This window comes from Streptomyces turgidiscabies Car8 (assembly GCF_000331005.1).
In the GTDB taxonomy this organism is placed as follows: domain Bacteria; phylum Actinomycetota; class Actinomycetes; order Streptomycetales; family Streptomycetaceae; genus Streptomyces; species Streptomyces turgidiscabies.
Genome location: NZ_AEJB01000532.1, coordinates 1 through 55,915, shown reverse-complemented (window position 1 = coordinate 55,915; position 55,915 = coordinate 1). Strand labels below are relative to the sequence as shown.

Below are 55,915 nucleotides of genomic sequence, written 5' to 3'. Positions count from 1 at the left end.
CAGCTGCATCACGAGCTGCGGCTCCCAGCCGACCAGGAGCCCGAACGGGCCCGAACGGGCCGCCGCCTCCACGCCCCCCTCACCGGGGTTCTTGGGCGCGTCCAGGGTGCCCATCGTCTCGTCGCCGAGGCCGAGCAGACAGGCGAGGGCCGGGTCGCGGCGGGCGTACAGCCACTCCTCGCGGGCCAGCCAGCCGTCCTCCTTGCGCCGCTCGTCGGGCCCCCAGTCGCTCTGGGTGGCCGCCCAGCGGCGGTAGGCGCGGTGCAGGTCGGTCGGCGGGTGCCAGGCGCCGGTGTCGCGGCGCACCTGGGCACGGATCAGGCCGTCCAGGGTGAAGAGGGTGAGCTGGGTGATGTCGGTGATCGCACCGCGTCTGCCGTACGCGAAGGCCAGGTCGGTGAGGCCCTCCGCACCGTACGCCTCGTGGATGGAGTCGAGGGTGAGTCCGTCGAGCGGGGCGCCCAGGGCGTCGCCGAGAGCCGCGCCGAGCAGGGTGCCGCGGACCCGGCTGCGGAAGTCCTGCTGTTCGGAGCGGCCCCAGATGGCGCCGGACGCGGCACCGGTCACTCCACCGGATGTCATCACGCCCACCTCGGACCTCCCTCACAGCACCGTTCGAACGATTGACAGCTCAGCACTGTAATCGACCGGGAACGGTCTGCTCAGGGCCCGGATTGGTATGCGGAATCTGGCCCGACTGGGCATGAGTGGTCCCAGCTGGTCACCAATCGGGAGCCTTACGCCCTCCCCACACACCCCTCACACCTCCCGCACGGGTTCACGCGCCTCGCCCGCCTCGCCCGCCTCGCCCGCCTCGCACGCCTCCCGCCTACGTCACCGCGCGTACCGCCCGCTGATCGCCTCCCGCGCCTCCCGCACCCGCGCCAGCCGTACGGCGAGCCGCTCCGCCTCCTCCGGCGAACCGCCCGGCGCAAGTGCCAGCTCGTCCAGCAGGTCGGCCAGCCACGCCACGTCCACCCACTCCCGCGGTCCCGTGAGCAGGCCGGCGAGATGCTCGTCCAGGTCCGCCCAGTCGCCGAGACCCGCCGCGATCACCGCGTGCAGGAAGCCGGAGGCGCCCTCGGCCAGCTCCCAGCCGGAGGCCAGTCGGTACGCCTCGCGCCAGACCGGACGGGCGGCGTCCTGGCCCCGTTCCCCGGCGACCGCGAGGGCGAGACAGAAGACGCCGCCGGCCTCGTGCAGGGCACGCATCCGGTCCGCCGTCTCCCGGGCGGCGCGCCACTCCCCCGCCCTGCGCTGGGTACGGGCCAGTTCCTCCAGGCCGGCCGGCTCCACGAGCCCGAGCCGCGCGGCCTCCGCGAGCGCCGCCGCCGCGTCCTCGGTGCGCCCGTCCAGGAGGTGGATCTGCGCGAGGGTGTGGTGCGCCCAGGCCAGGTCGTCGCCGATCACGAGATATCGGTCGAGGTCGGTACGGGCGTCCTCGGGGCGGCCCACCGCCAGCAGGGTCATGATCCGGCGCATCAGATGCCAGGCCCCGTCCGGGTCGAGCGTGACCGCCCGGTCCAGATCGTCCAACGCCTCGCCGTACAGCCGTAGTTCGTGGAGTACGGCGCCTCGGCAGCCGACCGCCCACACACTGCCCGGGAACAGTGAGAGCGCCCGGTCCAGGTCCACGCGCGCCTCCTCGAACCGGCCCAGACAGCGCAGCGCCTCGCCACGGTTCCACAGCGCCCACGCGCTCTCCGGCTCCAACTCGACGGCCCTGTCGGCGTCTTCGTACGACGCCTCGTACTCGTCGGTCTTCCGGTGCACCACCGAGCGCTGCACCAGCGCCCAGGGATACGCCGGATGCAGCGCCAGCGCCCTGTCGAGGTCGGCCAACCCCCCCTCGTGGCGGCCGAGTCGGCTGCGGGAGACGCCCCGGCTGGCGTACGCCGACGCGTAGGCGGGGTCGAGTTCGAGGGCCCGGTCGTAGTCGGCGAGGGCCTCGGTGTCGCGGCCGGCGACCCGGAGCGCGTCGCCGCGCTGGCACGAGACCCAGGCCAGCTCGGGGCCGAGGGCCACCGCCCGGTCCAGGTCGGCGAACTGACGGTCGTGCTCCTCGCGCGAGCGGTGCACCCTGGCCCGCCGGACCAGCGCCCACACGTGCTCGGGGTCCAGTTCGAGGGCCCGGTCGAGGTCGGCGAGGGCCTGTTCGATGTCGCCGGTGCCGTGCCGGGTGACACCACGGGAGGCCCAGGCGCCGGCCAGGTCGGGGCCGAGGGCGACGGCCCGGTCCAGGTCACGGACCGCTTCCTCGTGGTGGCCGAGGATGCGGTGGTAGTCGCCGCGTACGAACAGGACGCGGGCCGTGTCGGGGGCGAGTTCGTCGGCGCGGTCGAGGTCGGTGATGGCGGCGGCGTAGTCACGCTGTTCGGCGCGGGTGACGCCCCGGCCGTAGTAGGCGCGCTCCAGCTCCGGATCGAGGGCGAGGGCCTGTTCGTACTCGCCGAGGGCCCTCTCGTACGCCCCGCTCAGCCGCAGTTCGCGCCCGCGCAGCATGCGTGCCACGGCCTGCCCCCGCGCGTCGAGCCCGGCCCGGCCCAGCAGCAGCGCGAGCGCGCCGAGCACTCCGCCGGTCTCGTTCTCCCTTCCGCCGCCTCCGCCGCCTTCTCCGCGTTCTCCGCGTTCTCCGCGTTCTCCGCTGTCCGCGAGCGCTTCGAGGAGGTCGTGTCCCCAACTCCGCACCTTCAACGCCTCGTTGTCGTCTCCGGCCTCCACCAGTACTCGCGCCAGGCGCCGGGCGACCACCTCTCCGTGGTCGCAGGCGTCGACGACGTCCCGCAGGACGAGGGGCAGCGCGGTACGGGGGGACGCGCACAGCAGGTGGTACGACTCCGCGAACCGTAGCTCCCGCCACTCCTCCGTCGCCCACAACTCGTCTGCGGAGAGCGGGCCTTCGACCTCGGCGCGCCAGCCGGCGAACGTGTCGGCCAGCCAGGTGTGCTGCTCGGCCCAGCGGCGCGGGGAGCGGCGGCGCTGGAGACGGAGCATCGGGTCGCGGACGACGTCGTGGTACTGGACCCTGTCACCCCGGTCGCTGACAAAGGGCAACTCCCTCAACCACGCGAACAGCACGTCGAGTTCGGCCTCGTCCCGCGCCTGGTCCGGGGCGGTGAGAGCGGCCCGGAAGATGTCCGCGTCCAGACGCCGGGGCAGCGCGCAGGCGAGGGCGGCGGCCCGGCGCGAGAGGTCGGACTCCCACTTCAGGAACCGTTCGACGGCGGTCGCGCTCGGGTCGCCGATGTCGTCCGGGTCGGTGGGCTGGGCCGCGGCGAGGGTCGACACCAGCACCGCAGCCCGCCGGTGAGCCGCAGCACCTCCTCGACGACCGGCCCGTCCGTCACCCCCCTGTCGGCGAGCAGTCCGCGCGCCTCGGCCTCTGTGAACGGCCCGAGGGGCACCTCGGTGACGAAGTCGGCGAAGCCTCCCCAACGTCCGGTGTCGAAGGGCCGCTGGCCTGCGGTGACGAGGACGAGGTTCGCGGGGAAGGAGAGGTCGCCGTAGCGGTCGGTGGTCATGATGTCGTGCAGCCAGCCGTCGAGGAACGGGCTGGTGCGCTCGTAGGTGTCGAGGAACAGGACGATCCAGGGCACGGCCGCGCAGATGCCGTCCAGCTCGGCGAGCAGTACCGGGGTGAGGACGCGCTCGGGCGCGAGGACGAGCTGTACGTCGTCCTGGTTGCGCAGCCGGGCGGCGATCCCGGCCCGTACCCGGTCGGCGCCCTGGGCGATCCGGTCGGCGTCGAGTGCGCCGGCGAACGGTCCGACGACGGGGATGAGTCCGGCACCGACGAGCCCGATCCGGGCGGCCGTCAGACTGCCGGCCGAGGGATTCTCGGGCTGCGGTTCGAGGCTCGCGACGGCGGACTCGGCCTCGTGCCGCCGCTCACGATGGGCCGCGAGGAGCCGCTCCAGTTCCTTGAACCGCCGTCCCTGCGCGGCGAACTGACGGCACATCACTGCCAGTGCCTCCGGAACACTGCCGGCGCCCTCGTCGACGTAGGCGGTGAGCGCGCCGCGTTCCTTGGCCTGCTGCTCCAACTCCCGTACGAGGAAGGTCTTCCCGACGCCGGCGTTGCCGTGCACATGGAAGCGGAAGTGGTGGCGTTCGTCGTCGGGCGGCAGGTCGAAGTTGGCCCGGAACGCGGCCCGTTCGGCACTGCGGCCGACGAAACCGGCGCGTGTGCGCTGCTGGATCAGCTGCCGCATCGACGGCAGCGGGGACTGAGCCATCCGTACGTCTCCCTGCGTCGTGGCGGTGTCGTGGCGAACCTTCTGCCGCATCAGTGCTCCATCACTGCTGCATCAGTGCTGCATCCATCAGTCTGACCCAACTCCCCAACTCCCCGACAGTGAACGGGAGGTCAACCGAGGAGGGGACGTGGAGACGGCGCCCTGGCCGATCCATAGAGTTGCCTCATGACCACAACAGGTACCCCCCACCCCACGCGTACCACTCCCCCCACACATACCGCACTCACCCTCGCCGCGACCCTGTTGACGGCGACGGTCGCGCTCTACATCGCCCTCGTGGCGCTCGGCAACATCACCGACTTCGGTTCGAACCAGCAGTTCGTGCGCCATGTCCTCGCGATGGACACCACGTTCAAGGACGACGACCTGATGTGGCGGGCCATCACGTCGAAGGGCCTGGCGGACGCGGCGTACGTGGCGATCATCGCGTGGGAGACACTCGCCGCGTTCGTCCTCGTCGCCGGTACGTGGCTGTGGGTGCGCCGCGACGTCGAACGGGCGCGGAGCGTCTCGACGTACGGCCTGCTGATGCTGATGCTGCTGTTCGGCGCCGGTTTCATCGCGATCGGCGGCGAGTGGTTCGCCATGTGGCAGTCGGACGACTGGAACGGCCTGGACGCGGCGACGCGGGTGTTCCTGCTGAGCGGGGTGGTGCTACTGGTGCTGCACCTGCCGGCGACAGCGCCCCGAGCGGCGGCCGAGGAGTCGTAGGGACCGGCGCGGTTGTCTGACGACCGTCTGACAACCGTCAAGCCGACTACTTGACGACCGTCACCTCGGTGCCCGTGTCCCCGAAGGCCCAGAGGGCGGTGCCGTCCGCCTTGGACATGCGGATGCCGCCTGTCTGGACGCCGGACGCGGGCTGCGGTGAGGCGCCGTCGACGGCGTTGGAGAAGGCGATCGAGAGCCCGGATCCGGTGGCGAAGAACATGACGTGCTCGATCGCGACGCCGTCGGAGCCGGTCCGGGCCTCGACCCGCTGCCCCACCGTGTACTTCCCGGGGTCGGGGCTCACCGATCCCGGCCACACCGCGAACGTACGGCGGGTCTGCTCGCTCGCGTCGATGAGCCAGACCCGCTTCAGCCCGAGCGAGTAGACGACCCGACGCCCGGTCCCCGACCCGTCCGGCACGGCCGCCTCGACGGGCCGGCTGGGCTTGGCGGAGGGCTTCGCCGACGCGGAGGCGTTCGGCCTGGCGGCGGCGGTGGCGTGGGGCTGCGGACCTTGCTCGGCCTTGACCGCCAGTACGGCGACGGCGGCGATCGCGCCCAAGGTCAGACCGGTGACCCAGACCGATGAGGGAAGCCGTCGGGCAGCCACGGTCACGCATCTCCTCAGCTACGGAACCCGCCGCCGGGTACTCCGCCGGGGGTCGGATCATCGTACTCCGACGCGCATGCCCTCCCTGGACGGTCGAGGACCGGGGAGGGGCGTCCGGCGGGCGGCGAGGGTGTCAGTTCTGGTGGACGACGTTGCGGCCGGGGCCGCCGCTGAGGGCGTCCTTGCCGGGACCGCCGTACAGCTTGTCGTTGCCGCTGTTGCCCTGGATGGTGTCGTTGCCGCTGTTGCCGTAGAGGACGTCGTTGCCCGGGCTGCCGTAGATCAGGTCGTTGCCGGTGCCACCGCGGATCGTGTCGTCGCCGGTCCCGCCGGTCAGGGTCTGCCGGCCCGCGCCCCCGGAGATGAGGTCATTGCCCGTGCCCCCGTCCACGCGGCTTCCCTCACCGTCGGCGGAGATCATGTCCTTGCCGTCCTGGCCCCAGGCCCTCCCCCGGTCGTGCACGGTGATGTTGTCGTCGCCGGGTCCGCCGTAGACGAGGTTGTGTAGCGACCTGCGGCTGACGGGGCGAGTGGACATGGCACAACCTCCACGAGGGACAAGCGGCTTCAACACCCAGGTGACTCGCGACGGATACCGAGGGTTGCGCACAAAGAATCCGCACAGCCTCGCCAGAGTGATTGACGAGCAGGGTGGGGCGATCTACCTTCTGATCGACTTTCCGAACCTAGTTCGAAATTTCGACCAATTCGCCCTCCTGGCTGCACTTTCACGTCCCCGATCACCCCATACGTTCCATACGTGACGCGCAGCCGCTCACTCCGCTCCCGGACCAGCACCCGCACACCCCCGTAGCCGCACCCGCTTGGAGACCCAGATGAGCGCACGACCCCAGCCGTCCCGCCGTCTCTTCCTCGGCATGGCCGCCACCGCCCCGCTCGCCGCGTCCGGCGTGCTCACTCTCGGCGCCGGCACCGCCCACGCGGCCGACTCCGCGTACGTGATGTGCTACTTCACCGAGTCGACGAGCCTCGGCGCGGGCACCGACTACGGCCTCCACCTGGCCGTCAGCCCGGACTCGCTCAACTGGACACCGCTGAACCAGAACAACCCCGTGGTCACCCCCACCGCGGGCGCCCTCGGTCTGCGCGACCCGTTCCTCATGCGCAAGCAGGACGGCACGTTCGTCGCCATCGCCACCGACCTCAAGGGCACGGACTGGTCGTACAACAGCCAGTACATCCATGTCTGGGACTCGGCCGACCTGCGCACCTTCACCGGCTACCGGCGCCTGAAACTCCACGACATGACCACGCACAGCTGGGCACCGGAGGCGTTCTGGGACGCGGGCCGGGGCCAGTACGCGGTGATCTACTCGGCGGTCAACTCCAGCGGCCACAACGTGATCATGGTCAACTACACGAGTGACTTCGTCACGGCGTCGGCTCCGCAGGTCTTCTTCGACCCGGGCTACGACGTGATCGACGGCGACATGGCGGTCGGGGTGGGCGGCTACAACTACCTGTTCTTCAAGAAGAACCAGACCCTCGTCTCCGCCCGCTCGACGACCCTCAACCCGGGCAGCTTCACCGAGTACAGCGCGGGCGTTGCTCACGGCGGCACGGAAGCCCCGACCGTCTTCAAGTCGCTGTCGTCGAACACCTGGTACCTGTGGGGCGACACCTACACGCCCAACGGCGTCTTCTACGCCTGGCAGACCTCCGACCTGGCCTCCGGCACCTGGACCGCGCTGGACCAGAAGACCTACACGCAGCCGGTCAACTCCAAGCACTGCGGCGTCACGACGATCACGACGACCGAGTACAACAACCTGCTCACCAAGTGGGGCGCCCCGGCCTGGAACCGCCTCAAGTCGTACAACTACCCGGCCCGTTACATCCGCCACGCCAACTACATCGGCCGCATCGACGAATACCCCTTCGACCTGTACACCGACTCGGAGTGGAAGCTCGTCCCGGGCCTGGCGGACAGCACCGGCATCTCCTTCCAGTCGGTCAACTACCCCACCCGCTACCTCCGGCACTACAACTACGCCCTCCAACTCGACGTCAACGACGGCACGTCGACCTTCGCCGGAGACGCGACCTTCTACCGCACGGCGGGCCTGGCGGACAGCTCCTGGGCATCCTTCCGCTCGTACAACAACCCGACGCGGTACATACGCCACTCGAACTACGTCCTGCGCATCGACCCGATCTCGACGACGACGGAGAAGCAGGACGCCACGTTCCGGGTGGGGTACTGAGGTTGGACGGGGGGTGAGTGTCCCCGCGTTCGGCAACGACGGGTCCCGCCCGCTTCGGGCGGGGTCTCGGGGAGAACTCCCGGATGGAGTGCGGGGCTCGACCGATGTCCTCGTACACCTATGACCGGTAGGACGCCTGAAGGCGGCCTGGCTGTCACAGTAGGCCGCTACGCTCCCCGGCCATGAGCGACGCATCCCGGCGAGAGGCTATGCGCGACGCGTCCGTCATCGTGGCCTGGGACGAGGACGGCACGGCCGCCGTCCTGACCGCCGAATTCCCGCAGCACGGCGGCGAGTTCGTGTTCCTGCCCGGGGGACGCAGGGAGCCCGGCGAGACGCCGGAAGAGTGCGCGAGGCGCGAGCTGCGCGAGGAAGCCGGCGTCAGCGCGCAGACCTGGCGGCCTCTGGGCTCGTACGCCATCACGCTGGACTCCCCTGCCCGTATCCACCTCTACCTGGCCGAAGGTCTCGCCTGTGGCCCGCAAGAACTCGCGTTCGGCGAGGGGCACTTCAAGCTCGCGTGGTGGCCGATGTCTGACGCGATCCGGGCCGCCGCCGAGGGGCGCTTCCTGCTGCAAGGGGGCCCGCTGGCACTGCTCCTGGCCCAGCAGGTCACGGCAGCCTGACAGAGCACATCCCCGGCTGCGTCGGGGAGGGCTGAACCGTCCCGTAACGGGTAGCAGAACTGTGGACGGCGCCGGCCGGTATCGAGGGATGGAGTCGCATGCCAGGCATGATCGAACGTATCAAGCAGTTCGCACGGAGCCCTCAAGGGCGCCGTGCGGTCGAGCAGGCGCGGCGGGCCGCAGCCGATCCTCGTCGGCGGAGCCAGGCCATGCGCCTGTTGAGTAAGTTCCGCGGACGTCGCTGACGACCACATACGCCGCGTGCAACGCGGGGCTCGGCCGGTTCGGTGAGTTGGGAGAAGTGCTGCTGGCGCCGTACGGGGCAGTGCGGCTCTGGGACTTGGCACTGCCCCGCGTGCGAGCGGGCGTGTAACCGGACCGGAGGAGCTACGGCCTCAGCGCACCGTCGAACTGGATCCAGGCCGACCAGCTGCCACCAGGGCTGGCCTGGGAGCGATGCCATACCTGACCCGCGCTGTTGACGCCGAACAGCTCGATCCGGCCGTTGGCGTTGGTCTCTGCCGCGACCTGTGTCAGTCCGCCGTCGAGCTGGACCCAGGCCGACCAGGAACCACCGATCGACGTCTGCGAGCGGGTGTAGATCTGCCCCGCACTGTTGGAACCGAAGACCTGCAGGCGACCATCCGCGTTACGAGCCGCCGCGATCGAGTCCAAAGCACCGTCGAACTGGACCCAGGCCGACCAACTCCCACCAGGGGTGACCTGCGAACGGTGCCATACCTGACCCGCGCTGTTCACCCCGAACAGCTCGATCCGGCCGTCGGCGTTCGTCTCCGCCGCGACCTGTGACAGCCCGCCGTCGAGCTGGACCCACGCCGACCAGGAACCACCGATCGACGTCTGCGAACGGGTGTAGATCTGCCCCGCACTGTTGGAACCGAAGACCTGCAGGCGACCATCCGCGTTACGAGCCGCCGCGATCGAGGTCAACGCACCGTCGAACTGCACCCAGGCCGACCAGCTCCCACCAGGCGTGACCTGCGAACGGTGCCACACCTGTCCCGCGCCGTTCACGCCGAACAGCTCGACGCGCCCGTCGGCGTTCGTCTCCGCCGCGACGGAACGCAACCCGCCGTCCAACTGGGCCCAGTTGGACCAGCTGCCGCCGATCGTGGTCTGCGAACGGTTGTAGATGTTGTCGGCAGTGTTGGTTCCGAACAGCTCCAGCCGCCCGTCCGCGTCCCGGGCGGAGGCTATGGAGGAGCCGTACGCGGAGACCGCGACTGCGGGGGCGACGCCCTTCGCGGGCACGGCCGCCGAGGCCGAGCCGGATAAACCGATGGCCGGCGCGGCGATCAGCACTGCCGAAATCGCCGAAACCGTTGCGGACAGCACCCGTCGACGGATTCGTCTGTCGGGATTTCCCATGCGACTGACCTGCTTTCTGGTTCAGGAACAGAAACGGGAACAGAAAGTGGAACAGGAACAGGAACAAGCGACCCTAGGACCGGGGCACAGAAAAAGCTGGACGATTTCTGGACGTCACGTCGCTCACATAGCGCCAAACGTCGACGCTCACCCGCCCCATTTGCCGCTGCCCGCCTCTCGGTTGGTCAGGTCAGTCAGGTCGGTTGAGTCGGTCAGGTCGTCACGAACGTCGTCACGCTGCGAGCCGGCAGCATGGCGGTGAAGGAGCCGTTCGACACGCCGGATGCGCCCTGGGGCGCGACATTCCTGCTCCCGTCGGTCAGCCAGGACGAGACGCCGGACAGCGTGCCGCTCGCCAGGGTGAACTGCTGACTCACCGCGGAGGCCCCCTTGTTGACGGCGACGACCACGACCGAGGAACCACTGCCACTGCCCCGGTACGCCGAGACGTAGACGTCGGCCACCGGTTTCGCCGTCGCCTCGATACGCACGTGACCGGGCCGGACGAACCTGGCGAACTGGGCCATGCAGGCGCCGCGCTTGCTGATCCCGCCGTCCTCGCGCATCGGACCGTAACTGCGCCGGATGTACCACCAGATGTACGCCTGGAACTCGGCGTCCACCATGGCGTGATGGATGTGCTCCCCCACGTCGAGCGCGCGGGGCCAGAGGTCCGCCGAGTCGCTGCTGTTGGGGTAGTAGACCTCGGTCATCCAGAGTTCCTTGCCCGCACCCTTCTGCTTGAACAGGGGATAGGGGAAGTTGGCGTACGGCGTTCCGTAGAGGTGGGCCCCGATCACGTCCACGTTCGCGAGTGCCGCCGCGTCGTTGAGGATCGGGTCCGACATGTTCTTCAGGTACTGGAAGGACTCCGGCGCGATGACCCTGGTGCCGATCGAGCCGGCGTTCTCCCGCAGGAAACGGGCCATTTCCGCAGGGGTCCACCACGTCCAGTCCTGTGCGTAGTCGGGCTCGTTCTGTACCGATATGGCGTACAGATTCACTCCGTTGTTCCGCAGGTGGGTGGTGAAGTCGTTGAGGTGCTGGGCGTAGGCGCCGTACATGTCGTACCTGAGACGTCGGGCGTTGGTCTGGCTGCCGTGGACGAAGGTCTCGACCATGGAGGCGGGAGGATTCCACGGCGAGGCGATGACGGCCACCCCGAGTTCGGCCGCGCGTCTCGCCGTCGCCAGGTCACGGCTCCACGCCGCCCGGTCCTCGGGCACCGGGATCCGCAGCAGCGACAGTCCGAGCCGCCCCTCTCCCGTGCCGAACGCCGTGTCCCGCTGGGCAGTTGTGAGGTCGCCGATCCAGGCCGTGTGGTTCATGCCTCCGAAGCCCCGGATCGTCTGGCGGCGCGCCGACGGGTCGATTACCACCGTGGCGGCGGCCGTCGCCGGAGCCGCCGCGACTTTCGAAGCACCGGCGGCCGAAGCCGCGGCGGTGAGGACCGGCAGGGCCCCCATCGTCGCCAGGACCTTCCTGCGACTCGGTGACCCCTGGCGCCCGTTCGCGGGCTGGTTCTGGCTGTGCGTCATGTCTCCTCCTGACCTGCCTGCTGGCTACCTGCGCCGATCCGGACCGTCGCCGTCCCAATGGGAGCGCTCCCACAAGGAAAGGAGTGACTGCACAACGCGCCATTCTCGACGTGCGGGCCCGTGCGCCGGTCAGCCCTCCGACCCGCGCGTCTCACGGCTCCGAGCAGCGCGGACGACACCCGGCGGCACGGCGGGGAGACGACCGTCCGCCCGTCCGACACGTCCCGGACCGGGGTGATCCCAGCGTTCACATCGGGATACGGCAGAGCACGGCGGATGACCGGTTTCGCACGCTACGACAATCGCGGCGTCGCGCTATGGCAACGACCCTCGGCCTCAACGTCCCCTGGGCCGAGCCACCCCCAGCAACGACTCCACCAGCGCCGGGAGTACCCGGGCGAAATCGGCGGGGAAGTCGTGCCCCAGGCCGGGAATCGTCTCCAGCGTGACGTCCGACCCGGCGTCGGCGAGCAGCGCGTGGGCGTCGTAGACCTCGGGGGTGACGTCGGTGTCCTCTTCCCCCACCAGGATCCGGCCCCGCACCGCACCCTGCGCGGCCACCGCGCGCCACTCCCCGTCGAGGTGATCCGGAGTGAGGGCCGGGGCCACCGCCAGGAATCCGGAGGGACGTGCCGCCGCGTCGGACAGGGCCCACAGGACGGCCACACGGGCGCCCGCCGAGAAGCCCGCCGCCAGCAGTGGCAGGACCCTCTCGGCCTCCGCCAACTCGGCCAGGGAGGCGGTGATGTCCCGGACGGCGAGGTCGGTGTCGGGCCAGCTTCGGTATCGCGGGGTCGATCGCTGGGAGGAGTCGACGGCGACGAGGACGAGGCCCGCGTCCACCGCGGCGGCCCACTGTTCCGCGGCCAGGGCGGCGTCCTGGTCGGCTCCGTGCAGGGCGACCAGGACACCTCGGGGGGTGCCTGGCGGTCGGCGTACGACGGGAGGAAGAGTAACTCCGGTTGCGTTCGCATGCCGGGCCGTCGACTCGCGCAACAGCGGGGCGAACCCCTCAAGGTCACGTACGGCGGCCAGGTCGTCGTCATCGACCAGGATCGCGGGACTCCACCAGGCGCCGTCGGCGAGCGCGGCGCGCAGCTCCGCGAGCGCGTCCTCGGCGCGGCCGGTGAGCGTCAGCAGACAGGCCGCCAGGTGTGCGGTGTCCGCACGACGCGAGGGGATCCGGGGAGCCTCGTCCTCCACCACCTTCAGAGCGTCGGCCAACCGCCCCTCGCCGTACAACCGTGACACCGTCTCGTCGAGCGCGCGGTAGAGCGCCTCCTGGCCTGCCTCGCCTGCTTGACCGTCCATCGGCCCATCGAATCACGGCGGCGAGCAGCAGGACGCTAGATTTCAGGTGGGCTGCTGAGTGGGCTACCGACCAGGAGGGGGCAGTCGACCGTGGTGCTCAAGGTGCGAGGTGTCGTCCTGCCCGAGCGGGAGCAGCGGACCTTCTGGATCGACGGGGGCCGGTTGTGGACCGAGCCCGTCCCGGGGGCGGGTTCGGATGCCGAACTCGTCGTGGACGGCGGCTGGTTGCTGCCCGGGCTCGTCGATGCGCACACCCATCCCGGTGCGGAGGGCGTAAAGGACCCGTTCAGTGACGAGACGCTACGTCGGCACCTGACCGATCACCGGGACGCGGGCGTACTGCTCGTGCGCACGCCGGGGTCGGCCGCCCGCATCCCGGCCTGGGTGGACGAGGATCCGAAGCTGCCGCGTGTTCGCTCGGCGGGGCGTTGGCTGGCCACGCCCGGCCGGTTCTTCCCCGGGTTCGGGCGGGACGTGAGCGAGGCCGGCCTCGTGGACGCCGCCGTCGAGGAGGCCAGGGCGTCCTCGGGCTGGTGCAAGGTCATCGCCGACTGGAAGTACGACGCGCCTGCGCTGCCGCTGGAGACCCTCACCGCCGTCGTGGAGGCGGTGCACGCCGTCGGCGGCCGGGTGGCAGCGCACTGCCAGACCGCAGACGGCTGCCGCAACGCCGTGCTGGCCGGGGTCGACAGCCTGGAGCACGGGATGCATCTGGACTCCGGCCTGGTCGACCGGATGGCGGCCCAAGGGACCGCGCTGGTACCGACGTTGAGCGTCTTCGGTGCCGGTGCCGAGCGGCGGCGGGCCGCCGAGCGGAGCGGCGCCCGGGACTGGTGGCTGGCCGGATGGGAGGGCATGCTGCCCAGCGTCCGGGCGGCGTACGAAGCCGGTGTCACCGTCCTGGCCGGCACGGACAGCTTCCCGTGCGGCACCGTCGCCTCCGAGGTCGGGTGGCTCGTGCGGGCAGGCCTGCCCGCCGAAGAGGCGCTGGGCGCGGCATCCTGGTCGGCCCGTTCCTGGCTCGGCCTGCCCGGCCTGGCGGACGGAGCCCCCGCCGACCTCGTCGCCTACGACACCGACCCGACACGAGACGCGTCCGCGCTGGCCCGGCCGAGCCGGATCATCCTGCGGGGTCGGGTCGTCGCCTAAAGGGCTGGTGCAGGGGTGAACGTAGGGGACGCGACCGTAGAAGGGGGACCGCCGTCGTTCGAGGTCAGTCCAGCACAGGCAGCAGCTCCGGGAGATGCCCGTCCGACAGGGCCGCTGCCTGCTGGCGTTCCTCCGTGACCTCCCCGTAGAGGGTGGTCCGGGGCTTCGCGGGCCGCCCGGCGGCCTCCGCCACCGCGATCAGGTCCTTGACCGACTTGTAGGAGCCGTACGACGACCCCGCCATGCGCGAGATCGTCTCCTCCATCAGCGTGCCGCCCAGGTCGTTCGCGCCCGAGCGGAGCATCTCCGCCGCGCCCTCCGTGCCCAACTTGACCCAGCTGGTCTGGATGTTGGGGATGTGGGTGTGCAGGAGGAGGCGGGCCATGGCGATGACCGCCCGGTTGTCGCGCATCGTCGGGCCGGGGCGGGCGATGCCCGCGAGGTAGACCGGTGCGTTGGTGTGGATGAAGGGCAGGGTGACGAACTCCGTGAAGCCGCCCGTCTGTTGCTGGATGCGGGCCAGGGTGCGGAAGTGGCCCAGCCAGTGGCGGGGCTGGTCGACGTGGCCGTACATCATCGTCGAGGAGGAGCGGATGCCCAGCTCGTGGGCGGTCGTCACCACCTCGATCCAGGTGGCCGTCGGCAGCTTGCCCTTCGTCAGGACCCAGCGGACCTCGTCGTCGAGGATCTCCGCCGCCGTGCCGGGGATCGTGTCGAGGCCGGCTTCCTTCGCGGCCGTCAGCCATTCACGGATCGACATCCCGGTGCGGGTCGCGCCGTTGACGACCTCCATGGGCGAGAAGGCGTGGACGTGCATGCCGGGTACCCGCTCCTTCACCGCCTTCGCGATGTCGAAGTACGCGGTGCCCGGCAGGTCGGGGTGGATACCGCCCTGCATGCAGACCTCAACCGCCCCCAGATCCCAGGCCTGTTGGGCGCGGTCCGCCACCTGGTCCAGGGACAGCGTGTACGCGTCGGCGTCCGTGCGGCGCTGCGCGAAGGCGCAGAAACGGCAGCCGGTGTAGCAGACGTTGGTGAAGTTGATGTTCCGGGTGACGATGTAGGTGACGTCGTCGCCGACCGCCGACTTCCGTACGTCGTCGGCCACTTGGCACAGCGCGTCCAGGGCGGGACCGTCCGCGTGGAACAGCGCCAGCGCCTCGTCGTCGGTGAGCTTCGTCGGGTCGTCGGCCGCCGTGCGCAGCGCCTGGCGTACGTCCGTGTCGATGCGCTCCGGCACCATCCCGGGCGCCGCCGCCTCGCGCAGGGCGCCCCAGTCGCCGTACACCTCGTCGAAGTCCTCGCGCCGGTCCGACGTACGGCCGTCGGTGTCGATCGTGGTGTGCAGGTCGGTGCGGCCGGACGACACGAACACCTCCTCCGGCTCCTGCCACGGGTGGCCCTCGACGACCGCGTCCTCGCGGGCGAGGCCCGTCTCCGGGTCCGCGAGTGCTCGTACGTGCGGGAGCAGACGCGGGTCGAGCCAGGGCTCCCCTCGCTGCACGAACTCCGGGTAGACACAGAGGCGTTCGCGCAGCTCGAAGCCGACCGCTGCCGACTTCCCCCGCAACTCCTCGATCTGGGGCCAGGGGCGTTCCGGGTTGACGTGGTCGATGGTGAGCGGGGAGACGCCGCCCCAGTCGTCGATGCCGGCGCCGATCAGCCGCTCGTACTCGGAGTCGACGAGGTTGGGCGGGGCCTGGAGGCAGGCGCTCGGGCCCATGATGTGGCGGGCCACGGCCACCGTCGCGATGAGTTCGTCGAGTTCCGCGTCCGGCATGCCGCGCATCGCGGTGTCCGGCTTGGCGCGGAAGTTCTGGATGATCAGTTCCTGGATGGAGTGGTAGGCGCGGGAGACCTTGCGGAGGGCGAACAACGACTCCGCCCGCTCCTCGTACGTCTCGCCGATCCCGATCAGAAGGCCCGAGGTGAAGGGGACGGACGACCGGCCCGCGTCCTCCAACACCCGTAGCCGTACGGCGGGTTCCTTGTCCGGGGAGCCGTAGTGCGGGCCGCCCGGCTCGGACCAGAGGCGGGTGGCCGTCGTCTCCAGCATCATGCCCATGCTGGGGGCGACGGGCTTCAGCCGCTGGAAGTCGGTCCAGGACATCACCCCGGGGTTGAGGTGGGGCAGCAGGCCCGTCTCCTCCAGGATGCGGATCGAGATGGCGCGGACGTACGCGATCGTGTCGTCGTAGCCGTGCGCGTCGAGCCACTCACGCGCCTCCGGCCAGCGGTCCTCGGGCTTGTCGCCGAGGGTGATCAGCGCTTCCTTGCAGCCGGCGGCGGCGCCGCGGCGGGCGATGTCGAGAACCTCGTCCGGGGACATGAACATGCCGTGTCCGGCCCGGCGGAGTTTGCCGGGGACGGTCACGAAGGTGCAGTAGTGGCACTTGTCCCGGCAGAGGCGGGTCAGGGGGATGAAAACGCTCTTCGAATACGTGATGACGCCGGGGCGGCCCGCGGCCTCCAGGCCGGCGTCCCGGACGCGGGCCGCGGACGCGGTGAGGTCGTCGAGGGCCTCACCACGGGCCTGGAGCAGCACCGCCGCCTCACCGACGTCGAGGGCGACGCCGTCCCGGGCACGTTTGAGGGCGCGACGCATGGAGTTCTCGGTCGGGCCGGTGGCGCCGGGGCGCTCGGTGGGGCCGGTTCCGGAAATCTCGGGAGTCGTCATCCTTCGAGCATACGATCGGTTTGATCAGGTATTACAGGACCGCCCTGTCCGTTCTGGGTGCCGAACGTCACAGGGCGGCACTGGCGTCTACACGTACTCCGCGTACCCGTCCAGCAGGCCCAGCACCTCGGCCTCGCCGGCCGGCGGCAGCTGCACCACGCACTCCTCGATGCCCAGCTCCGCGTAGTGGGCGAGCTTCCCCGGGCTCGGCTGGACGGCGTACGGGACGACCTGGAGCGCGGCCGGGTCGCGGCCCGCGTCCGCCCACACCGACCGCAGCACGGGCAGCGACTCAGACAGGCCGCGCCCGCCGATCGGCAGCCAGCCATCCGCGTACTCGCTGATGTGAGCGAACAGTTTCGGCCCGGCCGAGCCGCCGATGAGGGTACGGGGGCCGACGACCGGCCCGCGCGCCTTCTGGACCGGCTTGGGGTACGCGGTGCTCGCCCGTACGCTCCCGAACTCCCCCTCGTAAGCGGTCGGTTCGTCCGCCCACAGGGCGCGCATCAGCGCCATCCGGTCCCGGGTCAGGTCACGCCGCGTACGCCACTCCACGCCGTGGTCGGCGGCCTCCTCGACGTTCCAGCCGTAGCCGAGACCGAGGGTGAAGCGTCCGCCGGAGAGGTGGTCCAGGGTCGCGATCTGCTTGGCGAGGTCGATCGGGTCGTGCTGGGCGACGAGCGTGATGCCCGTGCCGAGGGCGAGCCGCTCGGTGACGGCGGCAGCCTGCCCGAGCGCGACGAAGGGGTCGAGCGTACGGCCGTACTCGGGCGGCAGGTCGCCGCCCGCCGGGTACGGGCTGGTCCGCTCGACCGGGATGTGCGTGTGCTCGGGCAGGTACAGCCCGGCGAACCCGCGCTGTTCCAGCTCACGGGCGAGTCGGGTCGGGGTGATCGTCTCGTCGGTGAGGAAGATCGTGACGGCTAGGCGCATGGACATATCTCTACCGGCCGGTTCCTCGTCTGTCCATACCGACCGGTCGGCATCGGTCGAACATCACTCACCACCGCTCACCACCGCTCGGGTCGCCCCCTGTGCGCCGCAGGCTCGAAAGGCGGCGATTTTGCTGTCTTGTACGGGAGTTCACCCCCGGGTACGACGGTGAGCGGAGCACCACTGCATCACCCACGTCACACCCCGACACCCTGGGAGCAGCAGCATGTGCGAGGACGACCACGGAACCAGCACGGGAACCGGCACGGGAAACAGCATGGCCAGACGCGCTCTCTTCGCGACGGGAGCCGCCGCCGCGCTTACGTTGGGAAGCGTGACCTTCTCCCACGGCACCCCGGCCGAAGCGGCGGACGGCGACGCCGACCGGGCGGAGCCCCCGACAGGGACCGCCGCGTCCCGGACGGAGACCAGGACCGTGAGCGGCACGCTGCCCACCGGCTCACCCGACTTCGTCTATCTGCCCGTCGAAATCCCGCACGGCGTACGGGAGTTGAGGGTCGCGTACAGCTACGACCGCCCGCCCGTCCCGGCCGGTACCGCGGGCAACGCGCTCGACATCGGTGCCTTCGATCAGCGTGGCACCGACCTGGGCGGCAAGGGCTTCCGGGGCTGGTCGGGCGGGGCGCGCACCGAGTTCTTCGTCCGCGCGGACGACGCCACGCCCGGCTACCTCCCCGGCCCGGTGAAGGCGGGGACCTGGCACATCGCGCTGGGCCCCTACACGGTCTCCCCGCAGGGCCTGGCCTACGAGATCACCATCACGCTGACCTACGGCGAGCCCGGCGACGCCGTCGACCCGGTCTACCCGCCGGAGCGCGCCAAGGGGCGGGGCCGGGCCTGGTACCGGGGCGACTGCCACCTGCACTCCTGGTACTCGGACGGGCGCCGCACCCCGGCCGAGATCGCGGCCCTGGCGCGGGCGGCGGGCCTGGACTTCATCAACAGCTCGGACCACAACACCCATTCAGCGCACGCCCATTGGGCCTCGGAGGCCGGAGACGACCTCCTGATCATGGTGGGCGAGGAGGTGACGACCCGCAACGGTCACGTGGTCGCGCTCGGCACCGATCCGGGCACGTTCGTCGACTGGCGCTACCGGGCCCGCGACAACCGCTTCGGCAAGTACGCGCGCCAGATCCGCCGCGCCGGCGGCCTGGTGGTCCCGGCCCACCCGCACGCCACCTGCGTCGGCTGCAACTGGAAGTTCGGCTTCGCGGAGGCGGACGCGGTGGAGGTGTGGAACGGCACCTACTCGCCCGAGGACGAGGTGGCGCTCGCCGACTGGGACGGCATGCTCGTGGCGTCCGTGAGATCCGCGAGGGAAGGTGCCTCGGGCGGGCGGGCGTGGATTCCTGCCATGGGCAACAGCGACGCCCACCGCGACCCCGACCCGGTGGGCGTCCCGCAGACGGTGGTACTCGCCGAGGACCTGACCCGGGAGGCGATCCAGGAGGGGCTGCGGGCAGGCCGCTCGTACGTCGCCGAGTCCAGGTCGGTCGCCCTCACCTTCACGGCGTCCGGCCCGAAGGGCGAACACGCGGACATCGGGGGCCGGTTGAAGGTCGCCGAGGACGCCCCGGTGACCGTCCGCCTGGAGGTGTCCGGCGCCCCGCGCTGCACGGTCCGCTTCGTCACGGACCAGGGCGTCCTGTTCACGAGCGGGGTCCTGCCTGTGGCGGGCGCGGGGGTCGTGGAGTGGCGTACGACGGCCCAGTACGCGGCGTACGTCCGGGCGGAGGTGCGGCACGAGGCCGTACTCGCACCTCTGCCCGGGGCGTTGGCCGCGTTCACGAACCCGATCTTCCTGGGCCGGTAACAGGGTCGGATCAGGAGGCGTCGGTGCCGGACTTGCGGCGCCGTACGACGTACACGGCACCGGCACCGAGGACCACGGCCGCGCCGCCCACACCGGCGATCACCGGGAGCGCGGAGGAGGAGCCGGTGTGGGCGAGGTCGCCGGTGGGGGTGGGGCCGGGGGTGACCGGTGCGGTGGTGCCGGCCTGGGGAGTGGGGGTGTTGCCGCCGGTGCCGCTGGTGGGCGTGGAGGTGGCTCCACCGTCTCCGGTGTCCGTGCCGGGCTTGTGGATGGTGAAGGCCCAGTGGTCCCCGTATTCACACACACCCTTGTTCTCGGGGATGCCATAGGTAGAGGCCTCCAGATAGCCGTACCCGATGTTCTCGTGTTCGAGGTCGGGGAAGCGTCCGTAGGGCATGTTTTTGCTGACCCTGATGCGCACAGCGACGTTCGTCGTCTTGTGGGGGGCCACGTCGTAGTAGCCGAGCAACGAGCCGCCGATCTGCACCTCGTCCCACCAGACACCCTTCCAGGTACGGGACTTGGCATCCCACTCCTGGAGATTGACGTACTCCAGCACTTCGTTCGGCAACGTTCCGTCGGGGGCGTTATTGTGCGCCATCCTCTTCAGCTCGACCTGCACCTTCTTGAGCGCGATGTCCGAGCGGTTCTCCAGCTTGAACGTCATCTCGCGCCACACACTGTCCGCGACCAGCTTGTTGGTCCTGGCGGAAATGGTGGTTCGCAGGATCTTGTCGTCCTTGCCCGGCTCACTGGGGCACTCCTGCTCCCCGTCGGCAGGCGGCACGGACACGGACGGGGAGGCGGACACCGACGGTGAGGCGCTCGCCGAGGCCGAAGCCGACGCGGACGCCGAATCGGACGGGGACGGCGACGCGGACTCACTCGACGTCGGCGCCGAGGCCGACGGGCTCGGCGACTCCGTGGCGTACGCGGTGGTCGTCGTGACCGTTGCGGACAGCAGCGCAGCCGGGATCAGGGCGGCGGCTACCGCCAGGGCAGGGCGCGCCAGGGCACGGCGAGAATTCATGAAGTGGCCCCCGGTGAATAGGAAGCGGACAGCGCGAAACGCACACTCCCCGCGCAAGTTCCAATGACACCTGTGTGACCTCTGTGGCGCCCCGATGGTTGTGACGAATCGCGGACGGCTGCCGTTGATACGGTCCGGCCATGGCTGAGACACAAGGCACACAGGGCGCACAGGGCACTACCGTCACCGCGGACGACGTCGACCATGCCGTGCGTTCGGCGGTCAGTGCCCTGCGTGGGGCGGAGGCTGCCGACTGGGGCGCCCACGCCGGTTCACTGGAGTGGGACTGCTGGGAGACCGTCGAGCACCTGGCCGACGACCTGTTCTCGTACGCCGCTCAACTGGGCCCGGACAAGCCGCCGTTGGACACCCACATCCCGTTCGTTTGGAGCCGCAGGAAGCCGGGCGGCCCGGCGAACGTCATTTTCGCCGACCGCGAGGCGGGGCCGGCCGGGCTGCTCCAGGTGCTGGAGGCGAGTGGCGCCCTGCTGACGGCCATCGTCCGGACCAAGTCGCCGACCGTCCGGTCGCACCACATCTTCGGCGCGACCGATCCCGAGGGCTTCGCCGCCATGGGCATCCTGGAGACCCTGGTGCACACGCACGACGTCGCCGAGGGCCTCGGCATCCCCTGGGCGCCCGACGCCGAGTTGTGCGACCGGGTACTGTTCCGCCTCTTCCCGGACGCTCCGACCGACACGGAACGCTGGCCCACCCTCCTGTGGGCCACCGGCCGAGCGGAGCTCCCGAACCGACCGCGCCTCACGAAGTGGCGCTGGCACGGTGCACCCCGCACATCCGGTACGCCCGGTGAGTCCGGTACACCTCAGAATGCGCAGGGAGCGGATTCGTCACGGTCCGAGGCCTGACTCGTCTTCGCACGCACTCACGCGGACGCCAACTCGGCTACGACGGCCGCGTGATCGGACGGCCAGATGCCGTCCACGGCCCCGTGGCCAGCCCGTTCCACCTTCCGAACATGCTCGAGCCCACCCCGTCCCGGCGGCCTGACGAAGACGTAGTCGATCCGCGCGCTGGGGCCGAACCCGGCGGCGACATACGGGTTGCTGGCGTCCCAGGTCGCGGCGGGAGCCGCAGGATCGGCCAACTCCCAGGCGTCCAGGAAGACTTGGCCGGGGACAGCCGGGGCGGTCTTGTAGCCGCCGAAGAGTCGGATCTCGTCGGAGTCGGGCCAGGCGTTGAAGTCGCCGGTGATGACAGGCGGATAGGCGGTGCCGTCACGTCGCTTCGCCACGAACTCCGCGAGGGCGGTGACCTGTTGGCAGCGGACCGCCGAGGCGTGGGACGCGGAGGTGAGGTGGGTCGTGAAGAAGGGGACATGGTGGCCGGGGGCGGCGAGCCGGGCGTAGAGAGCCAGGCGGCCGTCGTTCAGCTCGTCCGGGGCCGGCAACCGCATCGCCTCGCTCTCGACGACGGGCCAGCGGCTCAGCACCGCGTTGCCCACGTCGACCTTCTCGCCCCCGATCCGCCGCTGCCAACGCTCGGGTGCCTCGGAGGGGGCCCAGGTCCAGTGCAGTCCGAGTTCTTCGGCGATCCGGGCGGCGATGTTCTCGCCGTCGCACTCCCAGACCTCCTGAAGCCCGACCACGTCCGGCCGCAGCTCCCGCAGCACGGACAGAATCGCCTTCTGCCGCGCTTCCCAGGGCCCGAACCGCCACCAAAGGTTCCAGGTCACCACGCGCATACCCGCCACCGCCCACCCGTCTCGCCCAGCTGTCAGTCTCTGGGACACCATTCAAGAACACATCACGGCAGCGGCACGAACACAGGAGGCGCAAGAACAGATGTCCCGTTTCAGAGAGTTCCGGTTCAGGGCCGCCACCACCCTCCAGCGCCGGATCGGCAACCCCGTCACCCGCCGCCTCCCCTTCCAGACCCTCCTGGAGACCACGGGCCGCACCTCGGGCCTCCCCCGCGTCACCCCGCTCGGCGGTCGACGCGTCGGCGACACGTTCTGGCTGGTCTCGGAGTTCGGCGAGAAGTCGCACTACGTACGCAACATCAAGGCCGATCCCCGGGTACGGGTGCGGATCCGCGGACACTGGCACCCGGGCACTGCCCACCTGCTGCCGGACGACGACCCGATCGCCCGGCTGCGGACGCTGCCTCGCGTGAACAGCACGGGCGTACGGACCCTGGGGACACAGCTGTTGACGGTGCGGGTGGATCTGGAAGCAGCACACCGATGACGGACCTCGAAGGGCCGGGACAGCGAACGACGGACTGGAACGCGATCGCAGCGGGTCTGCGCCGACTCGGCGAGGAGGGCCGCCCGGCATCCGAGGCGGCGCGCTGGATGATGCGGGAGATGGGAGACGAACCCTGACGAGTCCGGCTTCGTCGACGTCGGGCTCCTCGCCGACCACCGCGACCTACGCGGTCACCATCCCGGGGTCACCAGGGCGGCTTCGGACTCCCCCGCCCTGAGCCTCATGAGCAGCTCGTCCGGGTCGAAGGGGACGCCGACGGGGTTCCGACGGAAGGACTCCGACTCTATGAAGGCGGTGACTTCGTCCGCCGTGTCGAAGTTGTCGATCTGCAGCTCGATGTTGTTGCCGTCCGGGTCGGCGTAGTACAGCGAGGTGGTGGGCCCGTGGTTGATCACGGTGACCGGCTCGACCCCACCTTTCGCGAGCCGCTCGTAGTTCTCGAGAAGATCGAGCAGCGACCCGTACGTAAAGGCGATGTGCATCAGGCCGTGCGGCGGCAGGGTGGACAGGTCGGCAGGAAGCGCGGCCGTGCCCGAACCCACGAACTCCCCGGCGAATTCTCCGAGGCTTTCGCCGCCGTGCTCCGCCGTCAGTTCCGCCATCCCGTCGGGGTCCGTCAGTGCGATCCGGTGGTGCTCGTCGTCGTACGTCAGAAACGCCACGGCAGGGTTCTCGTGGGCGACCCGCGCCTGCAGCACATCGAGGTACCAGTCCCGCATCTGCGTTAACTGCCGCGTCCACAGGACCACGTGCGCCAACTTCACCGGTGAGGCCATGATCTGCTCCTTATTCGTCGGTTGTCGATCGGGACCTGGGCGGCACGCTGCGGCCACGCTTACGCGGGCAGCTCCGCCCGGTGGGCCTCCAGTACGTCGCGGAGAGAGACCGGCGCGCGGCCGGTCAGGTCCTGGACGGCACTGCTCGGCTGATCGAGCCAGCCCTCGCGCGCGGCGGCTCCGAAGGACGCGATCCACGGGGCGACCGGCTCAGGCAGCCCGGCTGCGACCAACCCGGCGATCAGCGCGTCGTCGTCGACCTGGACGACCTCGACCGGTGCCCCGGTAATCGTCGTACCGAGTGCGGCGAGGTCGGCGGCGGAGAGCGCGGTGGGCCCGGTGATGTCGTAGGCCTGCCCGGCGTGCCCCTCGCCCGTCAGTACGGCGGCGGCCGCAGCGGCGCAGTCCTTGCGGGTGACGTAGGCGACGGCGCCGTCCCCCGCGTTGGTCACGAGCCGGCCCGAGGCGACGGCCTGGGCGACGGTCGCGATCTGGTTCTCGGCGTAGAGGTTGTTGCGCAGGAACGTCCACGCGAGCGGGCTCGCCCGCAGGGCCTCTTCGGTCTCCCGGTGCGCGTCGGCGGCGCCGGCCGGGTTGCCCTTCTCCGGGCGGTACATCGACGTGTAGATGACGTGCTTGACGCCGGCGGCGACCGCCGCGTCGATGGCCGCCCGGTGCTGCGCCACGCTCTGGCCGACCGCGTCGGTGCTGATGAGCAGCAGGCGTTCGACGCCTGCGAGCGCTTCCGCCAGTCCGTCCGGATCGTTGAAGTCGGCCGGCCGGACGTCGGCGCCACGGGCAGCGGCGTCGGCGAGCCCCTCCGGACTGCGCGTGAGCAGGACGACGTCGACGGGCGAGACCTGGTCGAACAGCAGGGCGGTGACCTGGCGGCCGAGGTGGCCCGAGGCGCCGGAGACAGCGAGATTCACGAGGTGCTCCTATTCGTAGTCAACACGAAGGCGAATATTTGTAGCCGTCGTGAGTACGAATAGAACTGTAGCAGGCATGGATGCGAATCTGCGAGAATGGCTGGATGAGCCGCCCCACCAACACCCAGTTCGCCGTCGGCGTGCACGTGCTCACGCTCCTCGCGGGCCGGCCCGACCAACCGATGAGCTCGGACGCCACGACCGACAGCGTCAACGCCAGCCCCGTGTACGTCCGCCGGGTACTCGGCCAGCTGCGTGAGGCCGGGCTCGTGATGTCCCGCTCCGGCCCGAACGGCGGCTGGACACTCGCCCGCACCCCCGCCGACATCACCCTCGGCGACGTATGGCGCGCGATCCAGGGGGCCGACCCGGTGCTCGCCCTGCACACCCCGGCCCCCGACTGCAACGTCGGCCGGTCGGTGCACAACACACTCGCCGACCTCGAACGCCGCACAGCGCGCGCCGTCGAGGACGAGCTGGACAGCGTGACGATGCAGGACGTGGTCCGCGACGCGATCGCCGCGACGCGGTCCTCATAGGGCCCGTTGCGAAGGTCCTGGTTCACCGGCGCCGGCCCCGCAGCGCCGCGCGGTGAGGCCCAGATCGCGGGGGCGGACCTGGGCCTCGTTCAGTAGCGGGTGACGCACGTCAGGACGTGGGTCATCCGGGTTCGGAGCTGTGTGGTCCGGTCAGCGGTTGAGGACTTCCTCGATCTTGGCGGCCACGCGCTCGGCCTGGATGTCACGGCCCTTTTCGTTCGGGTGTGCGTACCACGGGATCGGGGTCCCGAATACGACCTTGGAGCCCTCCAGCAGGCCGCCGATGCCCCGGTTGACGCCGTCGCACGCCGTGTTGTTCCCGGTGTGGTCGTAGAGGTCCACGAAGTCGGCGCCGGAGTCGTAGGCGGCCTTCTTCATGATGCCGTCGAGCCGCTTCTGGGCCTGGTCCAGGACGGGCAGCGCGTCCTGGGGGATGTCGGCGAACGGCAGTTCCGTCTGGCCGGGGGCCGCAGTCGCGCACTTGGTCGTGTCCTGGGGCACGAGTCGGGGGTAACCGACCAGGACCCGATCCGCGTACGGGGAGATGCCGCCCATGCCGTCGAGCATGTCCACCAGCTCGGATTCGACCTGCTCGGCCTTGTAGTCCAGCCATGCCTTTCCGTCGCCCGACGTGAAGAAGTCCGCGCACTCGTCGGCCGGGCTGTCCCGGTCCACCGGCTCTCCGGGCAGGGCCCCTCCCTGGTCGCCCCGGAGCGTGGCGGAGCACTGCTTGAGGATGTTGGTGAAGCCGAACGTGTTGCCGCCGATGCCGCCCACGAGCAGCCTCGTGTCGTCCTTGAGCGCGTCCCGCTGTGCCGGAGCGGTCCCTCCGCCGAGCAGCGGCTGTTCACGCCAGAAGTGCTCCACGAGCGCGCCTCCGCAGGAGACGTCCGACTGGACGTTGAGCGTGATGCCCTTGTCCGCCAGGCTCCGGGCGGCGACGGCGGGATAGTTCTCCGTGGCCTGGAAACACCAACCCCTCTCGTTGTCCTGGTTGTTCACGGGGGCGATGCCGAAGTTGGCGGTGTAGGAGTCGCCGAAGAAGACGGTCGGCACCGGGTCGGCGGGCGCCGCGGCGGCGGTTCCCGCCGGGACGGCGAGTGCCAGGCAGCTGCCCAGCGCGGCGGCCACGGCGGCCAGCCGCCGCGCCCGGGGAGTGGTCGTCGTCTTACGCATGGCCGAAGGCATGCCTGTGCCCTTTCGTAGGGACCCGCAAGGCGAGTGAGCGGATCGTCACGCTGAGTATTCAGGCATATATGGAACGCAATGCTCCACATCTACGGGTCAAACCCGGGCACTCTCGGCCAATATCGGCATACCACTCCTTCTGGCCTGGTCAGAACGGGCACACGGCCGACGCACCGGATGTGATCGCCACCCGAAGGAGCAGACCCCCACGCGCCCGCCATGCGTGCCGTGCAGCGAGGCCGTGCGTCCACGGCCCGCGGGGCATCTCCCGGCGATCGGCGATGCCGTACGCGCGGGCGACCGTCGAAGATCAGTTCCAGGATCGATACGCCCGCCTCCGCGTACTCGGCCGGAAGCCTGCCAGCGGTACATGGACGCGGATGCGCGGGAGCTGATCGCCGACCGGGTCTGATGAACGAGGCGGTGAACCCGTTGCGTGAGCATCCCAGCCCGTGATCACGAGGCTCGGTGAACACGCCGCCTGACGGTTCCTTCAACAGGTCGCCCCACTCGCGATCCCCGGCCGCATACCGACGGGCGCGGCACACCGTGGGGTCGACACCCAGGTCCCGCGTGATCGCACCCTTCGCGCCAGCCAGGGACTGGAGCCGGGTGAGGACCCGCCGCCAGGTGCCGTCCCGCTGTCTTCGGCGCTTTTATGCGACGCGGAGCCGGTGATCGGACCTCATGACACCTGTCGCGTCAGAGCTGATTCACCGTTGCGGTTCTCGTAGGAAGTTGCCGGTCTCACCTGATCTCCCGGCCTCTACAAGACGCCGGCGTCGTAGAGGCCACCGACGGTGAGCAGGGCGACGGGCCCGAAAACGAGCGCCACCGCGAACAGCCAGCCCATTTTCCGCGATACCCGAACGCCGACCTTGACGCACAGCAGAATGACCAGCACCAGATAGAGGAACAGCGGGATGACGAGCAGTACGAGGCCGGCTCCCATTCCGCTTCCCCCCGTCCGGGGGCGCGGCGCCGACCTGTGCCGGACCGAACCCTGAGGGATTCAATCATCCGGCGCGAAGTGGCCCTGGTCCGGGCCAGGTTCAGAGCCACCATCACCTTGCAGCGCCGGATCGCCGGATCGCCACGCACGCGTCCCGCGCAACTTCCCGACCTCGTTCACGTGCTGCCGCTTACGCCCGACCGCACTCGGCCCACAGCAGCTTCCCGCCCTTCGACGCTCCCAACTCCCGCAGCACGGACACCCCCCACGCATCAGCGCACGCCTGTACGAGGTGCAGCCCGCGTCCGCCTTCGGCATCGTCCGGGGGTACGGCGGCCAGGGCACCCTTCTCCCGAAAGCCGGGCGGGACCCGGGGGTCGGTGTCCCAGACGGCGACCCGGAGTCGGGCGGGTTCGTTGGAGAGGAGGCGGAGGGTATAGGGGCCCTTGGTGTGGAGGTGGGCGTTGGTGAGCAGTTCAGAAGCGAGGAGTTCGGCGGTGGGGGTGAGGTGGGCGAGGTCATGGGCGGCGAGGACGGTCCGCAGGGTGGCGCGGGCGATCCCGGGTGCGCGTGGATCGTGCGGGAGCTGGAGGGCGTAGGCCCAGGAGGGGGATGACGACGATACGGTGGCCATCGGAAGTCTCCGATCACGGAGGGGAGTTGGGTGGTGGCGGTACGTTGTGCTCGGTTGCGTTGCCTTGCGTGCCCAGTGACCGTGGCCGCTCCGTCGAGCGGGGTGCTTCTGGGCGAGGCGCCTGAGATGAAGATAGGGGATCCGCAAAGGTGCTTTGCTGAATTCCGAAGGATCTCGGCGCTTTATCCCTCATGTGGGTGACAAACCCTGCCGACGCCCGCGACAAGGAGACGACATGACGACAAGGCCCGCCCCTACGGCCCGACGTGTCCGGCTCGCGACGGAGCTGCGCAAACTCCGTGAGCGGGCAGGTATGACCTCGACGGAGGCAGCGCATCTGCTGGGTACCAGTTCTGGTCAACTCAGCAATGTGGAGTCCGCCCGGTTCGGCGTGAGTCCCGACCGCGTCCGCGCGATGGCCCATCTCTACTCGTGCACGAACCAGCCCTACATCGATGCCCTTGCCGACATGGCCGGCGAGAAGACGCGCGGCTGGTGGTGGGAGGCGTACCGCGAGGTTCTGCCGTCAGGGCTGCTCGCTCTCGCCGAACTGGAGCACCACGCGACCGCCCTGCGCACCGCCTTCACGTCGCACGTCCCAGGGATGCTCCAGACCGCCGAGCATGCCCGCGAGATTTTCCGCCATGTGATTCCGGCCCCCACTCCGCCCGAGGTTGAGCACCGGGTCTCGTACCGCGTCAAACGACAGGACGTTGTGTACCGGGCACACCCGAATCCGTACAGCACCGTCATCCATGAAGCCGCCCTGCACATGAGGGTCGGCGGCCGTGACGTGTCACGCGCGCAGCTCCGGCATTTGCTCGACATGAGCGAGCGGGATCACATCACCCTCCGGGTGCTGCCGTTCGATGTCGGCGCGTTCCCCGGGTCAGGCCAGTCCATCAACTACCTGTGCGGACCCGTACCCCAACTGGACACCGTCCAACTCGACCAGTTCCACGGCCCCGTGCTGCTGGACGCGGAGGCCCACCTGGAGAAGTACCGGCGTCTCCTGGACACCGTCGAGGCCGTCGCCCTCGCCCCGGAGAAGTCCCGAGATCTGATCCTTGCCATCTCCCAGAACCTGTAGCCGTAGAGGAGCCCTCATGTCCCAACACGTCTGGAAGAAGTCGTCCCGCTGCCAGGAAGGCGAAGCCTGCGTTCATATAGCGGTCACGAGCGCAACGATCCTGCTCTCTGATTCCGCAACGCCGAACCCCTCGGCCGTCATCTCGGTTGGCCGCGATGCCTTCACCAACCTGATCCGCATGCTCAGGACTGGCGAATGAGCTGCACAGACGACCGATAGGATCAAGTCCACACACCACTCACACAGCTCACTTAGGGACAGACGCTCACCCATTCAAATGCGCCACAATCAATATTGTACTGTCCGCTCACCGAAATCCCCTAAAGTTTGATCGAGATCAAATGGTCACCGCACTTAGAAAACCTCTGCCCGCAGGAAATAATCTAGGCCAGTCAGAAGCCGACCACTTGCGGGAAATTCTCGGGATTTCCGTAGAAAAACACCCTTCGAAGGCTGGATCCGAGAAGCTCTACATCCACATTCGAGGAAAAGCCGAGCAGGATTTCATTCGAAACCAGGTCGAGCGATTCTGCCGCTGCTTCATTGAAGCGCAGATAGAGCCCCTTACCGGGATCCATCCGCACTTCCTCCATTCCTCCAAAATGAACCCCGCCCGCCTGATCCAAAATGCAATAACTATCCAGCCCTAGCGCCCGGTTTTGCTCACTCGGGCCCCGAAGGCCACATTGGAAGATGAAGTATGAGCCTTCACCATTAGAATCTTCAGCAATCCCGACGACAAAACAGGAATCAGCGAGATTCTCCTCTGCCGTGATGACACGAATTGCCCACTCGGGGGAATTTAGCATATTCTACTCACCATTCGTACTCCAGCGCTTCCCATCCCACTCGTACACAAATGTAGCACCAGTCTCCTGGGCTGCACGAGTCATGGAACCCTGACACTGAGTGCAAGGCGGTTTGCTCCCTCTGATGGTAACGATATCCCCGGAGGAAACCGGAGCCAGGTTTGCGAACCGGTCCCCCGGTATTTTCACGGTCGGGCTCCCACCCGACATACGGCAGCAGCGAGTTTCAGTGTGACTGGATTGGCTATTATTAGGAAACCCGAGCGCCTTTTCTTCCGGGGTTTGACTCCCACTCCGCAAAGAATAAGAATTCACCAGTTCGCCTTTAGAGTTGCGAACTTCCACCAGGGCAAAATGTGTGGTCTTGGTTACCGGCCCAACGATGCTTCCCTTTCCTCCCTTCCCGCGATAGCTCGGCCGATGGGAAAATATAATAGCTATCGTCCCGGGCACCAAATACGCATCGGACTCTACAGAGATCCCATTGTCGGCAGCCCATTTATCAAACTGCTCACCCTGGTCGCATCCGCCTGCCGCCGCATCATCCCAGCAGTCGGTGTCGAAGGTTCCTTTGACGAACCCTGCGGTATATGCGAAGTTCCTGACTAGCCCGAATAGAACATTTACGAGAGGGTGTGCGCCAGGGGACCCGTAACCTGAAGCTCCCCCGCCAGCTCCTTGACCAGTATTCTCAGAGTTGACTCCAGTCCCAGAATCAGAATTTCCAGCGGTACTCGCGGTATCTTCAACATCGGCTTTGGCGACGGTGGTGCTAATTACACAACCCTTAGGCTTGGTGCACGGAGCACCAGCCATGCCATCAGCATTTTGCATCAAGCCAGTCGGATCACTCTTGCTGACTGGGCTATTACTGCTGTATGCGTACCCATTCATCTGCAGCGGGTCGGCGATGTCTATGACCGGGTCAGCGGACACGAACCGGCCCGTGGCCTGGTCGTACTCCCGAGCCCCGATATGAGTGAGCCCAGTAGTAGCCGCATCGTCGATGCCCACACCCAGGTACGTGTGGCGGTCGGGCCAAGCGGTGGCCGGGGTGCCCCGGGTTTCGCCGTAGGGCTTGAACGAGCGGCGGGTCAGAGGCTGGCCCGCGGATTCCTCGACAGCGGTAGTGGCCGTGCCGAGCGGGTCGTTGAGCAGGACGGTGAGTTTGTGGCCGGTGGCCGTGCCTGTGGTCGTGCGGACGACCGTCGGGGCGCCCGGGTGGGCGTAGGCGCGGACCGCGCGGGTGATGGTGCCGGCGGGGTTGGCGGTCACCTCGGTTTCGCCCAGGAAGAGCGTGGCGCCGGACTTGGTTCGCTCCAGTAGGCGGTTGCCGCTCGCGTCGTAGACGTAGTCGGTGCGGTCGGTGACGGTCCAGCGCTGGGCGGTGGAGGTGCTGCAGGTGAAGATCTGCAGGGCGGCACCGGAGGACGCGCTGGGGTCGGAGATGTCCAGGCAGCGGGCGGAGGCGGTGTTCTTGAGGCTGCCGTTGGCTCCCTGCGTCCACTTCTGGGCGTTGTTGGAGCTGTCACAGGTCGAGAGCTGGACGGCGCCGCCGTCGGCGGTTCCGACGGCGGTGGCGCACTTGCCCAGTGCCTTGAGCTGGCCGTTGAAGGCCAACGTCCATTTCTGGGCGTCGGAGCCGTTGCAGGTCGAGAGCTGGATGACGGTGCCGTCGGCGGTGCCGCTGTTGCGGACGTCGAGGCAGAGGCCGCCAAGGCTGGTGATCGGGGCCGCGTTCTCGTTGCCGTCGGAGGCGGTGGCGAGCTTGCCCTGCGAGGTCCAGACGAGGGACTGGCCGGCGACGGCGCCCGGGCGGGCGGTGGTGTTGCCTGCGGTGTCGTAGACGTAGCTGCTGGTGACGGGGGTGGTGTTGGGCTTGGTGACCGTGCGCGAGGTGAGGAGGTGGGGGCGCGTGGTCGTGTTTGTGGTGCCGTATGTGTAAGCGGTGGTCGCCGTCGCGGCCGTCGCGCCCAGTGCGTGTTCGGTCAGCGAGGTGCGGTTGCCGGTGACGTCGAACGTGTAGGCGTCCCAGTAGGCCGTAGTGCCGGTCGAGACCGTGCCCGAGGCAGGGGCCGTCCTGGACAGTGAAGCCGTCAGGTCGCTGTCCGGGGCCGTGGTGTCCGTCGCGGAGTCCGCGGCCTCGGCGACTGGACCGGCGGAGATCTGACCGTCCGTGCGGTAGCCCCAGTTGGTGCCGGAGGCGGACTTGCAGCCGGTACCGCCGGCGGCCTCCGTGTCTATGGCGACGCTGGAGGTCCAGGCGTGGACGAGTTCGCCGAGCTGGTCGTAGGTGAAGCACTGGTTGTCGGTCGTACCGACGGTGCCGTCCATCTGGCGGCGGGCGGCGGAGGTGACGTTGCCTGCCCGGTCGTAGGAGTAGTAGGCGTCGGTGATGCGGTGGGAGACGTCGGTCTCGCGGTCCCAGACACTGCGCTGGACGCGGCCGGTGTGCTCGTCGACGAAGTTGGTGGTCCACACGCGGTACGGCTGAGGGCCGCTGACGGTGCGCAGGACCTCGCCGTACGGCGAGTAGGTGACGTCCGACGTGTACCAGCTGGCGCCGGAGGTGGACTCGGCCAGGCCGTCGCTGTCGTAGCGGGTGACGACCTTCTCCTGGGCCAGTCCACCGACCGCCGGGAGGGTGGCCGTCAGCGGCTTACCGGTGGGGGTGTACGTGTAGGCGTACGCGTACTTGCCCGCCAGGCCCTTGGTGGCGGTGCCGTCCGGGATGGTCACCTCACGGCCCGTGGGGTGGTAGTCGGTGTCGTAGCCGGTGATCCGGTCGACGTAGTCGCCGGTCCGGTCATGGCGGGTCGTGGACGACAACTGCCCCAGCGCGCCCGCCGGGTCGTACGCGGACTCGATGATCGGGGACGCGGTCGCCGATCCCTCGCGGACCGCCTTGACCCGGCCGATCGAGTCGTACTCCGTGAAGGTCGCGAGGTTACGGGAGTCAGTGGTTCTGGTGCGGCGGTCGAGGTCGTCGTAGGCGAAGGACGACGCACCGACATCGGGGTCGGTGGAGTCGGTCATCCGGCCGCGGGAGTCGTAGTTGTACGTCCACAGGTTGCCGGCCGGATCCTTGACCTGCTGGCGGTTGCCACGGGAGTCGTAGGAGTACCAGGTGCTGCGCCAGTGGCTCAGGCCGCTGTTGGTGTAGTGCTGAACGAGGTTGACGCGTCCGAGAGCATCGGTCCAGGTCTTGACGGGGGGTGTGGCGCCGTCGGCCGGGCGGGTCAGCGTCCAGTCGTCGCCGTAGGTGGCTGTGCTGGAGTAGACCTCCTTGCCGCCGTGGAGAGTCGTCGTCCTGATCGCGCGCTCCAGACCGTCGTACGTGCTCCGGGTCATGGTGGGTACGGGCGAGTCGGTCTTGCGCATGAACTGCTTGACCTGCGGCTCGCCCTGGACCAGGTAGCCGCCGGTCTGCTCCTTGACCAGGCCGTGGTCGTCGTAGCGGGTGTCGGTGATGACGCGGCCCCGGCCGTGGGCTTCGGCCTGGGTCTGGAAGGGGCGCGAGAGTCCGTCGTAGATGGTGGTCTGCTTGGCGTAGGTGCCGTTGTCACGGAGGGTCTCGACGGTCACCGTGCTGGGAGTGGTCACGTTGTCGGTGGCCTTGGCCATCTGGTACGTGATCTTGACGTTCGGGGTCTGGCTGCCCGAGGAGCGGGAAGGGGACCAGCCGTTGACCAGGCGGCCGAGCGCGTCGTACTCGGTGCGGGTGACCCGGTTGTTGGTGTCCGTGACGGTGAGCGGAAGACCACGGCCCGGGTCGAAGGTGGTTAGGGAGGTGTGACCTGCCGGGTTGATCGTCTTGACGGCGGTCACCGGGCCACCGGAAGCGGGGGTGTACTGCGTCTCGGTCCTGACCACACCGACGGAGCTGGGGGCGGTCGCGGTGCGGATCCGGCCCAGGTCGTCGTAGGTGGAGGTGGTGACGACGGAGTAGCCGGAGCCCGAGGCCGGGTTGGTCGCCACGCTGGTGGGCAGGCCCCTGACCGGGAGAGCGCCGTAGGTGAGGTTGTCGTAGCTGGTCCGGGCGGCGCTGATCAACTGGGTCGCGGGGTCCGCGGAGTCGTGAGCAGCGCAGGAGGTCGCCGTCGTGCGGACCTGCTTGGGCAGGCCGATGATGTTGGCGGCCGTCGTGTTGTTGGCGTACTCGGTCTTGGTGCAGCGGTACTCGCTGGAGGTCTCGGCGCCGCCGGACGCGGGCTTGACCACAGATGTCTGCACCTGGATGGGAAGGCCGTAGTCGGGGTCGACCTCGGTCTCGGTGCGTACCGCCTGCCAGCTGGTGCCGAGAGTCTGAATGGCGTCCGTGCGCCGGATGCCGACCTGGTGGGCGAGCAGGGGCGAGGTGTCGTTGTCCCGGGTGCGGGAGGCGGTCTGTCTGGACCAGGGGTAGTTGAGGGTCCGCTTGACGACGGGGTCGGGGGTGCCGTCGACATGCTGGAAGCTACCCGTGTAGCTGATGGTCTCCGCGACCATGCCCGCGTATTGGGGTGCGTCGTCCGTGAGGAGCGTCACCTCGCCCTTGGAGTCCTTGACCGCACCGCCCGCGCCACGGAAGTAGCGGACGGCCGAGTAGGACTGGGTCTGCGCGGATGTGCCGCCGCTCTTCTTCCCCTCGGTCGTGGTCACCTTCTGGTAGCCACGCCACACACCGTAGGTACGCAGGGACGGCTTGGAGAACTCGTCGTCGTCCTTGCCCCAGGCCGGCTCCTCATACGTGTACTTGGTGATGATGTCGTTGGAGACCCCTGAAATCCTGTCTTTCTCGGTCACCGTGGCGACGACGTACTTGTTGAACCAGGCGATCTTCGGGGTTTCCACGTCACCGTCCGGGGACCACCGGACCGGATAGCAGGTGCCGTGGTTGTTCTCGGGGGAGACGGTCGGTTGGGTCCGGCAGCCACCGTCGTACGTCACCTCGATGGAGCCGCCCTGCTCGGTGCGGACACTGCCGATACGGGGACGGATGAAGCCCGGACGGGCGTCGTTCTTGCTGCGAGGGACGAGGTTGGGGAGCTGGTTGTCGGCGAAGTAGCCGCTCAGCGGCTCGCCCGTCGAGGAGGGGGAGTAAGGGGCGAAGCTGATGCCGTCCTCTGACATCACGGTGCCTGAGCCGGCGCCAGGGGCGAAGCCGGTACGGGTGATGGAGTTGAGCCAGAGGGCGGGTGAGGTGTCGTACCAGTCGCGCGGGAAGGACTGGTGGAGCGTGTACGTGTCGACCTTGCTCAGTCCGGAAGTGCCGGGGCGGGCGGCCTCGGTGGTCACGGACGCCAGGCGCATCCGGGTCCAGAAGGAGGGGAAGGCCGGGCAGAGCTTCGACGTGGACTTGCAGTTGAGGTTGCCGGGGCTGTCCCACCAGGGTTGGTACGAGGCCGGGTCGTCGGTGACGTCGAACTTCGCCGCGGCGCAGGAACCGTCGGTCTCCAGGCACCGCTCCTGGGCGTTGAAGAGGACCTTGGCGGAGGGCGAGTTGAGGTCGTTGGTGCGCAGGCCGTACTCGATGGACAGCGGGTAGCCACCACGGTCATACGGCACCGGGGTCTTGAACTTCTTGTTGGCCGCGTAGTAGTTCGTATCCCGCTTCCAGTTGACGATCATCGCGTTGTCGTTGACGTCGACGACCTTGTCCAGACCCCAGTGCCAGGCCTGGTCGCAGCGGGAGTCGGCGAAGGCGGCCTGGTGGCAGGGCTCACCGGGGTGGTTGCCGTAGACCGGGACGGTGAAGACGGAGTCGGTCGCGGCGTGCGAGCCGCCCACCTTGTTCTGTCCGAAGTAGTACTTCGTGCCGTCGGGGGTGGTGACGAGCCAGTACTCGTCGTTGTTGTCCTTGTTGTCGCCGTCGGTCTTCAACTCGACGCGGGTTCCGTCGTCGTTCTGGGGGCGGTAGATCTCCGAGGTGGAGCTGACCCGCACCAGTTCGACCGTCCGGCCGCCGAGCGACATGACCGCGTTGTACGAGACCCAGCACAGGTCCGGGGTCTTGTACTTCTTCTCCTTGTTGTTGGCCGCCCCGTCGGGGACGTCCTCGCGGTCGTCCTTGCAGGTCCGGTATCGGCGCTCGATGTGGCCCGGGTCGTAATCCCAGCCCTCGCCGATCCAGGACACCTGCGGAGAGGAGGTGGCGGTCTTGCCGTCCACTGTCTGCGAGTTGTAGCCGAAGGAGATCTGCGGGGCGGGACCGGCGGGCGCGGGCGGGACCGTGATCGGGTAGGACCAGGTGAACGCACCTGACGAACTGCCGGCCGCCCATTTGCCGCTGGAGGCCAGCGGGGTCGCCTTGAACGAACCGCCCGCGCTCCCACCGGAGTCCACGGCACCGATGACCGCCTTGTCGCCGCTGGCGGCTGCCGGCCGGGCCCGGGTGTACGAGGCCTGGATGACACCGGAGGAGTCGGCTGGGGCTGCGGAGGCCGCGGAGGTGGAGACGGTGCCGTCGGCAGCCGTATCGACAGTGGCGGTGATGGTCTTGGCGCTGGTGTCGTTGTCCGTGTCCAGCTCGGTGTACGCCTGGCACTCCTCCACATCGGGAGTCGAGAGGTAGCACTCGGGGAACTGGACGAAGTGCAGGCGGGAGGCCCAGTCGGCCCCGTAGAGATTCTCGAACGTTTTGTAGCTGAGCTGGACGGAGATCGGCACCGAGCCGGTGGCGGGCGCCGCCACCGAGATCACCGCGCCGTCGACGCCGGCCGACACGGGCGCTGTACGGGAGGCGACGGTGACCGACCAGGAGCCGGTCGGTGCGGCGGCGTCCGGAGCCTGGCCCAGCTTCACCGGCAGATTGCCGGCGGGCTTGTAGGCGGCTTGGGCCACGGCGGAGCCAGTCTGTAGAGCGGCCGTTGACGTGGCGCTCCCGAAGTCGACCGGTTGGGTGCCGAAGGTGGCCGGGGTGGTGGTACCGGCCGGGGCCTCGTCCCGGTTGGCCAGAGCGGACAGGCCGATCTTGTCGAGCTTGGGGTTGGCGTCGGTACCGGTGACGAGTTGTTCGTCGGGAAGGTCCTCCAACGGAACGTCATCGCGAGGTACTTCCACGCTCGCCGGATCCGGCGGCAGGGCCAGTGCCTGGGTCGGCAGCATGGCGATCGACAGCGTCAGCACCAAAGTGGAGAGCAGGGCCGACCGACGGCCTCTGAGGCGCGCGGACGTAAAGAGTGACACTGCTGATCCCCCCGGACGGCATGGAGCGGCCGCCTGGGAAGGCCGCACGCAGGTAAAACCACGTCAAAGAACGTGGAGATTCTTTGTCTCACTTGTAAGGAAAGCCAGAGTTCCCTGTGGGTTAGTGGTAATGATCACATCATGTACGGGTCAATCACACCCAAAGCGTTGTTTTAGGGAGTCCCAAGGGGCCGTGGTCCACTCGTCGTTGAAAAACAGCGCGTGACGACAGCCGCGCATTGGGCCATGCTCTGGTCCCGTTGTCCCAGGGGGGAAGGAAACCTCGCGCATGTCGAGCACACGGCCGAGCAGATGGCGCCGCAGACCCGGTCGCCGGATCATCGCGGCGACCGTCGTGGCCGCCATCGCGGCCTCCGGTCTGACGTACGCCTGGTTGAGTGACAGCGGGGAGCGTGCACAGCCGGAGGCGAAGCCCCGGCACAGCGCGCCGTTGAGCCATGCCGAGGCCGCCGTGAAGGCGGTGCGGACCGGAAAGACGGTCGAGGTCACGAGCCTGCGTACGGCGTACGAGACCACGTGGGCACGGCCGGACGGTCTGACGCAGCGACGGATCCACTCGTCGCCCATCCGGGCCAAGGTGGACGGGACATGGCGGGCGATCGACACCGCGCTCGGGCACACGAAGGACGGCTGGTCCCCCAGGGCGACGAACGTGCGGATGACGTTCTCGGCGGGCACGGACAGCCGCGGGCAGGACGACCGGGCCGATCGCGGAGCGGGCGCTCTCCGGGTTCCGCTCCTGGCACAAGCGGCCACGGCCGCGACCGGCAACGCCCTGGTGACCCTCACCACTGGCGACCACGACATCGTCCTGACCTGGCCGTACGACATCCCCACGCCGATCATCGACGGCTCGCGAGCGCTCTACCCGGACATCCTGCCCGGCGCCGACCTGGTGCTGACGGCGGACGACGGGGGCTTCGCGCAGTTGCTCGTCCTGAAGACGCGTGCGGCGGCAGCCGATTCGCGCGTGGCCCAGCTGTCGTACGGCCTGTCCTCCCCCGATCTCAGCTTCTCCCTCGACCCGACCACCGGCATCATCAGCGCCGAGGACACCGCCGGCGAGGAGGTGGCGGTCTCCCCCACCCCCCTGATGTGGGACAGCTCGGGCACCCCGGCGCTCACCAACGGCCAGGCCGGCAGCAGCGCTTCGCCAACCGCCTCGGAGTCGCTGTCCGAGGACGAGACGAGCGCACCCGACGAATCCGAGTCCCCGACGGAGTCCCCCGAGCCGAGCGACACCTCCGGCTACGTCGACTCGGGGGACACGGCCGCCGAGGTACTCCCGGACGCCTCCGACGAGGCTCCGGACCCGTCCGCTTCGGAAGGTGAGGGCGCCAATCCCTCCGTACCGGCGGAGGCTTCGCCGGATCCGACGCATTCGGGGGCGGGCGCGACGCTCGATCTGCCGTCGCTGGCCGGCCCGCAGCCGGACTCCAAGGGCACCCTCATCGAGACCGACCTGAACGGCTCGACCTGGACGCTGACGCCTGATCAGGAGTTTCTCGACGACGCGGACACGGTGTACCCGGTCTTCATCGACCCGTCGATCCGCAAGCACCACAACCACTGGACGACGGCCTACAGTCGTCACCCCAACGCGAACTTCTACGACGGCCGGAACTTCAACCAGGGGACGAGCGAGGCGCGCGTCGGCTTCGAGTCGGACACCTGGGGGACATCCCGGTCCTTCTTCACCATGGACTGGAACCCCGACCTGAAGGGTTCCTCCGTCACGACAGCGAAGCTGCACATTCTGGAGACGTACTCCTGGTCGTGCAGCCCTCGTACCGTGAACGTGTACGTCACCGGGCCTATCAGCAGCAAGACGACCTGGCGGAACGCGCCCGCCATGACGGCCGGCAACAAGCTGGCGAGCAAGAGCTTCGCCCACGGGTACAAGTCGGCGACCTGCCCGGACACGTACGAGGATTTCGACGTCAAACGCGCAGCCCAGAAGGCGATTGCGGACGGCGCGGCCTCCCTGACCCTCGGTCTGCGCGCGGGCGATGAGAACTCCGCGTACTCCTGGAAGAAGTTCCAGGCCAACGACGGCAACGGCCCGTACATCGAACTGGTCTACAACCGCCCGCCGGGCGCACCCACCAGGCTCGACCTCGATCCCGACCTGTCGTGCGACACCATCGCCCCGTACGTGAACGTCGGTGCCTCCTCGATCACCTTCTGGGCGAACGCGACCGACAAGGACAACAACCTGGCCTCGCTGCGCTTCGAGCTGTGGCCGACGAACGGCAGCGGCAACCTGCTGGGATCCAAGAGCATCGTTTCGATCGGCAACCAGGTCGGTTCGACCCGGGAACACACCGAGCCCTTCTCCACGAGTGGGCTGAAGAACGGCACCACCTACTCCTGGCGAGTGCGTGCCGTGGACAAGGCGGGGGTCAGCTCCTCGTTCGCGCCCGCGAAGTCGCCGTACTGCCGCTTCGTCTTCGACAGTTCACGGCCGACGCCACCCGTCGTCACCTCGGTCCAGTTCCCCAACGCGGACGCGAACAACAACGGTCTGCACAACGAGGCCGAGGACGCGATCTGGAGCAAGGTGAAGTTCGGCACGGCGGGGGCCTTCGTCTTCAGGGCCTCCCAGACGGATGTCGTGAAGTACGAGTTCGCCTTCAACACGCCTACGTACACGGCCTCCCTCCCCCGCCTGAACGGCGCCGCCACCTCGACGACGACCACCTGGAACGGTGCCAAACCCCCGCTCGCGGGGCCGAATGTGCTGTACATACGGGCCGTTGACGACGCGGGGCATGTGTCGGATCCCCGGAAGTACTTCTTCTACGTCACGCCCAGAGACAAGGCGGACGCGGCGGGCGACCTCACGGGTGACGAGTTCGCGGACCTGATGGTGGTGACCGCCACCGGCGACCTGTGGATGTATCCCAGCAGGGGCAACTCCGACCTGACCAAGGGGACCGGTACGTTCGGGCCCGCGATGTCCGGCTCCTACCGGGAGAACCCGGAGAAGGACCCGAACGGCAACGTGGCCGACGGCAAGCCGCTGTACGTCGGTCCGGGCTCGGGGTACTGGAAGAACACGTGGTTCGCGCACCTCGGCGACATCTACGGGGGCGACGGTCTCCAGGACCTTGTCGCCGTGCGTGAGGGCAAGCTGTGGGTCTACCCGGGCGACGGCTACGGCGCGGTCAACGTCGACAAACGGCAGGAGATCCTCCTCCCGGCAGGCGGGCCCAACCTGGCGGCCGTCACCCAGATCGTGTCGTCCGGGGACGCCACCGGGGACGGCAAGCCCGACTTCTTCCTCACGGTGAAGGACAGCGACACCGTGGAGACCCTTTGGGCCCTCACCGGCTACAACGGAGCCACCGTAGAGGCGGCCAGGGCCCTGAACTCCGGCCCTGCGTGGGCGACCCGCGACCTGGTCAGCCTCCAGGACATCACCGGGGACGGGGTCACCGACATGCTCTACCGGGTCGTCAGCAGCGGCCGTCTCGCACTGCGCACGGGAATCAAGGACAGCGCGACCGGCGGCGTGAGCCTCGACTCGCTGGCCACCTCGGGAGCTGCGGCCGGCGGTGTGGACAACACCGACTACGCGACGTCCGGCTGGACCGCCACCGACATCAAACTGGCCTTCGGTACAGCCGACGCCAATGGTGACGCCATCCCGGACATCTGGGCGGTCACGGGGACGGGCGCCGTCCGCTTCTACCCGGGGGGCCGTTCAGCCCTCGGTGCGTTTACCGCAGTACCCAGCGGTGGTTGGTCGGGCATGCTGACCCTCGGCTGACCCCCCGGCTGACGCTCCGGGAAAGCTTCACCAGCGATGCGATGTTCTCCGGCGCCACGCGCCATGCGCCATGTGTGGCGCCGGGGTCATTGGGAGGGTCTGGGCGCCGACGGCCCCTCACAGACTCGGAGTTGGACTGATCGTCGGCCCGGTCAGGGGCCAGGAGGCGCCGGTGTCCTGACGGGCGGCGGTGTACGGATACTCAGTCACCCAGTGCGCCCGGATGAACCCGTACGACTCCGCGCGACAACCGTCAGCGCGTGTCATCACGCGCGTGCTGCCGCCGCACCGCATCCCGTAGCGCCGTCCGGACCGGCTCCGCCGGAGGGGGGCCGCCTGTGCTGACGGTGACGATCGCTTCGGCGACGTCGCGGAGCTTGGTGTTCGTGTGCTGGGAGGTGTCGCGCAGGGCGTCCCAGGCCTCGTCGGCGGTGCATGACTCGACGGCCATCAGGATGCCGCGGGCCTGGTCTATGACCGGGCGGGACTCGATGGCCTGCTGGAGCTGCTGAACCTCCGTCTGGAGTCGCCGCACCCGTTCCGCGCGTTCCGCGGCCACCGCCGCGAGGCCCTGTTCGGAGCGGAGGAGGGCGAGCAGGTGGCGTATGTCCGGCGGGAGCCAGGCGGAGAGGGAGCCGGCGGGGTCGGAGGCGGCGGGGTCGGAGGCGGCGGGGGGTATGGGGAGGCCGGTGAGCTCCAGGATGCGGAGGGGCTGGCCGTTCCAGTTGACGGTCCATAAGGGGATACCGGCGTCGGCTCTGAAGTCCTCCAGGCGCTCCAGGAACTGGAATCCGGCCGTGTCCATGAAGGTGACCTTCGTCATGTCGAGGACCAGGCCGTTCGTGTCGCCGGGGAGCTTCCCCAGGACGGGGTCGAGCACCGTGGTGCAGCCGTGAACGATGTCCCCGCTCGGTGCCAGGACCGCGGTGGTTCCCCACATCTCGGTGTGGATGGTCAGTGGCCCGTTGCCGAGTGACGGCGACGGTGGAGATACGGGGGCGACAGACATGCACTCACCTCGGGTCGGGATCCAGATGCGCCGTCGGGTCCGCGCCAGCTGCGCGCGGCTCTGACATGGCCCGCGACTGTTTTGCTCACGCGCCTTCCCCGTCCGGGACGGCGTATTCCGGATGCGGCGTGGAGATACGGGGGGAGATTTCCCGAACGCGGGTGGCGCCGCGCATGAAAGCGGTCGGACGGGGAAGTCGCATGGGGCGGCATCGTGCTTGTCGTGCTGGAGGTGCTCGGCACCTGTCCTCGGTCGGCGGCACGGTATGGGGATACTGGAGCTGGGTGCGACCGGCACATGGGGGTGGGGCGTGGACAGTTTGCGACGGGCGAATGCCTCGGCGTCGGTGTCGGTGCCGGGTTCGTCGGAGGGCGGGGGCGCCTTGCGCATGCGTCCGTTGCCGGACCGGGCGGGCTGGCGAGCGGTCGGTGAGATCACTTCGGCCACGTGCCCGACCTGGGAGCAGACGCTTCAGCAGCTGACCCGTCGTATGACCCTACGTAAAGAGATCGTGTGTCATCTGGAGATGTCCGCCGTGACCTTCGTCGATGTCGCCGGTGCCTCGGCTCTGGCGGTGGCCGCTCAGGACCTTCCGGGCCGGCGGCGCATCGTGATCGAACGGCCGCCTGCCACACTGCCACGGCTGCTTGAAATGTTCTGGCCCGACCTGTCCGTGATCGAGGTGGTGGCGCGATGACTGCCACGAAGACCGCTGGGTCGACCGACGAGTCGACCGCCGAGCCGTTCGTTCATCCCGCCCTGTTCTACCGGGGCGAGGACGAGTACCTGGACGGCACCGTGCCGTTCATCCGTGAGGGGCTGGAAGCCGGTCATCCGGTGGCGGTCGCCGTGCCCGGCGCCAATCTGGCCCTGCTCAGAAAGAATCTGGGCGATGATGCCGCGTCCGTGCTCCTCCTCGACATGACCGACGCGGGCCGCAACCCGGGCCGGATCATCCCGAGGGTGCTGCGCGCCTTCGCCGACGCTCACCCTCAGACGCATGTGCGGATCATCGGGGAGCCGATCTGGGCCGGCCGCAGCAGCGTCGAGTACCCGGCGTGTGTGCAGCACGAGGCGCTGATCAACCCGGCCTTCCAGGGCCGGGACGTGACCATCCTGTGCCCGTACGACGCCGTGCGCCTCGACAAGCAGGTGCTCGCCGACGCGTACGCCACCCACCCGGTGATCGTCTCCGGCGGCAGCCGGCGGCCCAGCCCGTCGTACGCGCCCGGGCAGGTCGTCGCCGAGTACAACCGGCCGCTCCCGGAGGCTCCCGCGGCGGCCGAGCCCCAGCACTTCGGCCTCGACGAGCTGCCGGTCGTCCGGCATCTCGCCGTCGCGCGGGCCGCCGAGCTGGGGCTGTCCGGCGTAGGCCTGGACGATCTCGCTCTCGCGGTGGCCGAGCTGACCACCAACAGCGTGGTGCACGGCGGGGGCTCCGGGAACCTGCGGATCTGGTCCGAGGGTTCGCAGGTGGTGTGCGAGGTGCGCGACGGCGGCCGGCTGGACGACCCGCTCGCCGGGCGCCGCCCTGCCACCCGGGACCAGCGAGGCGGCCGCGGCCTGCTGCTGGTACACACCGTCGCCGACCTGGTCCGCATCCACACCGACCCGGGCGGCACGGCGATCCGGTTCTACCTCGGTTACTAGCCGACCTCATCAGCTACTGGCCGACCTCGTCGGCGTGGGCGATCTGGCGGCGACGCGCCCGGTGTCGCGACCGGTCCAGCCGCGACGTGGGGCATGTCGACAGCCCTCGCGCGGAGACGCGAACGGGCGGCCGCCGAGGTTTCTCGGCAGCCGCCCGGCGGACCTCAGTTGATGCTCACGCCGGCACGCTCAGCTGCGGAAGCCGAGAATCCCGCGCAGGGTGGTTTCACCCGTCGCAGGTGCCGTCTGTGCCGTACGCAGTGCCGTCGTCGCGGTGGCCTGCGGCTTCGGGTCGGGCGACTTCTGGCAGACCGCGTCGGCCACGCCCTTGCCGTGGGGAACCTTGCCGTCGGTGAGGTACGCCGCCAGGTACTTGTCGAGGCAGGCGTTGCCGCTCAGCGTGATGCCGTGGTTGCCGCCGCCCTGCTCCACCACCAGGCTGGAGCCGCGCAGCAGGCGGCTCATGGTGACACCACCCTGGTACGGGGTGGCCGCGTCGTCCGTCGCCTGGAACAGCAGGACCGGCGGGAGCTTGGAGTTCGCGACGTTCACCGGCTTGAGCGGCTTCGTCGGCCAGAACGCGCACGGAGCGTTGTACCAGGCGTTGTTCCAGGCCATGAACGGGGCCTTCTCGTACACGGCCCAGTTGTCCTTGCGCCACTGGTTCCAGTCGCGCGGCCACGACGCGTCACGGCACTGGACGGAGGTGTAGACGCTGTAGCCGTTGTCGCCGGAGGCGTCGATGGCGGCGATGTTGTCGTACGCCTTGACCAGCGCATCGGTGTTGTGGTCGTTGACGTAGGCCGCGAACGTCTTGGCGAGGGTGGGCCAGTAGCCGTTGTTGTAGCCGCCGGGTATGAAGATGTCCTCCAGCTCGGAGGCGCCCACCTTGCCGCCCGCCGGCTTCTTGGCGAGGGCCGCCCGCATGGCGTACCACTTGGCCTCGATCTTCTTCGGATCGGTGCCGAGCTTGTACGTGGAGTCGTACTTGGCTATCCACGCCATCAGCGCCTTGTGACGCTTGTCGAAGGCGTAGTCCTGCTGGATGTTGGCGTCGTACCAGACTCCGGTCGGGTCGACCATCGAGTCCAGGACCAGGCGACGCACCCGCTGGGGGTACATCTTGGCGTAGACCGCGCCGAGGTAGGTGCCGTACGAGTAGCCGAAGTAGTTGATCTTCTTCGCGCCGAGGGCCACCCGGATCGAGTCCATGTCCTGCACGGCGCTGATCGTGTTGATGTACGGCAGGACGTCCGCGTACTTCCTGCCGCAGGCCTGGGCGAACGCCTTGGCGCGGGCGACGTTGGCCTTCTCGATCGCCGCTGTGCTGGGCACGGAGTCCGGGCGCACCGGGGCGAAGTGACCCGGCTTGCAGTCCAGAGCGGGCTGGCTCTCGCCCACGCCGCGCGGGTCGAAGCCGATGACGTCGTACTGGGCCGCGACCTCCTTGGGCAGGGAGGACGCGACGAAGCCGGCCAGGCCGAGGCCACTGCCGCCGGGGCCGCCCGGGTTGACCAGCAGCGGGCCCTGGTACGTCTTCGCGGTGTGCGGCACGCGCGACAGCGCCAGGGTGATCTGCTTCCCCTGCGGCTTCGCGTGGTTGAGCGGCACCTTCACGGACGCGCACTGGAGCGTCGGGGTGTCGTCCGTACCGCACGCCTTCCAACTGGCCTTCGCGGTCGGGGCGGTGTTCGCGGAGGGCGACACACTGGCGTTGGCGGGGACGGCGGTGATCGTCCCGGCCAGTACGACAGTGACGCCGCACAGCATGGCTGCGCTTCTTCTCATGGAGCTCTCTCAGAACAGTGAGGGGGGTTGAGACCCTTGAGTTCACGGGTCCTGCCCTACGATCTCCGAGATGCCCACCGCGCAAGAACACCGGCGACCAAGACTTGACTGAATCGAGTCGTTGAAAGTCGCCGAATAGCCTACCAAAAGGGGCAGTTGGGCCTCTCTGCGGTCTGACCCACGGGCCACCCACGCTGGAGGCTCCCGCCGCGGCCGTACCGGTGTTCACCCCGCCCAGACCACCGCCTGCACCTCCCCGTACGCGTGCAGCGCGTACGACCCCACGTCGCGGCCCACTCCACTCCGCTTGAACCCCCCGAACGGCGCTTCCATGTTCCGTCCGACGGTGTTCACGCCCACTCCGCCCGCCCTGAGGCTCCGGGCGACCCGGAACGCGCGGGCCACGTCCGTCGACCAGACGTAGTCGATGAGGCCGTAGTCGCTGTCGTTCGCCAGGGCGATGCCCTCCTCCTCGTCGTCGAAGGGGATGACGGTCACCACCGGGCCGAAGATCTCCTCCCGGGCCACCCGCATGTCGTTCGTGCAGTCGGCCAGCAGGGTCGGGGCGACGTAGAACCCCCGGTCGTACGGAGGCCGTTCGCCTCCCGCGGCCACCACCGCGCCCTCCTTGCGCCCGAGTTCGACGTACGCCTCGATCCGGTCCCGGTGCGCACCCGAGATCACCGGCCCGACCACCGTGCCCTGAGCGCGCGGATCACCCACCTTCAAGTGGCCTGCGTACGAGGCGAGTTGCTCCACGACCTGGCCGTAGACACCCCGTTGTGCCAGCACCCGTGTCGGTGCCGTGCAGATCTGGCCGCTGTAGAACGAGAACGTCGTGCCGATGCCCGCGACCGCCGAGCGGATGTCCGCGTCGTCGAACACGAGAGCCGCGCCCTTCCCGCCCAGCTCCATCAACTGGCGTTTCATGTCACGGCCGCACACCTCGGCGATCCGCTGACCGACCGCCGTCGAGCCGGTGAAGCTGACCATGTCGACGTCCCGCGAGTCGACCACCGCCTCCCCCACCTCGGGCCGCGTCCCGCTGACCACGTTGACGACACCCGGCGGCACGCCCGCCGCCTCCAGCGCCTCCGCCAACTTGTACACCGACAGCGGGTCCTGCGGAGCGGGCTTCACGACGACCGTGTTGCCCATCGCCAGCGCGGGCGCGATCTTGCCCGCCGGGTTGGCCCAGGGGTTGTTGTACGAGGTGATGCAGGCGACCACGCCCACCGGCTGGCGTATCGCCAGCGCGCCCATCACCGCCGCCTTCCCGAACGGGCCACCCTCGTTGACCTGCGGTGCGATCGCCCACTCGGCCGGCTCCACCTTCGCGTACCGGCGGAAGCGGGCAGCGCCCACACCCACCTGCATCCCGCGCGCCGTCCCCGTCGTGGCGCCGGTCTCCGCCTGGGCGAGCGCGGCGTACGGCACCAGGTTGCTCTGGATGATGTCCGCGGCGCGGGCCAGGACGGCGGCCCGTTCCTCCGGTGAGGTGCGCGACCACGGCCCGAAGGCCTCGCGGGCCGCCGCCGCTGCGGCGTGCGCCTGCTCCCGCGAGGCCTCCGGCGCATACCCGACGACGTCCTCCGTCGCCGGGTCGATCACCTCGTAGTGCCCGTCGGCCGGCTCCACCCACGAACCGCCGACGAACAGCCGCTGCCCGTCGCTCACTTGGTACTCACCGTCTCCGTGTCCCGGCCCGAGCGAAGCACCGTGCCGGGTACCGCGCCCGTCACCGTGTCGTCCCGGATCGTCTCGACTCCGTTGACCCACACGGCAGTTACTCCGATCGCCTTCGAGTCGAGGCGCGGGCTGTCACCCGGCAGGTCGTGCACCAGGGTGGCCTTGTCGGCGGCGATCCGCTCCGGGTCGAAGAGGACCAGGTCCGCATGGAAGCCCTCCTGGACACGCCCCCGTTCACGCAGGCCGAACAGCCGCGCCGGGTCGTCGGTCAGCATCTGCACCGCCCGCTCCAGCGGCACCAGCCTGCGTCCGCGCAGACAGTCGCCGAGGAACCGGGTCGTGTACGGGGCCCCGCACATCCGGTCCAGGTGCGCACCGGCGTCGGAGCCGCCAAGGAGCACGTCCTCGTGGCGCCAGGTCTCGGCGCGCAGCGCCCAGGACGCGGGGTCGTTGTCGGTGGGCATGGGCCACAGGACCGTACGCAGTTCGTCGGCGACGCAGATCTCGACGAGGCAGCTGAAGGGGTCCTGGCCGCGTTCGGCGGCGATGTCCTGCACCACCCTCCCGGTCAGGCCCTCGTTCGCCGCGCTGTACGTGTCCCCGATGACGTACCGCCCGAAGTCCGTCAGCCGCCGGAAGACACCGACGTCCTCGCTCTGCGACAGGCGGACCAACTCGGCCCGTACGGCCGGGTCGCCCAGTTGGGCGATCCGTTCCGGGACGGGGAGGCCGAGAACCGGTCCCCAGCCGGGGATCAGGTTCAGCGCGCAGAAGGTGCCGAGGGACATGTTCATCGGTGTGAGGATGGGCATGGTGAGCGCGACGATCCGGCCACCGGCCTTACGGGCGCGCTCACTTGCCTCGAGCTGGCGGGGTACGCGGGCCGGCACGGCCGAGTCGATCGTGAGCACGTTCCAGTTCAGCGGGCGTCCGGCCGCCGCGCTCATCTCGACGAAGAGATCGATCTCGTCGTCGCTGAACTGGTCGAGGCAGCCCGCGACGATCGCCTCGATCTGGGTGCCCTCGTGTTCGCCGACCGCCTGGGAGAGGGCGATGAGTTCGGCGGGCAGCGCGTGCCGGGACGCCACCGGCCTGCCGTCGGCGTCGGAGTGCGAGGACGACTGGGTGGTGGAGAATCCCCAGGCGCCGGCGTCCATGGCTTCATGCAACAGGGCGAGCATGGCGGCGAGTTGCTTCTCCGTCGGCTGCCCGCCCACCGCGTCCGGCCCCATGACGTACCGGCGCAGCGCGCAATGCCCCACCATGAAGCCGGCGTTGACCGCGATCCGCCCCTCCAGCGCGTCCAGGTACTCCCCGAAACTGCTCCAGCTCCAGGGCGCCCCCTCCTCCAGCGCGACCAGGGACATCCCCTCGACCTTGGACATCATCCGGCGCGTGTAGTCGGCGTCGCCCGGCCGCTCCGGGTTCAACGGGGCCAGCGTGAAACCGCAGTTGCCGGCGGCGACGGTCGTGACCCCGTGATTGAGAGAGGGCGTCGCATACGGGTCCCAGAAGAGCTGGGCGTCGTAGTGCGTGTGCGGATCGACGAACCCGGGCGCGAGGACCAGCCCGGACGCGTCCTCCGTCGTCCGAGCGTCCTCGGTGATCCGGGACCCGATAGCCGCGATGCGCCCGTCCCGTATCCCCACATCCGCGACGTAGGCGGGCGCGCCGGTCCCGTCGACGACGGTGACGCCCGCGATCAGATGGTCAAGCACGGCTACACCTCTTCCCTAACGTCCACACGGACGCGCCCCTTGAGGGGCGCGGGGAACTGCGCGACCAGCCACAAACGGCCCCGCGGACGCGAACGGCCCGCAGCCCCACAGCGATCAGGCGCCCTGCCGGAAACGGGACGTCCTGTGCACAGGATCCGTGTCGATCTTCGGAATCACATGCTCACCGACCAACCGGATCGTCTGGAGCGTGTCCTCCCGGGAGATCCCGATCGGCATCCCGAAGCTCAGCTGATCGGCCCCCGCCTGCTCCCACCGCTTGCACTGCGTCAGCACCTCGTCCGGGTCGCCGCAGATCAACAGCTCCTCGGCGATGAGGAGTTCGATGATCTCCTCGTTGAACTCGGGCAGCGTCTCCGGCCACAGCGGGAACCCCTCGGGGCGCGGGAAAGTGTCGTGGTACCGGAAGAGCAGGGACTGGAGATAATGCAGCCCGCCGCCCGCCGCGATCCGTACCGCCTCCGCGTGCGTCGGCGCGCAGATCGCCGTCGACGTCACCATCACGTTGTCGTTGACATAGTCGCCGACCGGCTCGGCGTCCACGATCGCCGTCTTGTACTGCTCCAGCACCCACTCCATGTCGGAGACCTTCTGCACGCTGAAGCCGAGCACCCCGAGCCCCTTGCGGGCGGCCATGGCGTACGAGGGCGGCGAGCCGGCGGCGTACCACATCGCGGGGTGCGAGGGCCCGTACGGCTTGGGCAGGACCTTGCGCGGTGGCAGCGACCAGTGTTTGCCCTGGAAGCCGACGTACTCGTCCTGCGTCCACATCTTTGGGAACTCGGCGATCGTCTCCTCCCACAGTTCCTTGGTGTGGTTCATGTCGGTGATACCGGACATGAAGCCGAGGATCTCGTGGGAGCCGGCGCCCCGGCCGGAGCCGAACTCGAAGCGGTTACCGGTGAGATGGTCGAGCATGGCGACCTTCTCGGCCACCTTCACCGGGTGGTTGACCGGGGCGAGCGGGTTGAAGATGCCGGAGCCGAGGTGGATGCGCTCGGTGGCGTGGGCGAGGTAGCCGAGGTAGACGTCGCTGGCCGAGATGTGCGAGTACTCCTCCAGGAAGTGGTGCTCGGACACCCAGGCGTACTTGAAGTTCGACTGGTCCGCCTGAATGACGTACTCGGTCTCCTCCATCAGCGCCTTGTGCTCCGCGAGCGGATCGGTCTCGGCCCGCTTGCCCACGTATCCCTGTACAAAGAGCCCGAATTCCAAGGAGGTTCACCGTCCCAGTAACCGTTCCCGACGTTTCTGACGTAGCGTCAGATTCGATGTCGACTGTTCCACCGGGGGCCTGGAGCGTCAATACCTGACGGGTCGTCAACTCACGCGCAGAGCTGTCGGCGATAGAATGGCCGCCATGACTGAACTGGGACCCGTCGTCTGGCCGCCTGCTCCGATCCGGACCGAGCGGCTCGTACTCCGCGAGTCCGAGGCCCGGGACCGTGCGACGTTCGTCGAGCTGCTGGCGTCGCCGGAGGTGCACACCTACCTCGGTGGCCCCCGGCCGCGTGCCGAGCTGGAGCGCGAGCTGCCCGAGGTGCCCGAGCGGTGGCCCGGGAGTTTCGTGGTCGAGCTCGACGGGGCGATGATCGGCCAGATCCTGCTCAGGAGAGCGACGGAGCACCGCCGTCCGGCCGCGACGGGAAAGGCCGATCTCGGCTATCTGTTCCTGCCGGAGACGTGGGGCTCCGGGTACGCCGCCGAGGCGTGCGCGGCGGCGCTCGACTGGTTCGACGGCGCCCTTCCCGGCGAGCCGGTGGTGCTCACCACGCAGTCCGCCAACGCCGGCTCGATGCGTCTCGCCGCCAAGTTGGGGTTCAGCGAGGTGGAACGGTTCCAGGCCTGGGACGCCGAGCAGTGGCTCGGCCTGCGATCCCCGGTCGCACCGCCCGCCTGAGCCGGCGCCCGGAGGCACGCAGGCCCCGGCGGGGACCGTCGGCCTCTTAGGGGGTGGGTGTCAGAAGGCGCTCACCCCCGCCAGCCAGCCTCCGTCGATCACGAACGGCTGCCCGGTGATGTACGAGGAGTCCGCGGAGGAGAGGAACAGCGCCAGGCGCGCCACCTCCTCCGGGCGCCCGATCCGCCCCAGCGGAACGAGCTTGCGGTACAGCTTGTCCAGCCCCTGCGCGGAACCCTCCGCGTCCGCGGCCGGGTCCAGTACCGCCGGGTTCGACATCGCGGTGTCGATCGCGCCCGGGCACATGGCGTTGACGCGTATCTTCCGGCGGGCCAGCTCCAGCGCGGCGACCCGGGTGAGCCCGAGGATGGCGTGCTTGCTCGCCGCGTACGCCCCGACCGCCGCCATACCGGTCATCCCGGTGTACGAGGCGGTGTTGACGATCGTCCCGCCGCCCGCGTCGGCGATGCGCGGCGCGACCGTCTTGATCCCGAGGAAGCAGCCGACCTGGTTGACCTGCACGACCTGCATGAACTCGTCGAGGGGCGTGTCGAGAAGGGTGTTGAAGCGCAGGATGCCGGCGTTGTTGACCAGCCCGTCGATCCGGCCGTACGCCTTCTCGGCGGCGGCGACCGCAGCCTGCCAGCCCGCCTCCTCGCGCACGTCGAGATGGACGTACAGCGCGCCCAACTCCTTTGCCAGCGCCTCTCCTTGGTCGTCGAGCACATCCGCCACGACCACTCGGGCGCCCTCCGCCACGAACAGCCGGGCCTCCTGCTCCCCCTGACCTCGTGCCGCGCCGGTGACGATGACGACCCGTCCGTCGAGCTTGCCCATGCGGAACCCCTTCGCAGCGTTCACATCGGTGGAGGTCAGCATCGTATCGCCGTATCTGACGATGCGTCAGGCCAGACGGAAGAGTGTGTTTTGTGTGCGAGAGCACACACTAAGTGACCGACGAGTAGGGATGTTTGACCCTGTCGCGGGCCCACAGGTGACACCAATAATCCTCCATGAACAGGCAAAGCGAACCCCAAGGGCATTCCAGGGACGGAGCGACATGGCAAAGAGGCGCCTGAAGAACAGGAAGGTCCGACTTGTGGCGGTCGGATCGGCGCTCGCCACCGGTGGCGTGATCATCACCCTCCTTCCGTCGGCGAACGCGGCCGAGGAGAAGACACCTGAGCAGATCATGACGTTGTGCCAGCGGGCCGAAGTGCTCAACGGTAAACAGCAGGACATCTTCGACTTCGGCGGCCATCCGATCGCCGGCCCGAGTTTCGAGTCCGACAACTGTGATTTCGTCGAGACGAAGTTCGAGACCTTCGACGGGCCCACCGAGAAGTCGTCCATCGATTTCCCGAACTGTGAGCCGAACGCCACCGAACCGTCGAAGGTATCCATCACCTGGTCGGCGAGCGCGTCTCAGGGCCAGGGAAAGTACACGGTGACCCAACAAGGCGGCGGCGGAGGTCTCTTCGGCGCGATCGGCGGGTCCTGGCTCAAGCACAAGGGCACCCTGGACCTGACCACGAAGGCGGCTTCGGCGGGCGACACCGAAGAACGCGAGGTCCCGGTCGGCAAGGTGCTCCACATGGAGTTCACGCCGACACTGCAGCGGATGACCGGCGAATGGCGGGTGCGTATCGACGCCAACCCCGGGAGCTTCGCCGTGAACCCCACCCCCGAGAAGAACTTCGTCGCGCCCGACGTCATCGAGGGTCCCGTCGTCCTGCCTGGCGCCGCGGGTGCCCCCGGGCTTGTGGACGGCACCTCCAAGGCGGTCGTGGAGGACTGCTGACGCCCTTCCGTCGGCCCCTGAGCACCCTGATCACCGCAGATCAACAGCCATACCCTCCCAGGAGAACCCCATGAGCCGCAGCAGTCGCTCCAGTCGAACCAAGAGCCACCGGAGCAAGAAGAAGCGCATCACCCTCGCCCTGGCTCCGGTGGCGGCCCTCGCGGTGGCCGTCCCGCTGATGGCCCAGGCGGGTGCCGCCACGCCTTCCGAGGTGACCGCGGACTGCGCCTCGGACTCGAACAAACTCGAGGACTGTGACTTCATCCCCGTCCAGAACAAGCGGAACAGCCTCGGGGCCAACGAGCGGGTTTCAGCGGTGACCGACAACTGCGGATCGACCAGCACCGCCTCGAAGACCTTCAAGGTGGCCACGTCCGTCAGCCGGTTCATCCAGCTGGAGGACGGGTTCGTCGCCGCGGCCGACTCGAAGCTGGTGGGCTCATTCCTTGAGGTCGGGGTCAGTTTCAACACGTCGGAAATCAACATCACGACGGATGACAAGACGACCGGACTGGAACTCAGCCGCACCGATACCGTGCAGGCGGACAGTATCGGGTTCTTCATGTGGTCGGCCAAGCGGACCGACGTGAGTGGATTCCTGCGTGCAACATACAAGGACGAACAGGACGGCCAGAAGGTGTTCTTCGCGCCGAGCGAGGGCGCCGCGACCGTCCACGTCTTCTATCCGCAGCTCCTGAAGAACGGTACGCCGGACGGCAGGCTGTGGCTGCGCAACGTGAAATGCGGAACCCCGCAGGCCAACGGAATCCAGAACTCGGAGAACAGTATCCGGGTGGAACCGGGATTCGAAGAGGGCGGCAGGAACGTCACGGACGTGGAGGTCCCGCTGTCGGACATTCCGGCACCATAACGGAATTCGCGCCAGAGCTCAGCGAACGGGGCGGCACCGGTTGTTCTCATATGCGAACAGCCGGAGTCGCCCCCAGCCCATCTCAGGACCGCGTCCGTACTGCCCCGGGCATCGAGCTTGGCGTAGATGTTGCTGAGGTTGTTGCGGACCGTCTTCTCGCTCAGCCGCAGCCGCAGCCCGATCTCCTGGGCGCCCAGGCCGGTCGACAGCAGCTCCATGATCTGCCGCTCGCGCGGCGAGAGCAGACTCCGCAGCCGTTCCATCGCCGCCCCCGCGACGGACGCCCCCCTCCCCTCCTCGGAGACCCGCTGGGCCCCCTCCCGGAGAGCGGCGCACGCGACCGGTGACAGGTAGGTGTGCCCGACCGTGGCCGCCATGACCGCCGAGGCCAGCATGCAGGTGCAGTAGTCGCCCTCGACCAGATAGCCGGCCCCGCCCCGGAACACCTCGATCACGGTCTGGGTGTCCCGCCGGGGGCTGACGACGATCACCGGGGCACTCACCGCCCCCATGGCCTTCAACAGCACCCCGAACGCGGTCGCCGGCTCCTCGCACCGCAGGACGACGACGTCCACCGCGCCCTGCTCCCCCAGCTCACGGTAGGGCGGGAAAACACGCAACGCCCGTCCCACGTAAGGGTCTTCAGGGGCCGGCCACTCCTCGTGCGGCCACTCGCCCTCGGCACAGGCCAGAGCGACGGACAGCCTGGGTGAAGGGTGGTCGACGAGCCGGGAAGCGCGCACAGTGCATGTCCTTCCGCCGGAACGATGACGTCCGTACGTCCCTACGTACGCGTCCCAGCATGGACATGTTCAAAGATTCAAAGAGATCCAGGCAGGCCGCCGGACAGATCCTCCAACAGCGGGCCCACTTCCGTTCCGAACGCGCCGATCTGATCGGTCAGTTCAGCGAGACTCCGGCTCCGGAACCGCACCTGGATCTGGTCCACGCCCATCGCGCCGTACGCCCGCAGCGACTCGGCGAGGACCTCCGGCGCCCCGCTCAGCGTCCGCCGTCCGACATCCCACCCGGGCTCACCGACGTACAGCGGCTCGGCGATGGCCCCGATGGTGAACGGGCCCTGAACGGCGGCCTCTTGGCGTATCCGCCGGATCCGTGCGATCTGGTCCGGGAGCCGGTCGCGCGGGTCGCCCTGCGGCAGCCAGCCGTCGCCCTTGAGCGCCGCCCGGCGTACGGCGGCGGGGGACGAGCCGCCGACCCAGAGCGGTACGCGTTCCCGTGTGGGCCGCGGACGCTGGCCGAGCCCCTCGAAGTCGTACAACTTGCCGTGGTGTTCGGGGAATTCGTCCGGCCCGAGCGCGGCGCGCAACGCGTCTGTCGTCTCGTCGAGTACGGCACCCCGGCGCTCGAAGTCGACCCCGAGAACCTCGAACTCCTCCTGTACGTGTCCGGCCCCGACCCCGAGGATCAGGCGCCCGCCGGAGAGGTGGTCGAGGGTGGCGTACTGCTTGGCGGTGAGGAGGGGGTGGCGCAGGCCCACGACCGCTACGTGACTGAGGAGTTGGACGCGTTCGGTGACGGCGGCGAGGTGGGCGAGGGTGGCAACGGGGTCGTACCAGACGGTGCTCATCGCGGGGGCGAGGCGGCGCGGAATGGCCACATGGTCGCAGCTCGCGACGTAGGCGAAGCCGGCGCGGTCGGCGGCGCGGGCGATGTCGACGAGGTCGGCGGCACCGGCCGAGGTCTCCCAGGGTTCGGTGTACAGCGTCGACTGGGACTGGATCGGGAGTTGCATGCCGTAGCGGAGGCGGAGGGGCTCGTTGCTGGGGAGCATGGGCGGGACCCTTTCTCTGACGGTCCGTCAACTATGGTCGCCGTGGCCATGGTTGTCGCTGACGACCAGTCAGACAAGGGTTGGTGCGGTATCTCAGCCGGTCAGGCACGACGGAAGCCGGTCCGGCCCGGTCCGACGCTCCGGAGAGAGGAAGCCGACCCCACTCACCGCCCGGTCAGCAGGAACCGCAGGTACTTGCCTGTGCCCAGTGCTCCCCGCGTCTCCGTACGCGTGCGGGCCAGTTCCGCCTCGACCCGCGCCCGTTCCGCCTCCGCGCCCGCCAACTGCTTCTGGCGTTGCAGGAGTTCGGCTCGCTTGCGCTGGGTGTCCATGGCGCGCTGCTGGCGCTGCCCGGTGAGGCGGGCGCGCTCGTCGGTGATCCTTCGCTGCAGGGCGGCCTTCTTCTGCAGGGCCTCGGCCTCCGCCTGTTTGATCTCCGCCTTGTGGGTCCGCCGGAGTGTGGCGATGTCGGCCTTGATCTGGGCCTTCGCCGCCGGAGGCACCGTGGTCGGAGCGGACGCCCTGGCCCGGTGTTCCAGGCCCTGCCGCCAGTCGCTGAGGGCAGTGGCGCGGGCCTCGCCGATGCCGGGCACCCGTATCCGCTGGCCGCCGGGACGCACCAGGTACACGACGGACGGGTTGTGCGAGAAGTCCACGCCGATGAAGTCGGCCGCGCTGCGGATGCCCGCGTCCTGGAGTGCCTGCACCATCTTGGCGCCCATGTTGCTGAGCGACCGCGTCTCCTGGATCGACGTCCTGCGCAGCTTGTCCTGGATGTGTGCCCTGACCGCCGGTTCCAGCGCCTTGTCGATCCGGCGCCGTTCCTTCGCCGCCAGCCCCGCCAGCTGCTGCTGGGCCTGGTCCGTACGCCGGTTGAGGTTCATGGTGATACGGGCCTGGCCGTCGCGCAGCTCGATCTGGAGGGCCTGGATGCGCTGGTCGGAGGCGGTGTTGTCCTTGGCGAGGGCGTCGTCGAGGACGCGGATCTCCTTCTCCAGCCGCTGATGGGCGCTCGCCGGGTCGGCCAGCTCACGGGAGCGCCGCTTGAGGTCCCGCACCCGCTTGCGCGCCGCCCGGCACTCGGGGCGCCTGCGTCGGCCGAACCCGACCAGGGCGGCGGAGGTGAGAAGGGCGACGCCCTGTGCGGCGGGCAGGACGTCCACCGGCTGGGCCGCGGCGAGGACGAGCGCGCCCGGGGCGGACGTACTGAGCAGCGCGCCGAGGGCCGCGAACAGGTCACCGGGGCCGCGCTTGCCGAACGTGGCGAACCCGGCGC

General features: G+C 69.1%; 44 protein-coding genes and 1 pseudogene. 17 read left to right on the top strand and 28 right to left on the bottom strand.

Annotated elements, in window-relative coordinates; genetic code table 11:
• The 3 genes from STRTUCAR8_RS38890 to STRTUCAR8_RS55470 form a co-directional block, all read right to left on the bottom strand.
• Window positions 1-582 (bottom strand): ADP-ribosylglycohydrolase family protein (locus tag STRTUCAR8_RS38890; RefSeq protein WP_044473636.1); only part of this gene is annotated, 582 nt, incomplete at its 3' end.
• Window positions 583-834: 252 nt separating this feature from the next.
• On the bottom strand, window positions 835-3,288 hold the full coding sequence (locus STRTUCAR8_RS55475) for a tetratricopeptide repeat protein (RefSeq protein WP_319354896.1): 2,454 nt from the start codon (window positions 3,286-3,288) through the stop codon (window positions 835-837).
• A complete protein-coding gene (locus tag STRTUCAR8_RS55470) occupies window positions 3,207-4,286 on the bottom strand; it encodes an ATP-binding protein (protein WP_006381830.1) in 1,080 nt (359 codons plus the stop codon). The genes STRTUCAR8_RS55475 and STRTUCAR8_RS55470 overlap by 82 nt, the downstream gene beginning before the upstream one ends.
• Window positions 4,287-4,421: 135 nt before the next feature.
• On the opposite strand from STRTUCAR8_RS55470, the gene STRTUCAR8_RS38880 reads away from it, so the two are divergent.
• A complete protein-coding gene (locus STRTUCAR8_RS38880; protein WP_006381821.1) occupies window positions 4,422-4,967 on the top strand; it encodes a DUF2165 domain-containing protein in 546 nt (181 codons plus the stop codon).
• A 46-nt stretch (window positions 4,968-5,013) separates the two neighbouring features.
• Here the strand turns inward: STRTUCAR8_RS38880 and STRTUCAR8_RS38875 are convergent, their stop codons facing one another.
• Window positions 5,014-5,583, bottom strand: coding sequence for a L,D-transpeptidase (locus STRTUCAR8_RS38875; RefSeq protein ID WP_006381833.1), 570 nt, complete (start codon window positions 5,581-5,583; stop codon window positions 5,014-5,016).
• Between the two features lie 127 nt (window positions 5,584-5,710).
• Complete coding sequence (locus STRTUCAR8_RS38870; RefSeq protein WP_006381839.1) at window positions 5,711-6,115, bottom strand: calcium-binding protein; 405 nt, start codon at window positions 6,113-6,115, stop codon at window positions 5,711-5,713.
• A 298-nt stretch (window positions 6,116-6,413) separates the two neighbouring features.
• Here STRTUCAR8_RS38870 and STRTUCAR8_RS38865 point away from each other — a divergent pair, with 298 nt between their 5' ends.
• Both STRTUCAR8_RS38865 and STRTUCAR8_RS38860 read left to right on the top strand, forming a co-directional pair.
• Window positions 6,414-7,802, top strand: coding sequence for a glycoside hydrolase family 43 protein (locus STRTUCAR8_RS38865; protein ID WP_044473628.1), 1,389 nt, complete (start codon window positions 6,414-6,416; stop codon window positions 7,800-7,802).
• 182 nt (window positions 7,803-7,984) lie between these two features.
• Complete coding sequence (locus STRTUCAR8_RS38860; protein WP_044473627.1) at window positions 7,985-8,428, top strand: NUDIX hydrolase; 444 nt, start codon at window positions 7,985-7,987, stop codon at window positions 8,426-8,428.
• Between the two features lie 387 nt (window positions 8,429-8,815).
• Here STRTUCAR8_RS38860 and STRTUCAR8_RS38855 read toward each other — a convergent pair whose 3' ends face one another.
• From STRTUCAR8_RS38855 to STRTUCAR8_RS38845, 3 genes are all read right to left on the bottom strand, one after another.
• Window positions 8,816-9,751 (bottom strand): PLL family lectin, encoded by a 936-nt coding sequence (locus STRTUCAR8_RS38855; protein ID WP_234372535.1) that lies wholly within the window; start codon window positions 9,749-9,751, stop codon window positions 8,816-8,818.
• A 278-nt stretch (window positions 9,752-10,029) separates the two neighbouring features.
• Window positions 10,030-11,355, bottom strand: a complete 1,326-nt coding sequence (gene xynC, locus STRTUCAR8_RS38850; RefSeq protein WP_006381841.1) for a glucuronoarabinoxylan endo-1,4-beta-xylanase XynC — start codon at window positions 11,353-11,355, stop codon at window positions 10,030-10,032.
• Window positions 11,356-11,691: 336 nt separating this feature from the next.
• A complete protein-coding gene (locus tag STRTUCAR8_RS38845; protein ID WP_006381817.1) occupies window positions 11,692-12,666 on the bottom strand; it encodes an alpha/beta hydrolase in 975 nt (324 codons plus the stop codon).
• A gap of 90 nt (window positions 12,667-12,756) precedes the next feature.
• Between STRTUCAR8_RS38845 and STRTUCAR8_RS38840 the strand changes: the two genes are divergently transcribed.
• Entirely contained in the window at window positions 12,757-13,815 is a 1,059-nt protein-coding gene (locus STRTUCAR8_RS38840; protein WP_006381844.1) for an amidohydrolase family protein, read from the top strand.
• 64 nt (window positions 13,816-13,879) lie between these two features.
• Here STRTUCAR8_RS38840 and STRTUCAR8_RS38835 read toward each other — a convergent pair whose 3' ends face one another.
• Entirely contained in the window at window positions 13,880-16,492 is a 2,613-nt protein-coding gene (locus STRTUCAR8_RS38835) for a bifunctional FO biosynthesis protein CofGH (protein WP_006381807.1), read from the bottom strand.
• Window positions 16,493-16,579: 87 nt separating this feature from the next.
• A complete protein-coding gene (locus STRTUCAR8_RS38830) occupies window positions 16,580-17,425 on the bottom strand; it encodes a TIGR03619 family F420-dependent LLM class oxidoreductase (RefSeq protein ID WP_044473634.1) in 846 nt (281 codons plus the stop codon).
• A 226-nt stretch (window positions 17,426-17,651) separates the two neighbouring features.
• On the opposite strand from STRTUCAR8_RS38830, the gene STRTUCAR8_RS38825 reads away from it, so the two are divergent.
• Window positions 17,652-19,262, top strand: coding sequence for a CehA/McbA family metallohydrolase (locus tag STRTUCAR8_RS38825; RefSeq protein ID WP_044473625.1), 1,611 nt, complete (start codon window positions 17,652-17,654; stop codon window positions 19,260-19,262).
• 10 nt (window positions 19,263-19,272) lie between these two features.
• On the opposite strand, the gene STRTUCAR8_RS52980 is transcribed toward STRTUCAR8_RS38825, so the two are convergent.
• On the bottom strand, window positions 19,273-20,292 hold the full coding sequence (locus STRTUCAR8_RS52980; protein WP_006381818.1) for an LAETG motif-containing sortase-dependent surface protein: 1,020 nt from the start codon (window positions 20,290-20,292) through the stop codon (window positions 19,273-19,275).
• 140 nt (window positions 20,293-20,432) lie between these two features.
• On the opposite strand from STRTUCAR8_RS52980, the gene STRTUCAR8_RS38810 reads away from it, so the two are divergent.
• Window positions 20,433-21,161, top strand: a complete 729-nt coding sequence (locus STRTUCAR8_RS38810; protein ID WP_006381835.1) for a hypothetical protein — start codon at window positions 20,433-20,435, stop codon at window positions 21,159-21,161.
• Between the two features lie 17 nt (window positions 21,162-21,178).
• Here STRTUCAR8_RS38810 and STRTUCAR8_RS38805 read toward each other — a convergent pair whose 3' ends face one another.
• Entirely contained in the window at window positions 21,179-21,997 is an 819-nt protein-coding gene (locus STRTUCAR8_RS38805) for an endonuclease/exonuclease/phosphatase family protein (protein WP_179200570.1), read from the bottom strand.
• A 100-nt stretch (window positions 21,998-22,097) separates the two neighbouring features.
• Between STRTUCAR8_RS38805 and STRTUCAR8_RS38800 the strand changes: the two genes are divergently transcribed.
• Together STRTUCAR8_RS38800 and STRTUCAR8_RS52975 are read left to right on the top strand one after the other, a co-directional pair.
• Window positions 22,098-22,502: a nitroreductase/quinone reductase family protein gene (locus tag STRTUCAR8_RS38800; protein WP_006381809.1), complete on the top strand. Its 405-nt coding sequence runs from the start codon at window positions 22,098-22,100 to the stop codon at window positions 22,500-22,502.
• Window positions 22,499-22,639: a hypothetical protein gene (locus STRTUCAR8_RS52975; RefSeq protein ID WP_158697488.1), complete on the top strand. Its 141-nt coding sequence runs from the start codon at window positions 22,499-22,501 to the stop codon at window positions 22,637-22,639. Before STRTUCAR8_RS38800 ends, STRTUCAR8_RS52975 begins: the two co-directional genes overlap by 4 nt.
• A gap of 54 nt (window positions 22,640-22,693) precedes the next feature.
• On the opposite strand, the gene STRTUCAR8_RS38795 is transcribed toward STRTUCAR8_RS52975, so the two are convergent.
• On the bottom strand, window positions 22,694-23,299 hold the full coding sequence (locus tag STRTUCAR8_RS38795; RefSeq protein WP_006381820.1) for a VOC family protein: 606 nt from the start codon (window positions 23,297-23,299) through the stop codon (window positions 22,694-22,696).
• Window positions 23,300-23,358: 59 nt separating this feature from the next.
• Window positions 23,359-24,228: an NAD(P)H-binding protein gene (locus tag STRTUCAR8_RS38790; protein ID WP_006381822.1), complete on the bottom strand. Its 870-nt coding sequence runs from the start codon at window positions 24,226-24,228 to the stop codon at window positions 23,359-23,361.
• A 104-nt stretch (window positions 24,229-24,332) separates the two neighbouring features.
• On the opposite strand from STRTUCAR8_RS38790, the gene STRTUCAR8_RS38785 reads away from it, so the two are divergent.
• Window positions 24,333-24,767, top strand: a complete 435-nt coding sequence (locus tag STRTUCAR8_RS38785) for an Rrf2 family transcriptional regulator (RefSeq protein WP_044473622.1) — start codon at window positions 24,333-24,335, stop codon at window positions 24,765-24,767.
• Window positions 24,768-24,917: 150 nt separating this feature from the next.
• Here STRTUCAR8_RS38785 and STRTUCAR8_RS38780 read toward each other — a convergent pair whose 3' ends face one another.
• The 3 genes from STRTUCAR8_RS38780 to STRTUCAR8_RS38770 form a co-directional block, all read right to left on the bottom strand.
• Entirely contained in the window at window positions 24,918-25,943 is a 1,026-nt protein-coding gene (locus STRTUCAR8_RS38780; protein WP_006381838.1) for an SGNH/GDSL hydrolase family protein, read from the bottom strand.
• A 778-nt stretch (window positions 25,944-26,721) separates the two neighbouring features.
• Window positions 26,722-26,907 (bottom strand): hypothetical protein, encoded by a 186-nt coding sequence (locus STRTUCAR8_RS38775; RefSeq protein WP_006381804.1) that lies wholly within the window; start codon window positions 26,905-26,907, stop codon window positions 26,722-26,724.
• A gap of 190 nt (window positions 26,908-27,097) precedes the next feature.
• Window positions 27,098-27,541: an ATP-binding protein gene (locus STRTUCAR8_RS38770; protein WP_006381811.1), complete on the bottom strand. Its 444-nt coding sequence runs from the start codon at window positions 27,539-27,541 to the stop codon at window positions 27,098-27,100.
• A 235-nt stretch (window positions 27,542-27,776) separates the two neighbouring features.
• Here STRTUCAR8_RS38770 and STRTUCAR8_RS38765 point away from each other — a divergent pair, with 235 nt between their 5' ends.
• Window positions 27,777-28,631, top strand: a complete 855-nt coding sequence (locus STRTUCAR8_RS38765) for a helix-turn-helix domain-containing protein (protein WP_006381812.1) — start codon at window positions 27,777-27,779, stop codon at window positions 28,629-28,631.
• Window positions 28,632-28,647: 16 nt separating this feature from the next.
• A complete protein-coding gene (locus STRTUCAR8_RS50745) occupies window positions 28,648-28,830 on the top strand; it encodes a DUF397 domain-containing protein (RefSeq protein WP_006381806.1) in 183 nt (60 codons plus the stop codon).
• Between the two features lie 193 nt (window positions 28,831-29,023).
• Here the strand turns inward: STRTUCAR8_RS50745 and STRTUCAR8_RS50740 are convergent, their stop codons facing one another.
• Both STRTUCAR8_RS50740 and STRTUCAR8_RS38760 read right to left on the bottom strand, forming a co-directional pair.
• Entirely contained in the window at window positions 29,024-29,440 is a 417-nt protein-coding gene (locus tag STRTUCAR8_RS50740) for an Imm10 family immunity protein (protein ID WP_078507449.1), read from the bottom strand.
• Window positions 29,441-29,443: 3 nt separating this feature from the next.
• Entirely contained in the window at window positions 29,444-36,526 is a 7,083-nt protein-coding gene (locus tag STRTUCAR8_RS38760; RefSeq protein ID WP_407705435.1) for a ricin-type beta-trefoil lectin domain protein, read from the bottom strand.
• 370 nt (window positions 36,527-36,896) lie between these two features.
• On the opposite strand from STRTUCAR8_RS38760, the gene STRTUCAR8_RS38755 reads away from it, so the two are divergent.
• Window positions 36,897-40,400 carry a DNRLRE domain-containing protein gene (locus STRTUCAR8_RS38755; protein ID WP_006381808.1) on the top strand — a complete coding sequence of 1,168 codons (3,504 nt, stop codon included), beginning with the start codon at window positions 36,897-36,899 and terminating at the stop codon, window positions 40,398-40,400.
• A gap of 253 nt (window positions 40,401-40,653) precedes the next feature.
• Here STRTUCAR8_RS38755 and STRTUCAR8_RS38750 read toward each other — a convergent pair whose 3' ends face one another.
• Window positions 40,654-41,340 (bottom strand): ANTAR domain-containing protein, encoded by a 687-nt coding sequence (locus tag STRTUCAR8_RS38750; protein ID WP_048818881.1) that lies wholly within the window; start codon window positions 41,338-41,340, stop codon window positions 40,654-40,656.
• Window positions 41,341-41,719: 379 nt separating this feature from the next.
• Here STRTUCAR8_RS38750 and STRTUCAR8_RS50735 point away from each other — a divergent pair, with 379 nt between their 5' ends.
• Together STRTUCAR8_RS50735 and STRTUCAR8_RS38740 are read left to right on the top strand one after the other, a co-directional pair.
• Window positions 41,720-42,106 carry an STAS domain-containing protein gene (locus STRTUCAR8_RS50735; protein ID WP_234372534.1) on the top strand — a complete coding sequence of 129 codons (387 nt, stop codon included), beginning with the start codon at window positions 41,720-41,722 and terminating at the stop codon, window positions 42,104-42,106.
• The gene (locus STRTUCAR8_RS38740) at window positions 42,103-43,059 is read left to right on the top strand and encodes an anti-sigma factor RsbA family regulatory protein (RefSeq protein WP_006381813.1); all 957 of its coding nucleotides are present in this window, start codon (window positions 42,103-42,105) and stop codon (window positions 43,057-43,059) included. Before STRTUCAR8_RS50735 ends, STRTUCAR8_RS38740 begins: the two co-directional genes overlap by 4 nt.
• Before the next feature lie 189 nt (window positions 43,060-43,248).
• Here STRTUCAR8_RS38740 and STRTUCAR8_RS38735 read toward each other — a convergent pair whose 3' ends face one another.
• The 4 genes from STRTUCAR8_RS38735 to STRTUCAR8_RS38720 form a co-directional block, all read right to left on the bottom strand.
• Window positions 43,249-44,847, bottom strand: coding sequence for an alpha/beta hydrolase (locus tag STRTUCAR8_RS38735; protein ID WP_006381819.1), 1,599 nt, complete (start codon window positions 44,845-44,847; stop codon window positions 43,249-43,251).
• 225 nt (window positions 44,848-45,072) lie between these two features.
• Window positions 45,073-46,485: an aldehyde dehydrogenase family protein gene (locus STRTUCAR8_RS38730; RefSeq protein ID WP_409101720.1), complete on the bottom strand. Its 1,413-nt coding sequence runs from the start codon at window positions 46,483-46,485 to the stop codon at window positions 45,073-45,075.
• A 35-nt stretch (window positions 46,486-46,520) separates the two neighbouring features.
• Window positions 46,521-48,254 carry an N-acyl-D-amino-acid deacylase family protein gene (locus tag STRTUCAR8_RS38725; protein ID WP_006381834.1) on the bottom strand — a complete coding sequence of 578 codons (1,734 nt, stop codon included), beginning with the start codon at window positions 48,252-48,254 and terminating at the stop codon, window positions 46,521-46,523.
• A 114-nt stretch (window positions 48,255-48,368) separates the two neighbouring features.
• The gene (locus STRTUCAR8_RS38720; protein WP_078507448.1) at window positions 48,369-49,487 is read right to left on the bottom strand and encodes an LLM class flavin-dependent oxidoreductase; all 1,119 of its coding nucleotides are present in this window, start codon (window positions 49,485-49,487) and stop codon (window positions 48,369-48,371) included.
• Window positions 49,488-49,632: 145 nt separating this feature from the next.
• Here STRTUCAR8_RS38720 and STRTUCAR8_RS38715 point away from each other — a divergent pair, with 145 nt between their 5' ends.
• Window positions 49,633-50,172 carry a GNAT family N-acetyltransferase gene (locus tag STRTUCAR8_RS38715; protein WP_044473620.1) on the top strand — a complete coding sequence of 180 codons (540 nt, stop codon included), beginning with the start codon at window positions 49,633-49,635 and terminating at the stop codon, window positions 50,170-50,172.
• A 60-nt stretch (window positions 50,173-50,232) separates the two neighbouring features.
• Here the strand turns inward: STRTUCAR8_RS38715 and STRTUCAR8_RS38710 are convergent, their stop codons facing one another.
• Complete coding sequence (locus STRTUCAR8_RS38710; RefSeq protein ID WP_044473629.1) at window positions 50,233-51,009, bottom strand: SDR family NAD(P)-dependent oxidoreductase; 777 nt, start codon at window positions 51,007-51,009, stop codon at window positions 50,233-50,235.
• A 223-nt stretch (window positions 51,010-51,232) separates the two neighbouring features.
• Here STRTUCAR8_RS38710 and STRTUCAR8_RS38705 point away from each other — a divergent pair, with 223 nt between their 5' ends.
• Together STRTUCAR8_RS38705 and STRTUCAR8_RS54795 are read left to right on the top strand one after the other, a co-directional pair.
• The gene (locus STRTUCAR8_RS38705) at window positions 51,233-51,973 is read left to right on the top strand and encodes a hypothetical protein (RefSeq protein ID WP_179200680.1); all 741 of its coding nucleotides are present in this window, start codon (window positions 51,233-51,235) and stop codon (window positions 51,971-51,973) included.
• Window positions 51,974-52,043: 70 nt separating this feature from the next.
• Window positions 52,044-52,844: a hypothetical protein gene (locus STRTUCAR8_RS54795; RefSeq protein WP_006381816.1), complete on the top strand. Its 801-nt coding sequence runs from the start codon at window positions 52,044-52,046 to the stop codon at window positions 52,842-52,844.
• 143 nt (window positions 52,845-52,987) lie between these two features.
• On the opposite strand, the pseudogene STRTUCAR8_RS55465 reads toward STRTUCAR8_RS54795, so the two are convergent.
• The 3 genes and pseudogenes from STRTUCAR8_RS55465 to STRTUCAR8_RS38685 all read right to left on the bottom strand — a co-directional run.
• Window positions 52,988-53,062, bottom strand: a pseudogene (locus STRTUCAR8_RS55465) (DNA-binding response regulator); the annotation flags it as partial.
• Between the two features lie 602 nt (window positions 53,063-53,664).
• Window positions 53,665-54,639 carry a TIGR03619 family F420-dependent LLM class oxidoreductase gene (locus STRTUCAR8_RS38690; RefSeq protein WP_006381810.1) on the bottom strand — a complete coding sequence of 325 codons (975 nt, stop codon included), beginning with the start codon at window positions 54,637-54,639 and terminating at the stop codon, window positions 53,665-53,667.
• A gap of 164 nt (window positions 54,640-54,803) precedes the next feature.
• A partial coding sequence (locus STRTUCAR8_RS38685) for a hypothetical protein (protein ID WP_006381824.1) occupies window positions 54,804-55,915 on the bottom strand: 1,112 nt, incomplete at its 5' end.

Bases quoted from the DNA above. Each gene is read 5' to 3' on its own strand.
- STRTUCAR8_RS55470 (WP_006381830.1), bottom strand. From the start codon at position 4,286: ATGCGGCAGAAGGTTCGCCACGACACCGCCACGACGCAGGGAGACGTA.
- STRTUCAR8_RS38880 (WP_006381821.1), top strand. From the start codon at position 4,422: ATGACCACAACAGGTACCCCCCACCCCACGCGTACCACTCCCCCCACA.
- STRTUCAR8_RS38870 (WP_006381839.1), bottom strand. From the start codon at position 6,115: ATGTCCACTCGCCCCGTCAGCCGCAGGTCGCTACACAACCTCGTCTAC.
- STRTUCAR8_RS38865 (WP_044473628.1), top strand. From the start codon at position 6,414: ATGAGCGCACGACCCCAGCCGTCCCGCCGTCTCTTCCTCGGCATGGCC.
- STRTUCAR8_RS38860 (WP_044473627.1), top strand. From the start codon at position 7,985: ATGAGCGACGCATCCCGGCGAGAGGCTATGCGCGACGCGTCCGTCATC.
- xynC (WP_006381841.1), bottom strand. From the start codon at position 11,355: ATGACGCACAGCCAGAACCAGCCCGCGAACGGGCGCCAGGGGTCACCG.
- STRTUCAR8_RS38845 (WP_006381817.1), bottom strand. From the start codon at position 12,666: ATGGACGGTCAAGCAGGCGAGGCAGGCCAGGAGGCGCTCTACCGCGCG.
- STRTUCAR8_RS38835 (WP_006381807.1), bottom strand. From the start codon at position 16,492: ATGACGACTCCCGAGATTTCCGGAACCGGCCCCACCGAGCGCCCCGGC.
- STRTUCAR8_RS38830 (WP_044473634.1), bottom strand. From the start codon at position 17,425: ATGCGCCTAGCCGTCACGATCTTCCTCACCGACGAGACGATCACCCCG.
- STRTUCAR8_RS38825 (WP_044473625.1), top strand. From the start codon at position 17,652: ATGTGCGAGGACGACCACGGAACCAGCACGGGAACCGGCACGGGAAAC.
- STRTUCAR8_RS52980 (WP_006381818.1), bottom strand. From the start codon at position 20,292: ATGAATTCTCGCCGTGCCCTGGCGCGCCCTGCCCTGGCGGTAGCCGCC.
- STRTUCAR8_RS38810 (WP_006381835.1), top strand. From the start codon at position 20,433: ATGGCTGAGACACAAGGCACACAGGGCGCACAGGGCACTACCGTCACC.
- STRTUCAR8_RS38805 (WP_179200570.1), bottom strand. From the start codon at position 21,997: ATGCGCGTGGTGACCTGGAACCTTTGGTGGCGGTTCGGGCCCTGGGAA.
- STRTUCAR8_RS38800 (WP_006381809.1), top strand. From the start codon at position 22,098: ATGTCCCGTTTCAGAGAGTTCCGGTTCAGGGCCGCCACCACCCTCCAG.
- STRTUCAR8_RS52975 (WP_158697488.1), top strand. From the start codon at position 22,499: ATGACGGACCTCGAAGGGCCGGGACAGCGAACGACGGACTGGAACGCG.
- STRTUCAR8_RS38795 (WP_006381820.1), bottom strand. From the start codon at position 23,299: ATGGCCTCACCGGTGAAGTTGGCGCACGTGGTCCTGTGGACGCGGCAG.
- STRTUCAR8_RS38785 (WP_044473622.1), top strand. From the start codon at position 24,333: ATGAGCCGCCCCACCAACACCCAGTTCGCCGTCGGCGTGCACGTGCTC.
- STRTUCAR8_RS38780 (WP_006381838.1), bottom strand. From the start codon at position 25,943: ATGCGTAAGACGACGACCACTCCCCGGGCGCGGCGGCTGGCCGCCGTG.
- STRTUCAR8_RS38775 (WP_006381804.1), bottom strand. From the start codon at position 26,907: ATGGGAGCCGGCCTCGTACTGCTCGTCATCCCGCTGTTCCTCTATCTG.
- STRTUCAR8_RS38770 (WP_006381811.1), bottom strand. From the start codon at position 27,541: ATGGCCACCGTATCGTCGTCATCCCCCTCCTGGGCCTACGCCCTCCAG.
- STRTUCAR8_RS38765 (WP_006381812.1), top strand. From the start codon at position 27,777: ATGACGACAAGGCCCGCCCCTACGGCCCGACGTGTCCGGCTCGCGACG.
- STRTUCAR8_RS50745 (WP_006381806.1), top strand. From the start codon at position 28,648: ATGTCCCAACACGTCTGGAAGAAGTCGTCCCGCTGCCAGGAAGGCGAA.
- STRTUCAR8_RS50740 (WP_078507449.1), bottom strand. From the start codon at position 29,440: ATGCTAAATTCCCCCGAGTGGGCAATTCGTGTCATCACGGCAGAGGAG.
- STRTUCAR8_RS38760 (WP_407705435.1), bottom strand. From the start codon at position 36,526: ATGCTGCCGACCCAGGCACTGGCCCTGCCGCCGGATCCGGCGAGCGTG.
- STRTUCAR8_RS38755 (WP_006381808.1), top strand. From the start codon at position 36,897: ATGTCGAGCACACGGCCGAGCAGATGGCGCCGCAGACCCGGTCGCCGG.
- STRTUCAR8_RS38750 (WP_048818881.1), bottom strand. From the start codon at position 41,340: ATGTGGGGAACCACCGCGGTCCTGGCACCGAGCGGGGACATCGTTCAC.
- STRTUCAR8_RS38740 (WP_006381813.1), top strand. From the start codon at position 42,103: ATGACTGCCACGAAGACCGCTGGGTCGACCGACGAGTCGACCGCCGAG.
- STRTUCAR8_RS38735 (WP_006381819.1), bottom strand. From the start codon at position 44,847: ATGAGAAGAAGCGCAGCCATGCTGTGCGGCGTCACTGTCGTACTGGCC.
- STRTUCAR8_RS38715 (WP_044473620.1), top strand. From the start codon at position 49,633: ATGACTGAACTGGGACCCGTCGTCTGGCCGCCTGCTCCGATCCGGACC.
- STRTUCAR8_RS38710 (WP_044473629.1), bottom strand. From the start codon at position 51,009: ATGGGCAAGCTCGACGGACGGGTCGTCATCGTCACCGGCGCGGCACGA.
- STRTUCAR8_RS38705 (WP_179200680.1), top strand. From the start codon at position 51,233: ATGGCAAAGAGGCGCCTGAAGAACAGGAAGGTCCGACTTGTGGCGGTC.
- STRTUCAR8_RS54795 (WP_006381816.1), top strand. From the start codon at position 52,044: ATGAGCCGCAGCAGTCGCTCCAGTCGAACCAAGAGCCACCGGAGCAAG.
- STRTUCAR8_RS38690 (WP_006381810.1), bottom strand. From the start codon at position 54,639: ATGCTCCCCAGCAACGAGCCCCTCCGCCTCCGCTACGGCATGCAACTC.